Origin of the sequence: Paraburkholderia tropica, from assembly GCF_014171495.1 — a bacterium.
Lineage (GTDB): Bacteria > Pseudomonadota > Gammaproteobacteria > Burkholderiales > Burkholderiaceae > Paraburkholderia > Paraburkholderia tropica.
In genome coordinates, this window is the sequence record NZ_CP049137.1 from 57,672 (window position 1) to 115,342 (window position 57,671).

Here is a 57,671-nt window from a genome sequence, read left to right on the forward strand (position 1 = left end):
TGAGCTTCCAGCAGGTGACGAAACCGCAGGATCGTGCTCTCGTCCGGCAATCGCGTTATCCCACCGTCCAATCCCGCGAACTCGCGATACAGCGGTACGTCGTATAGGGCCTCTTCCATCGCTGCGTCGGACAACCCGAACCACTGCTGCATGAAATGGATATGCAGCATTGTCGCGACTGGAAACGGCGGCCTTCCGGTTTTACCCTTTGGGTAGTGCGGCTCAATCAACGAGATCAGTTTCAGCCACGGCACAACGCGTCGCATCTCGTCGAGAAATTCACGCTTCCGAGTGCGCCTCGTTGACAGCTTCAGACCAAGATCCAGTTGAGTCATTGCAGCACCTCGCTCTCTCATCTACTCCCAGGATAGTCCACGTATCCATCAAATCCAGGACTTTTGCAGACCTTCCTTAACATTCGGTGAAATGTGTTTGCATCTTGTCTTTTACGCGAGCAGGCCAAGATGATTCGAACGTTATTGAGCGACGAAGTATTGGCACGAATCGAATCCGTCTTGCCGGGCAAGGAGGGCGATCCAGGGCGAACAGCGAGCGACAATCGTTGGTTTGTCGAAGCTGTCCTCTGGATCGGACGGACCGGCTGCCCGTGGCGCGATTTGCCGAAGGCGCTCGGCCGATGGCATACGGTGTACATGCGATTCTCAAGGTGGTGTCGCAAGGGTGTGTGGGAACGCGTGATCCAAGCCGCGGCCGACGAAACCGAGATCAAACATGTGTTGATCGATTCGCTCATCGTGCGCGCACACCAGTATTCGGCCGGCGCTCGAAAAAACGGTCCGCAAGCGCTCGGTCGCTCGCGAGGTGGACTGACCACCAAGTTGCACCTGGCCGTCGATAACGCCGGACGCCCACTGCTGTTGATTGCTACCGAGGGACAGGTTTCCGATATTTCGTGCGCTAATGAACTGGTTGAGCATTTGCGCACCTGTGCGGTCATCGCTGACAAGGGCTATGACTCAAACGCCTTTGTGGAGAGTATCCGCACTACGCGTGCGAAGGCCGTAATTCTGCCGCGTTCGAACCGGACGACCAAGCGTCGCTATAGCCGCGTACTGTATCGGACGCGGAACATAGACGAACGCTTTTTCAGTCGTATCAAACATTTTCGCCGTGTCGCCACTCGCTACGACAAGCTCGCAGGGAACTATCTAGCCTTCGCATCGCTTGCCTGTGCCTTTGGACCGCTGGTGAGAATGTGAACAGGACCTAGATTGCCCGTCTGGTCTGGCCTCGTCGGCTTAAGCGGAATGGATACAGGAGTCCGCCTCGAAAAGGATTGGAGGAATATGGACGCAGCGAGGTCTTCAGGCGCTGTGTATCACGCTGAACGTACGCGAACGGGATTTCCTCGCCCGCGCCGTGCCGCCCGCTCACTCCTTCGCTTTGCCGATCGCGTCGAGTTGCGCGAGTACCTCCGCGGAGAGATCGAGCGTGCTAGCAGTCAGGTTATCGCGCAGATGCGCTACCGAAGATGTCCCAGGGATCAACAAGATGTTCGGCGCACGGTGCAGCAGCCAGGAAAGCGCAACGACCATCGGCGTAGCGCCGAGCGAGCGTGCAATGTCCGAGAGCGCTGACGACTGGATCGGCGTGAAGCCACCCAGTGGAAAGAATGGCACATAGGCGATACCGCGCGCCGCCAGTGAGTCGATCAGCGTATCATCGGCGCGATGCACGAGATTGTAGTGGTTCTGGACACAGACGATTGGCGCGATCGTTTCGGCATCGTCAATCTGCTTTGCCGTCGCGTTCGACACGCCGATATGGCGCACAAATCCACGTTCACGCATGTCAGCGAGCGCTTCCATCTGCCGCGTGATTGCCCCCTCCGACGGCTTGTGCACGTCGCCCATGATCCGCAGGTTAACGACGTCGAGCGCTTCGAGGCCAAGGTTGCGCAGGTTGTCGTGCACTGCCCGCTCAATGTCAGCAGGTTCAAGCGCGGGCAACCACGCGCCAGCGGCGTCACGCACCGCACCCACCTTGGTGACGATCGTCAGGTCAGCAGGATACGGATATAGCGCCTCACGGATGATGTGGTTCGTCACGTGTGGACCATAGAAGTCGCTCGTGTCGATATGGTTCACGCCGTGTTCCAGCGCCTCGCGAAGGACCGAGACGGCTTCCCCGCGGTCCCTCGGCGGCCCAAACACCCCGGGGCCGGCGAGTTGCATGGCGCCGTAGCCCATGCGGTTGACGGCGCTGCCGGCGAAAAGAAAGGTTTGATTAGGTCTGGCGGTGTGGGCGGCTGTCAGCGGCATCGTGCTCTCCTCATAAAGCGATCTACGTAGTATGGACGCCACCGCGCTGCGCGAAAATCCCACATACTCAGCACAGGCTGTACGAAAAATCGCACACCGGAACGCAGTCTGCCGTGACGAGAGGCGACACCGTCAAACTACAGCGCCTTGAAAGATCACGGCGGTATCCATCTGATTTACGAATGGGTGCTCCACAAGGAGCGATACCAGAGGCGAGAAAGAGGACGCGACCAGGATCGTACGCCGCGATCGTGTCGATCTCACATCAGTATCCCTCAGATCTGAGACTATTGCCGGCACAGTCCATCCAGACGAATCGCCGCTACTCCGAAGCGATCACGGCGAAACCGAACAGCTTCCCCCTGGAAAGTCTCGCGTGAGCTAGGGAGGAGGAGGCTGCGATGTGCAGCACTTCCGTTGGCAAACGAGCGCGCCTCTCGCCGCAGCGGCCAGACTGATGCGTTGCAGGTCACACGCTGAGTTGCCGCATGGGGCACCTTGATCGGCGAGCAGCATTTCGATAGAGATCTGTGTAAACGACGCAGAGATAGCCGCCCTCTCGATTGACCGCTCATGCAGTTTCGGTACGGCCCCTGCTCTCTCACCGTTTCGGGCATGTGCCAGTTGCCGGACGTCCTGTGTCCATTCCTTGCTGAGCACGGCGGCAGACGCGCGCAGACGACGCGCTCCGTTCCGAACCATGCCTTGTGAATGCATCTTTGTTGCCGTCAAGCATTGCCTAGTGGGCATCTGCTATTTCAGGAGGAAGCACCACTTCCCCCTCATGCTGCAGCTTGGGCAGGTCAATGAGGATATCGTATCTCCGCGACGCCTCCTCACTACTCGCTCATCAAAACAGGAAAGCGATGCTCAGCGGCGACATTCATGCTCCGCGCAAACTGCACGACGCAGGACATGACGATGATTCCACACCTCACAAGCACACCGAGAAGCATAGCTTGAAGAGAACCATGAAGGTGAATGGTATCGTCGAATCAATTGCCGCCACAAAACAATAAGGCATCCTAATATAGTGGACGAAGACGGGCGTGCTATTGCGTGAGTCGCTAGATTGCCAGCGCAGCTACCCGGGGTGCGTTCGGCAAGAACCGCACATCCAGCAAAACCGTTGCCAAGAAAAGCTGATTCTTCTGGCACATTGCAAGGATGGAGCAGTCTTGGGTGCGCGCCTCGGACAGCACCTGCGCCAGTCGTTCCGCTTCAAGGCGCTCGGCCACCGGCCAGTCAGACAGAACCGCGTTGCCATGTCCGGCCGGGGCCGCATCGAGGATTGCTTCGTCGTAGTTCTGGCCCAGCTCGCCTCTCACCGCCAACGACCGACTGCGACCCGGGCTATGGACGAAATGCCAAGGTCGGCCCTGACCTCGGCTGCCGAAGGTAAGGCGGTGTGTCGGCTCAGCTCAGCCAAGGTATGCGGCTGACCGTGCTGCGCCAGTTAGTTGGGATGGGCGACAAGTAGCGCTTGCGATGCCCAACCGTTTAGCGGCGGACGTTGCGCTATCTTGCAGCGATCCAATGCGTATCACTAGGTCAATGCCGGCCTCGACCTGAGTCCGGCTCCCGTCCAGTTCCAGCGCGGGATGTTCCGCGGCAATCGCCAGTAACACGGGACGTGCATCATTGCTCTACCCCCGTTCCGAACCTGATTTTTGGGAAGGCCTTGATGGCGCCGGCGGCCGTTCGTCATATGCTACTGACGCACAGGCGCATTGCATTGGAAGAAGTGCGCAGTCACGACTGCTCCGCATTGATGATAGTCCTGTCGTGAAAGCAGCAACCAGGAAGTCAATGAACAAATCGACTTTCTTGGACTGCGAGCGTTGTACTGGGTGTAACGCGAGAAACGCAATGGGCTCCGGTTCGAATGCATCGAGGACTGTCGTTAATTCGCCCCGTTCCACCTCTGCGGTGACTTCCCACCACGATTTTTGCGTCAGTCCGAGGCCAGTACGAGCCCACAGCACGGGCAATTCCGAATTGTTGCTCGCAAGCGCACCTTCGATCCGAACGATTTGCGCCGTATCCCCGCGTCCGAATCGCCACGTCGCAGACAGATTGCCGTCAGGGTTGTGAACGATACACACGTGGTTGCGCAGTTCGCCCGGTGTCTGCGGCACGCCATGGCGCTCAAGATAGGCCTGGTTCGCGACAACGACCCGCCTTGAGGTGGCAATCACGCGGCCAACCAGGGACGTATCCGTGATCGGGCCACCCCTTATTGCCACATCGAATCCTTCCGCAACGATGTCTGACATCCTGTCGTCCAACAGCAGGCTGACCCGGATGCCGGGATGGCGCGCAGCAAACTCACCGAGCAGCGGAGCAATGCAGCGACGCCCAAGCGGCGTGGGTGCGGTGACGCGCAGCACGCCCTGGGGCGTGTCGCAATAACGCAGCACGGCCTGCTCCGCCATCAGGAAGTCTGCGAGGAGGCGCTCGCAATGCGCAAGCCACGTCTGCCCCGCATCAGTGAGCGACTGGCGGCGCGTCGTGCGCACGAGCAACTTGACACCGAAGCGCGCTTCAAGGGAGGCGATACGTTCGCTAACAACCGAAGTCGCGAGCCCAAGCTTGCGCGCCGCAGCCGACAATGACCCCAGTTTGGCCACTTCCACAAACACCTGCATGTCGCTGAAGTCGCGCATCTGTCTTTCGGCATTTCCGTAAGAAGTTTCCGGATCAGATGGCTTACCTGCCGCCGTCTTCCTATAGATACTAAGGAACACGTTAACATGGAACCGGTTCCTTTATGAGAATGACGACATCTCGCCGATGGTTGGCTGGAGTGCTGGCAAGCACGCTCTCCGCACTCGCCACCGCCCAGGTCGCTCCCCTGCCGGGCGTCACGGACACCCATGATGGAGGCGGCGTGAGCGCCGGGGCGCTCGAAGTCGTGGCGCGGTTCTATGGCCCAAGAACTAGGCACCGCCTATATCGCGGACTCGTCATTCGGCACCTCACCTGCAATCGTCGTTGTCGATCTCGCCACCGGCCGGCAGCGACGCGTTCTTGCACACGATCCGTCGACGCAACCCGAGCTGGGTTTCATGACCGTGCTGGAAGGCCGGCCACTGAGATACGATGCGCAGCACCCGACGTTTCCCGTCGGCGGCGTCGATGGCGTCACGCTCAGCGCGGACAGCTCCCGCCTTTACTACAGCCCCTTGTCGAGCAGGCGGCTCTACAGCATCCCGACCGACTTGCTGGCCAATTTCGACACGAGCGATTCGCAGCTCTCGGCCGCAGTGAGCAACGAAGGTGAAAAAGGTACCGCCGATGGGCTCGCAACCGACAGCGATAACCGCATCTACACCACCGACTCCGAGCACGACGAGGTCCTGCGCCGCTATCCGGACGGGCACTTCGATGTCGTCGTCCGGGATCCACGCCTCGTCTGGCCCGACGCGATCTTCGTTGCCGGACACTACGTGTATGTGACCCTGGGGCAATGGAACCGCCTGCCGGGTTTCAACGGCGGGCACGATCTGCGCCAGCCACCCTATCTGCTGATTCGCGCGCCCATTGATGCAGCGCCGTCAGTCGACCGATAGCCTGGCGGGTGGCCCGTGCTCCTCAGGCTGCGGGACCTGCCGTCCCCCATCACGCACCAAGAAGATCTTCATGAAATACAGAAACTGCTGGTCCCGAAACCGCATCGTACGCTGTGCGTTTGCCTCCCCGTCTTACTCGCATGCGCATCGGTATGCGCTGCGCCGGCAAATGGCAGCATTGTGACAACGCAAAAGCTGGCGTGGCGGGTTGCGAACGAGCTTGCCGTGAAAGCCGTCGAACTGTGCGAGCAGCGCGGCTATTCGGTCACCACCGCCACCTTGGTCGGCACGAGCGGGCATCAACAGGCCGTCGTAAAAGGGGATAGCGTTCCGCTGCAATGTAAGCGAGTCCACCATACCGTCTCGACGGTCTGACCAGAAGTTGCCAGAGTAGTCCCCGCCACATCGCTGTACCGGCAATCGGCGATCGCGGCACGCGACGGCGTGACGCTTGACCGGGCCAACATGGGCCGCTGCATTGGCCAGTGTGAGGCACTGTGCGCCCCGCTAACAGAGGCGCTGCGCCGCTATTCCGTGGCCGCTACCAAGCTGCACGCGGATGACACGCCGATCCCGGTGCTCTCACCGGGCAACAGGAAGACCCGCACCGGCCGGCTGTGGGTCTACGTGCGCGACGATCATCGCTCGGGCTCGACGCAACCGGCTTCGGTCTGGTTCGCGTACTCGCCGAACCGCCAAGGCATCCATCCTCAAACCCATCTCGCCAGCTTCAAAGGGATCCTGCAAGCGGATGCTTACGCTGGCTTCGACGAATTGTTCCGCGATGGCTCGATACGCGAGGCTGCTTGCCATGCCCACACGAGGAGAAAGTTCTACGACATTCACGTGCGCACACCATCTGACACAACACAGAAGGCACTCGAATATATCGGCGGGCTCTACGACATCGAGGCCTCCATTCGCGGCAGGCCTGCTACCGAACGACTGCGAATACGGCAGGAGAAAGGTAAGCGGCTCGTGCCGGCCGTTATAGACGGTGGCTGAGGGCGACATCAAAGTGATGCCCATCACTTCCAATCTGATGGGCACCACTTTGACACAGTCTGCGGAGAAGAAGCCTGGTTCCCGGACGGGGCGCCCGAACTACCCACGGGAGCTGCGTGAGCGACTGGCAGCAGCAGCTTGCAAGCTGGCGTATCCGTCGCGAAGCTAGCCAAGGAGAATGGCATCAACGCGAACATGTTGTTCACCTGGCGGCGGCGATATCTGGCCGATCAGCAAGCTCGATCTGCCGGGCTCATTCCGGTCGTATTGCTCAGCGACGCGCCGACGGAGGTCATTGTGTCAGCTCCGGTAGAGTCGCAAGCGCAAGGCGCGAAGTCTGCATCAACTACACGCTGAACCACGACTTAGACCGTGTTAGGAACTTCAGCTCAGACCTGGTAACCTGGGCGGATGGAAACGCAAACTCTGTCGTGGAACGAGTGCCGATCATTGATCTGGTATGCAGATCAAATTTTTCCGTCAATTAGAGAAACAAAAAAACAACAGCACTCCAGCATGTCCGGGCATGCGGAAGATTCGCGAATGGCCGCCCCGTCCACATGGTGTCTGGCGGTACACGTCGCTTTCGTTTCCTGAAAATCAGTATTGCGCCCTTCACTACGGTCACCATTTTTCCCTCTACCTACACTGCGTCGTCCGCTACGACTGGATAGCGGTCCGAAACCAGAATCAGTCCAGCGCAGACAATCCCGCCACACCGTCAGAGGGAATTGTCAGCGTCGGATAGATACTCCTCATTTTCGTCGAAGTAATTTTCCCCAGTTTTTGTCTGGCGCCGCCGCGTAAGCGGCGGCGCCCTCCCGATCACCGACCATATCCCACTACGGATCCGTCGAGGGGGTGTCGGTGATCGAGCTGGGAGAGGTTATGACGATTCTGGAATTGCACCGGCAGGGGCTGAGCATCTCGGCCATCGCCGCTCGACTGGGTATGGACCGCAAGACCATTCGCAAATACATCAAGGGTGGTGTGCAGGCGCCGCGTTACGGTCCACGTGCACCGCGACCCTGCGTCATCGACCCGTTCGTTCACTATGTGACCGAGCGTGTGCGTGAGTACCCGGACCTGAGCATCGAGCGGCTGCTGCGGGAGATTCAGGCCATGGGTTACGCAGGCGGTCGAACAGCTCTGGGCGACCTGGTTCGGGAAGTCCGGCCACCGCGACAGCGTGGCTTCGAGGTGCGCTTTGAGACTCCAGCTGGCCACCAGGCGCAGGTAGACTTCGCACACTTCAATGTTGAGTTCGACGATGTACCGGGGCAGCGACGCTCAATCTGGTTGTTCTCGATTGTGCTCGGGCACAGCCGCTATCTGTGGGGGCGTTTCGTCGAACATCAGGACCTGCAGACCGTCCTGCGCTGCCACATGGAAGCGTTCGAGCACATTGGTGGTGTGCCACGCGAAGTGCTGTACGACCGCATGAAGGCAGCGGTGCTGGGCGAAGTCGAGAAGCACATCGTCTACAACGCGAAGCTGGTCGCGTTTGCACAGCACTATGGTTTCGCTCCGCGTGCGTGCAAGGCGTATCGCGCCAAGACCAAGGGCAAGGTCGAACGCCCCTATCGCTATATCCGGCAGGACTTCTTCCTCGCACGACGATTCCAGAATCTCGCCGATCTGAACCGCCAGTTGCGCAACTGGCTCGACACGGTGGCCAACTCACGAGTACACGGCACGACGCATCGCGTTGTCATGCAGCACTTCCGGGAGGAACGCCCCGCGCTCCAGGTGTTGCCTGCCGGCGTCTTCAATGGCGTCATCAGACTCGAGCGGCGCGTGAGCCACGAAGGTCTGGTCTCGGTCGGCGGCAACTACTATAGCGTGCCCGACCGCACCCGCAGGCGCACGCTCGACGTCCATAGTCTGGCTCACGAGATCCGCATCTACGAGGACGGCGAACTGCTCGCAGTGCACCCCGTGCTGGAAGGCCGGCGACGAACATCGTTGCTGCCTGGCCATCGGAGCGCGGGCCAGCGCAGGCAGCAGGCGGCGCGCGACGTATCGTCGGGCACGACTGGTGTCGGACGTCGGCCGCTGTCGTTTTACGATCAGGTGGCCAGGCGTCTGGCTGATGCCGGGAGGCGCGCATGAACAGCGTTCCAATCTCAACCGTCGAACGGATACAGCGTTACCTCGTTGGCTTGCGTATGCCGCGTGCGCTTGAAGCGCTGGATGCCACCTTGAAGCGTTTCGAACAGGGCGACAGCTCGATGCTCGAAGTACTGGAGACGTTGCTGGGCGAGGAGTTCACGACGCGCGAGACGCGGCGCATCCGCATGGCGCTGCAGACAGCGAGGCTGGGCACCGTCAAGACGCTCGCCGGATATGACTTCAGCTTCCAGCCGAGTCTCGATCGCGATCGCATCATGACGCTTGCGCAACTTGAGTTCATCGAACGACGCCAGACGGTCCACTTCCTCGGGCCGCCAGGAACTGGCAAATCACACCTCTCCATTGCGCTAGGTGTCGAAGCGGTGCGCGCCGGCAAGAGCGTGTACTTCGGCTCACTGGCAGAAATCGTCAATTCGATGGCGAAGGCCGAACGCGAAGGCAACCTCGCCCAGCGTGTGCGCTTTCTTGCGCGCAACAGTCTGCTCATCGTTGACGAGATCGGCTATCTGCCGATCGGCTCCAACGGGGGCAACTTGTTCTTCCAGCTCGTCAACGCATGTTACGAGCGCTGCGCCATCGTCCTCACGTCCAATCGCAGCTTCGGCGAATGGGGCGAGGTCTTCGGTGACACAGTCGTCGCAGCGGCGCTGCTCGACAGGTTGCTGCATCACGCGATTGTTGTCCAGATTGAAAGTTCGTCGTACCGGCTGCGGGAGCATGCCGATCTCCTGCCTGACCACCTGCGCAACCGACTATCCGCCCTAAACCCGGCACCGGCCGAACCTGCTAACCGACGCCCGGGTCGCCCCCGAAAGAGCTCACCGGATCCATTCAGCGGCTGATCACCGCAAATACACAGGGTGGGGAAATTTACTTCGACGATTCTGAGGAAATTAAGTCCGACGTTGACAGGAATCAATGAAATACCAACAGATGAAACTATCCTGGTTCGTATGGGTACCGGCCCTCCTGTTCACCGGCGCAGCGCACGCACAGCATAGCGTGACGCTATACGGGCTGATTGACGAAGGTCTCAACTTCACGAGCAATGCAGGCGGTCATACAGCATGGCAAATGTCGAGCGGTGACACATTCGGCAGCCGATGGGGCTTGAAAGGCAGCGAAGATCTTGGCGGTGGGGACAAGGCCATCTTCCAGCTGGAAAACGGTTTCAACGTGAACAGTGGCAAGCTGGGTCAGGATTCGAGCATGTTCGGCCGCCAGGCGTTCGTGGGTCTGTCGTCCTCGCGGTACGGCACGCTCACGCTCGGGCGCCAGTACGACACCAGCGTTGACGCGCTCGGCTTCGGCAGTATCACGGCAGCCGGAAACTGGGCTGGGGACATCAATACCCACCCGTTCGACAATGACAATGTGGACTGGGATTTCCGCGTCAACAATGCCGTCAAATATGTCAGCCCGACCTACCGCGGGCTCACTGCAGAAGCCATGTACGGTTTCAGCAACCAGCCAAGCGGTTTCTCGAATAATCGCGTATGGGGCGCCACGCTAAACTACCAGAATGGCAACCTGACCGCGGCTGCGTCTTATCTGAAGCTCAACAATCCGGGGCTTGCGTCAGGCGGCGCGGTCAACAGTGGCGACCTCTTCAACGGCTCGTCACAGCAGGACATTGGGGTAGCGGCCTCGTACCAGTTTACCCACGTGCTCGTCGGCGCCGCGTGGTCCCATGTCGATGTCTATAACCCCGTCAGCAATGTATGGATGGACAACACCACGCTGCAGAATGGCGCAACGTGGAATTCGTGGAAATTCGACAACTTCGAACTCAACGCGCAGTACTACTTCACCCATGCACTATGGCTGGGCGCGGCCTACACGTTCACGATGGCGCATCTGTATGCATCCGACACGAAATTTGTGCCCAAGTGGCACCAGCTCGGCCTGATGTTCGACTATGACCTGAGCAAGCGCACGTCCGTCTATCTGCAGGGCGCCTGGCAGCATGTCGTGAGCGCCCGCACCGGAACGAGTTTCGACGAGGCACAGATTGTGGACGCCTCGGCGGGTGCGTCTTCAGGAGTGAACCAGATGGTCTACCGCCTGGGCATGATTCACCGGTTCTGACCGACTGCAGGACCCGCATCCGGGTTCGTTCAAAACCGGCTTCGCTGCGGGCCTCTTCGTGAGGCCTGATGCCACCTGATGGCCCTTGTCCGGCCCTGTCGCGGCTAGCTGTCTGAATCCTCATTCGAAGACGCCCCGTCTTCTGCAAAGTGGACACGGTCGCGCCCCGCCAGCTTCGCTGCATACAGGGCGACATCAGCACGCGACACCAGCTGACGCCACGTCACCCCCGTGGCCTCAGCGACGCCAAAACTAGCGGTAACCGGGACGAGCTCTCCGTCGGCGGTTCGTAGCTCCAGCCGGCGCAAAACGAGCCGCAGCCGGTGCGCGAGTGCCTGCACGCTCGCTGCATCCTGTGCGTCGCACAAGATCCCGAACTCCTCCCCTCCGACGCGTGCTACAAGGTCGCCCGGTCGAACGCTCTTCGAAAGCGCTTCAGCCACGCCAGCCAGCACACAGTCACCCATCGGATGGCCGTACCGGTCGTTAATCGACTTGAAATGGTCAACGTCGAGCAGGATAAGAAAAGTGCGACCGGCAGCGCCAGCGGGCGCGATCCTCGGTTTCCCTCGCGCCTCGAATGTCCGCAGGTTCAGCAGCTTCGTCAAATGGTCCGTCTCCGCCAGATGCTTGAGCTGGCGCGCGTGCGCCGAGCGCTCGCCCAATCTCGACTCAAGACGTCTGATCGCCTCAAAGAGTGTCTCCACCTCCTGGACAGCACGATGCCGCCGCACGCCAGTGAGCGGCTGCTCGTCGGCAAGGCCGATCACGGCTTCGCTCGCCTCGAGCAAGGGCTGCAACACATACACCTGAATAGACACCGCAATACCCGCGATCACGACGACGATCGAAAGTGCAATGAAAAACACGGTGAAGAACTGTATCAGTGCCCTGTGTGCCTCCTCGGTATAGTCGGACACGAGCTGGTCGATCCAGGCGCCGCGCCATGCCTCGAGCGGCCCCAGCGTTGCGACATAGCGTTGAGTGAATGCCGTGGCGTCAAGTGTGTACTGCCCCTCTGCTGCCCCTTCCGAAATCAGACGCGTCATGAGCTGCTCGCCGTCGCCAGTGAACTCCGCCTTGGCAGCGGTCTCCAGAGCGGTCAATGCAGCGCTTTTACCACCGTGAGACTGCTCGAAATCGAGCAGGTCGAACTGCTGTTTCGCGCGGCCGAGAATCATATGAAATGCGTTGATGTTCTGCGAGGGGACCGGGATACCCGCGACGAGCGACGCCACGATCTGCGACCCGAGGCGGCCAGCGTCATCCCTGAGCGCGCAAAGTATGAGCGCCCGCATGACCGGCGCGTTCAGGCCTGGATTCGAGCGCAGTAGTTCGCGACCCTGCCAGTTCACGACCGCCCGATAGGCATCATATGCCGCAAACATTGCATCGATTGCGCGCTGGACATCGATGTAGCGAGGCCGCGTAAGGCCCGTGCTCCCATCGACGAGGCCGCGTGCAACCGCCAATTTTTGTGCTACATCCCTGATCAGGCTCGCCGGCACATTACCGCTCGCCACGAGACGCAACCCGTTATTCGTTTCGGCGCGGGCACGCTCGACTGCGGCGCGAGCGCCGGCGCGCGACGCGAGGTTACTGTCCATCAGAATGTTCGATGGAGCTCGCTCGGCGGAAATGGCGTTTGCGACATTGAGCACAAGGCGTAACCGACCGAATTGCGTGACATCCCGCCTAGCCTCCTCAAAGCCACGATACAGATGCAGCAGTATGCTCGTCGCGAGCAGGCCGGCAAGCACAATGACCGCGCCCGCACCTAACCATAGAAGGCGATTGATCCGCGTCCGAAAAAAAGCGTTGCTGTCCACGTCTTGCGCCGCCTAACACCCGGCGAATTGTGCCGGATTGCATTTCGCTTGCTGAGCGCGGTTGCCAGCAGGAAATTTCCATATAAACGCCATCGAGGTATGTGCCCTTTCAGTGAACGTTACAGCACTGTTTTTTCCTTTTTGCCCTGTAACTACACTTACGGCATTACTGATTAGAACTGAAGCCCGTTTGCATGCTGACTGCAGTGAGTGATCGGCGAGATCGCGGTTCCAGTGCAGCCACTCTCCTGTCGACGATCAGACCATCGGCATGCCGACCGGCTTGTTTCATTCGCCAGATTCTGATACATCGACCGCAGCCGCATAACGTGGAAATTCGGCACGCACCATGCAGATCGCACCATCCAGAAGCACGGGATAACCGCACTACTTCTCCTTTGCGCAATTTGACGCGCCCCGAGCAGCCAGAGGCATCCGCCGCGTGACCTGCGCCTCCGCCAGCACGATTCGAGTTTCGTGCAGTCGCACGCCAAATTCCGGAGCGTCTGCGTCACCGGCCCGTAATCAGGCATGATGGAAGAAGTCCCCCGATTCCCGACGTCGGCCGATTGAGTGGGTAATCCGGTCCAAATCCCCGAAATGCATGTCGTCTACGTCACGGTAAGGTGCCTCGAAGAAACAGCAATAGGCGGAGATATACTAAACCGGTTTGGATGACCTTTCAAACCGGTTTTACAAACTCCCACGCTCCCATGGATTCATGCGCAGTCGTATCGCATTCCACTACTACGCGCGAAGGTCCGGCCCCCTAGCTATCCGGCGAAACGCGTAACCCACGATCAGGCGTCCACCCCGATAGAACCTTTCGCTGTGACACCCGACGACAGGGCTTCATCAACAGTCCGCGTTTGGCGGGCACGACCTAGATGCGGCGCGACAATTGGTCGCATCCTTTCGACCCAATTCCGAATCACCTTCGCGCGAGTCATGGTTCTTTAGGTTCGAGGCGGCGAACGCATGAATGTTATGGCCAACGTGGCCCTGCTGGTCGCCGTGTGGCAAACGGAGTGGACCATCACCCGCCATGAGAGTGGGTACGCGACAGATCCAGTTCCGGCCTGAAAACACATGCCCTCATGCTTGACAAGGAAACTTGGCACCTACGCGTGCGAACGCATTATCGACCTACTCGCCACCACAATCTGGTCAGCGAAACACTCCATGAAATCAGTACTGCGTCATTCGGACAGCAGACCGATATCGCGCAGCGCAGCTCAGTTCAGCCGTAGAACATATGGCCTTTCGGCACATTAGAACGCAGCGACAACACAAGCGCTAACAGCGACAGCGAGATCACCGGACGATCGTCCGCAAGAAGTAAAGCATTCGCATGCCGTTCATCAAGAGTCCGATGAGATTGCACTGCGCTAGATCGACGCCATGGAACTACGCCGTTATACCAGGGCCCGCGTTGACGGGCTGGTTGCGCGAGTGCGAAACGCCCGTATACACTGCTTCAGGTGCCCTCTCCAGCCCCAAGCCATTCGCGGCAGGCTGACTGAGCGCGCGCAAACTGCCTGGGCCTGATGTCTTCGAACCGCACTAAAAAACACATCGCCTCTGTAGCTTTCTGCGAGCGCCCCGTGTCCGTCGCCGTGCCCATTGACGCACATCATGCCCGGCTGCACTTTCGTCACACCGCGCTGGGCTGAGGCGACGAGTCTACAATCTCCACCATTCACTGAAACACAACACGTCGACCGGACACTACAATTGCAAAAGCCATGAAAGCGGGCGAAAGTGTGTCGGCACGTCAGCAACCTGCATGGGGGGCTCAATCCGATACCAGTGCCCATCGTCGTGCAAAAAGAACGGGCCCGCATCTTCGTAGCACTCTATTGCGTTGTCGAACCGGAGTTCACACGGCGTTCCGTCCGGGATCGCCAGGTCAACCGGCGCCCAATCTCCCATCTCATTCTCCAGCGGCTCGTCTCGCCACCACGCATGCCAGCGAGCCTCGCTGACCGCACCGCAAAAGCGGGACGGCCCTTCAATTTACCGGTACGCGTCCAGGCACGAGCAAGCTGTGAGCAATCGCTCCGGCAACGCATGATGCACAGTGACAAACAAATACCGCTCTCCAGTAGCGCGTGTTATGCCCAACAAAGAGAACCGTCACTCACCAGTCCCAACGGGGCAAGAGCAACGCCGCTCACTCATCGAGCGGAACGACTCCACTGCCGCCACGCTCATGGCTCTTGGCGCCTGCCGAGCTACAGAATGTTGACCAGCCAGAACAGGGAAAGCACCGCCGCAATGATCGCCATACCGCCCCGAGCCCCCGACCGACTCGAATCCCGCATACGCCCACGCCCCCCTCTGATCTCCTGCACGATATACGGCGGCATCGATAAAGCTCTTTGCCCTATATTTATCCTCGCGATCAAGCTTCGCAAACAGGATTTCCCGGGCTGGCCGCGCAATCGCGAAGTTCCCGGCGGGACGCAGCAACGAGAATGCCACGACCGTCCCGAAACCTGGTGACAGCGCAACAAAGACAAACCCCGCGGCACTCATCGCCGGAATGAGCGCCACCGTCAATGGCACTCCGAACCGTCAAACAATTTTCCCTGTCAGAAGAATCTGGAGCAGTAACGTCAACGCATTGCCGACGAGATCGAGTGTGGCGAAAAACGTTACCCGGGAAGCACCGCTTGCGAACGTCCGATGGATCACGTTAGCCTGCTCGAAATAAAGCGTCGTGGAAGCCATCGAGAACAGCAGCATGTAGACGCAGATGTTGATCAGGTAGGGTGAGTGAATAGTCCGCGATATACCGGCGAGCACCGTACCACCTATAGCGGTGAACTGACTGCGAAAGTGCTGGTCTCGCGCGTAGATGGGCGCAATGTGCCGCACACATCTGAGCGCGACTTCCAGCAGCATTGCCGAAATCACGAGCAGCCCGACTGGCCCCACAAGATGATTGAGCGTAGCCGTCACAGTTGCGCCAACAATCGCTCCTAGCGTCGCGCCAGCCGCCATCAGCGCGAACAGTCGCTTGCCCTGATCATCGTTGAATACGTCGACGACCAGTTCCCAGAAGACCGACACGACAAACAGGTTGAATACCGATACCCAGACGAAAAAGACCCGGCCAATCCAGATGCTCTGCCCGCGCGTTCCGAGTGACAACAGGACGGCAAACACAAGCAGGTTGACGATAAAGAACCGGTAGGCAACCGCAATGAAGCGCGCGCGCGTTAGGCGCCGCGCAAGCGCTGCGAACGGCAGATTTGCCAGCAACATGCATATGAGCGTCGCCGAGAACAGCCACTGAAGATTGCGCACGCCCCCATCGATGCCCATCGCGTCACGAATAGGCCGGATAACGTAGTACGAGCACAGGACACAGAACACGTACAGCCAGCACCAGAAGAGCGGACGCCATTCGCCGACCCTGACGGGTATCCAGGCATGCAGCACGCCTCGCAGCCACGTAGTCGGGCGTGTCGCCCGCGCTTCCGATTCAGTGGCAGACGGCATGACAACTTCCCAGCTTTCGAAAATGTTCGAAAGACGGCGAGCGGGCTCCTGCCACGGCTTACTGACCACCCGGCGCGATGCCGATGCGTTCGCGCAGTTCGCCCGCAGTGAGGACTTCCTCGAAAAGCGATGAGCCTGGTTCGAACTTGCGCGCTGCCGCCAACGGCCCGACTATCACAGGATCGAAGCCAGCGTCACGCACCATGGCTGCGGCAACGGCGAGCGCCCCCGGATTGTCACCCGCCAGGGGCACGGCGACGAGGGGCGGTGGACGATGGGCCTCACTCGCGACGACACTGGCGTCGATCGAATTGAAGCCACGAACGAGGCGGGTACCGGGAAAGAAATGCGCGGAGGCAACCCCACTGCCCTCTTGCGTGGCGAGCTGCGCGGCCTCTCCATCGCGCAATGCGTACGGATTGCACGCATCAAGCACAACCTTTCCCGCCATCACGGGCGAGAGATCGCGGCCCAGCTGCGGCAGCGCTCCATACGGGACCGCGAGCAGGATCGCATCGCCGAAGCCGGCAGCTTCACGAGGCGTGCCAGCATGCGCGGCCGCACCCAGTTCGTGCACCATCCCTTCGAGCTCGTCGGGATGGCGTGACGAGAACATTACTTCATGACCGGCCTTAACCCAGAGACGGCCTAGCGTGCCACCCACGTGGCCCGAGCCGATTACACCAATCTTTCGTGTATCCGAAGCCGTATCACCGAGCGCCGCGCGAACCGGGGAAAACGAAAGAACTGCCAATGTTGCGCCGTACGCGGCAATCGAAAGCAACCGTCTGCGTTTTCCAAACATTGCCCTTTTCACTCCGTACAGTGAGTGAGCGCAGGAATGCCACCCACGGTGCACCACCACCTAATGAGGGCGTACGCCTTCGCCCTTCACAGGATGAGAATTCGATCGCTCATTAAACCAGAGCGCAATTGTCCGACGCTCTGCATCGGTCATGTTCGTAACGTTGCCAAGGGGCATCGCGCGTAATTCCACGACCTGGCGATAAATCGCGTGCGCGTGTCGGTCAATCTCCGCCGGCGAAGCAAACGTCAGCCCTTTGGGGGCGCTGGCCATCATGGCCGGATGCGCCGAATGACAAGTCGCACAGCGCGCCAGCAGAATTGCACCAATATCATGGTCGCTGACGAGTGCAGCCGCGTGCGCCCCCGCCGCCCCGAACGCGAGCAGCAGCACAGAAGTCATTGAAACGAGATTCAGGAACCGGTACATACTTGCCATAACCGTCGAACTCAGCTCCATAATTTTGGAAGGGCGCCATCGGGCCCAGACAACGGATCACTGAGAGGAAACTGCACGTCCTACAGCGTCTTCATTTGCGCCGCACTCAGCGCCTCGCGACTGATGCCGATATCCTCATCCGGCGGATAGGCGCCGACGACAAGAAAATCCGGGCTTGCTTCGAGCTTGCAGTGGCCAGTGCCAGCCGGCAACACCACGACGTCACCGGCCTGTATTCTCACCTCGCGCCCGACAGGTGCAGCCCCCCCGAGTAGCAGACGCGCACTCCCCCCGGCAAAGCCGAGTACTTCATGGGTCTCCGGATGGAAATGGTGGAAATCGTATATGCCATTTCGCCATTGCGGCGGCCACCCATTCCGCGCAAAAACCGCTTCAAAGCGGGAGGCCGGATCGGGTCCATTGACGGGAATGGCGTGACGATAGACCAGCACCGCCAGCCGCTGATTGTTGGGAATCCATCCGTTGCGTTCAAAGCGGAGCACTTGGGGTCCGGCGGCGTCAGCCGCATCATCATCTCCTGCCAATACCCGCGTAGCCGGAAACAATCCGCCAAGAGCAAGCGCCACATTGAGATTTCTGCGTCGCAAATTGGCCATATCCGTCACCTCGATAGCAAGCCGCGCTGGGATGATCGCATGAAACGGGAGCGTTCACTTTTCGGGATTTCCGGAATGAGTTTCCGCTTCGCCTAGACGATCGAAGTTGCGAGGTCGATGAAAGCTGTGTAGCGCGCGAGCGTCGCCCCCCAACCGGACGAACAGGTCCCTGCACTCCACGCTCGAGGCCCTGGCTTCGACGTCATCAGCCACGCGGCCGCGCAAGCACAGTCGCACCCGGACTCCGGCCGTCTCGCCTCGGTGAAAAGTCGCTCCGGAACGACAATCGCAGTATCATGACGGTCTTGGATGCCCGGCCGTTTCACCCCGGCTCTTGCGCGCAATAGCAGACGGAGCGTACGCAATCCCGATATGAAAACAAGCCTCAAGGCTTTGGCGAGTTCCCTGGGTCTCTCAAAGACAACAGTAAGCCGCGCGCTAAACGGCTATGACGACGTAAGCGAAGCGACGCGTACCCGCGTCATCGAGGCCGCCCAGGCCCTCGGCTATCACGCAGATGCAACCGCACGTAAGCTGGCAACTGGCCGTGCGAACGCCATCGCTATCGTGTACCCATTCGCCGCTGGCGATCTTGGTGACCCGCGCTTTTGCGAAGTTGTCGCGGGCATTACGGAAGGACTGGGCGACCTGGATCTGATCATCGTGTCCGCCAGAGAAAACGCGGAGCTCGACACTTACCGCCGGCTTGTCGACAATCGTGTGGTCGACGGCTTCATTGTCGCGCGCACGCTCGTTGACGATCCGCGCATCGCGTTCCTGCTCGAGTGTGATTTCCCGTTCGTCGCCTATGGACGTACGAACAGCGTGCAACCTCACTTCTGGTTCGACTTCGACAATGAAGCGGGAGCTCACGCTGCAACGAAACGGCTCATCGATTTTGGTCACCGGCGCATTGGGCTGATCGGGGCACCGCTTTCACTGAATTTTGCCTCTCAACGCCGTGAGGGTTTTCTTCGTGCGCTGCGTGAAGCGCGAATCAAGGCCGTCGCGCGAAACGTGCGCCAGGGCGCGTTTGATCGGGATACCGGCTATCAGGCCGCGCTCGCGCTGCTCGACAGTGCTAATCCACCGACTGCTATCCTGGTCGACAACAACCTTGCTGGCATTGGCGCCCTATGCGCCTTGCGGGAGCGGCGCCGCAAGCCTGGCAAGGACATTTCGCTGATCGTCTATGACGGCGTGCCCGCTGATTGCGCCATTCCGTACACAGTGACGGCGATTTCGCAACCCACTGGACGAGACTCAGGACTTGCGCTCGCCGCACTGGTCATTGCCGCCATCGAGCGGCGCGCCCCCCCCGAGCATCGTCTCGCTGTGCCGCACATCGAGGCCGGCAACACGGACGGTCCTCCACGAGATTGAAACCGACGTTCGTGCCGACGGATGAGATCGGGCACGACTACGCGGAGCAACCCGGTTCCGCGTAACCATTGCCCGTATCAAGCCGGGAGCCGCCCGCGTTGAGAGTGATTTTCACCGTGTGCGCAAACGCGCTGGAAGCACGACTTTAAAGGGCCACCTGGCAGCGCATGGTGGAAATGGGACCGGAGAGCAGCAGACTTTGACTCGAGTCCTCCACGTAAGGCGCGCCCACCGCCACATTGAGGCCCGTGTTTGCCCAGTACCGGGCGTCCACCGTGGCGATGCGGCTGGGTCTCCCCTAGCTATTTGCTATTGGGCGAATGCCATGCACCGCGCCGAAACGCGAAGCACTCACGGCGAATCGGTGCGTGCGCCCGGAATCAGTGCGCCAGCGACAGATCGCTCACCGCGATATCTCGAAAGGTCGCGCCGCCGCTCTCGGCAAAGAGACTAATCCGGTCGTCTTCGAGCGCAGGAAGGATGAGGTCCGTAATGACGGCCTGTCCATGCTCTGCGAATACCTCAACCGAGGCGCGGTCGACCACAACACGCAGGTGCAGCCTGCCGTCATGCAGTGGCAGATTCACGATGTGCTGCGGACTGTAGGCTGGCGAAAACGACGTCTCCCCTGCGTGCGAACGGTCGATCGTGAGCGTCTGAGCCTCACTGTCGTAGAAAATCCGTGTACCCGTCGTGCCGTCCGCCGATCCGCGCACGACCAGGCCCGCACGGTGGGCGCCTCCTGGCTCAATGGTCAGTTCGATATTCTGGACGACACCACGCGTCACCGCAGGCAGCGCCTGCGTGGACGACTCGAGCCCAACCTGAGCAATACGCGTCGTTGGGCTGCGTCCCACCAGCGATGCGTAGGATTCGGTCGGCACAAAGACAAGCTGTGGCCGGCCAGCGACAGTCTCCAGCGCGAGCTCGCGTGGCAGCGCCATCGCACCGCGCCAGGGGCTTGTGGGCACGTCGTTGGCATAGTCCCAGTTACCCATCCATCCGATCGCCACCGTTTTGCGGTCCGGCACGTTAGAGAATGTACCCGCCGCGTAATAATCCGCGCCGTGGTCAAGCCACTGCCAGCGCGACGCGTCAGAACCTGCGGGCGCTACCTCGTCGGGCACAAACCGTGTGCCGTCGAATCGTCCGACGAAATACATCGCACCCGAACCGCCAGCAATCGACCACGGATTGACGTTGACAATCATCACCCACTTTTCCTTCGCCGGGTTACCATCAAGCGGCAATGACACGAGGTCTGGTATCTCCCACAGCGCACCGTGATGCGGAATGTCCGGCAAGGTGAAGTCGCTCAGAAAAGTCCAGTCGATCAGATTACTTGACCGGTAGAGTTTCACGACGTGTACGTCAGCAACGACCGCGCACATCAGCCAGTAACCCCCACGGGCATACCACGACACCTTCGGGTCGCGGAAATGACTCGATTCCGGGTTCAGCGTGAGCACGGGATTGTGCGCGTAGCGCCGCCACGTCTTGTCCTCGTCGGTGCTGTATGCCAGCGACTGTGCCTGTCCCCCTGGCTCATGACCGGATCCCGTCTTGTATACGGAAGTGTAGAGCGCCACGAGCGGCGGCACTGCAGCGGTGCCGAGGCCCGAAGTGTTGTGGCTGTCGACGACGACCGATCCGGAGAATACTTCCTCCGAGCGATTCGCGGCAAGCGCGACCGGCTGTTCAGTCCAGTCGATCAGATTGCGGCTGGTCGCGTGTCCCCACGACATGTTGCCCCAGACATTGCCCTCCGGGTTGTACTGGTAGAACAGGTGGTAGATCCCTCTGTAATAGACGAGACCGTTTAGATCGTTCATCCAGTTGCGCTGCGGTGTGTAGTGAAGCAGTGATCGCCACTGCGGGGTACCAGACTCTCTCATCGATTTCGGTAATCCATTCTCGGCCGCTGCGGACGAACCACAGATGGCAAACGCAAACGCAAGCGCGGCGAGGAACCGGCCCCGCCACACTTCGGGCACACCGGCCCAGTTGACAGTCATCATGCTTGATCCTCTCCAGGGTACGCCGCCGGCGATCCGTGCACTCGTAAGACCATCCCGCAATTGCTGGATCCGCCGTCAGTCCTCGCTGGCTGCTTTCGCGCAATACCAACACGTGACGCACAGGGTCAACAGGCGGGTCCGGGACACCGGCCAGCAGACACCGTGGTGCCACGGGTGTCACCACGCAGAAGCGTGAGCATAGGGGGGCACAGCTTCAATATCGCGTGCGAGCGCCCGGTGCACGGTATACCCCTGTCTTCCCGTATCGCAAGAATCCCGCCCCTCCGCCTAATCCAAACCGGTTTTTATCGTAACGTAAGCACCCGATCAGCACCGTAGCGCATGTCGTTGACGGAGGGGTATCCGCGATGCTATCGGACGGGATCGACGTGAGCGGTAGACGGCAACAACGGCGCCACGCTCCAAGGTAGGAGTTCGTCGATGCGGTTGATCGGATGGTCAGCGATACGCTCGAGCACGTAAGCGAGATACGCCTCCGGATCGAGGCCGTTCAGGCGCGCCGTGCCGATCAGGCTATACATCGCGGCGGCCCGTTCACCACCGGAGTCGGCGCCGGCGAACAAGTAGTTGCGCCTCCCGATCGCGACGCCACGCAGCGCCCGCTCGGCGATCAGGTTGTCGATCTCCACCTGCCCGTCGCTGCAGTAATAGACCAGTGCCGACCAGCGATTCATCGCATACCGAAGTGCCTTGGTCGTGTCGGATTTCGCAGAGAGCGTGGCGAGCGTCGCTTCGGACCAGAGCTTCATGTCGTCGAGCAATGGCACCGCTTGTGCCTGACGTACTCTGCGTCGTTCATCGGGCGGTTTGCCGCGGATCTGCTCTTCGATCTTGTAGAGCGCGCCGATCCTGTGCAGTGCCTCTTCGGTTACGGCATTGGGACGCACCGCATGCAGGTCGTGGATTTTCCGGCGAGCGTGGGCCATACATGCAGCTTCCTGGACGCGACCGTCGAGATACAGCTCGGCGTAACCAGCGAACGCGTCGGCCTGCAGCACCCCAGCGAAGTGCGCGAGATGCTGCTGGGGATGTTCACCACGTCGATCCGGCGTATAGGTGAACCAGACCGCCGCCGGCTCTTCGGAAGCGCTTGACCGGTCATCGCGCACGTAGACCCACAGGCGTCCTGTCTTTGTGCGGCCGTTGCCGGGTGCCAGCACAGGCAGCGGCGTGTCGTCCCCGTGAACCTTGCCGCCGGCTAACGTGTATCGGCGTACGGTGTCGACCAGCGGTGCAAGCAGCGCCGTGATGCTTCCGATCCAATACCCCATCGCACCCGGCTCGATCTCGACGCCGTCGCGCGCGTACATGACTGCCTGGCGATGCAGCGGGATGTGGTACGCGAACTTCGACACGGCGATGTGCGCGAGCAGCGCCGGACCCGGGATGCCACGATCGATCGGTCGACTCGGTGCCGCGGCCTGTACGATGCGATCGCAGCATGCGCAGGCCAGTTTCGGGCGGCGGTGGCGAATCACGCGGAAGTGCGCCCGGACGTATTCGAGCTGTTCCGCGACGTCTTCGCCCAGCAGTTTGAGTTGGCCGCCGCAATCGGGGCAGTCATCGTCCGCGGGCAGATGGATGCGCTCTTCGCGCTCAAGGTGATCGGGCAACGACTTGCGGCCCACACCTTCGCGACTCGGCCGTTTCAACGCAGGAGCGGTGGCCATATCGGCCGAGCTTTCATCGGCCTGCAGGTCTTCCAGCCGCAATTCAAGCTGTTCGATCTGGCGATCCAGCTTCTCCGATTTCCGGCCAAACTGCATCCGGCGCAGCTTGGCGATCGTCAGCTTCAGATGTTCGATCTCGATCGCGCGCGACGAGAGCTGCTCGCGCAAATTGGCGACCATCGCCTTCAGCGCGTCAATGTCATCGGGGAGATCGGCGGGAGCAGCAGACATGCAGTGAGCTTACACGACGCCACCCTCAAGCTCGCCACGCGTAATGAACGTTTACAATGCGCTTCGCGGGCGCGCTGCATCGATCGGCTGCTGCCAATCGAAACCCTCGAGCAAGAGCGCGAGCTGAGCGCTCGTCAGCGCGACAACGCCGGCATCGGCGCGCGGCCACGCGAAGCGTCCTTTCTCGAGGCGCTTCGAGAGAAGGCAGAGGCCGCCGTCACACCACCACAAGCACTTCAGCAAGTCACCTCGCTTGCCCCGAAACACGAACACGTGCCCGGAGAACGGATCTTTCTCCAGCACCATCTGTACTTTCGAGGCCAACGAGTTAAAGCCGGAACGCATGTCCGTGACGCCCGCCGCGATCCAGATTCGCGTGTTCGGCGGAATCACTTCAGGCACTCTCGTAGATACCGTTCAGCGAACTCCTGTGACACGCCGCGGATGCAGATACGTCGCTTGCCAACCGCGATCTCGATTTCACAGCTCGGCGACATCGCCGGGCTCGCCGACACATCCGGCGTTTTCGGCAGAGCGTGGTTTGGGACGTCTTTCGATGGCAGATCGATCACATCAACTGGCAGCAGCGCGATGCTTGGTGTCGACGTTGCACGTTGCGCTTCCAGTAAGCTTCTCCGCCACTGCGCGACCATATTGGTATTCAAGCCACGCGCACGGGCCACTTCGGCAATTGAACGATTCGGATCGTTCGCTTCAGCAGCAACCGCTTCCCGAAACTCCTTCGTGTAGTTCCTCGATCCCGGTTGTCTTCCATGCACTACTGGCTTCATCGATCTGATTCCCATTACATCTGATGGGAATCAGATTGCCTATGCCGCGCTCTCACGAACAGACGGTACATGTCGAGTGCTTACATCGTAACTCAAACCGGTTTGGATAGTAAAGCCAAGTGACAAAATCCTGGGATGGGTGAAGGCCGCGCACCGCTCCCGCGCCCTGACAACCGTGCCGCGGGAGCGGACGGATGTGAGCCTCGGCGACGCTGGGGACTGAATGCAGTTCGCAACCTATACGGGACCTTCTCACATACACAGCCTCGTTTCCGTTTTTATTGATTAGGATTCCATTTTAAATAATCGAAATATTTTAAACAGTATCGAAAATCTGCTCATATTGAGCAAAGTTTGTCTCATCATCATAGCCTCGGCGAGCAGTCGAATAACGGGCGCTGCCAGATGCTTTCAATATGATTCGATGCCCGCACCTTTTGGGTGAGTATCGAACGTCTTTCCGTACCCGCCGCTGCTCGACCGGTACGTCGTCTGCAAGGCAAACGGTGAAGAGCCAGGGGAGACACTGGCGCCTTCCCCGAAGTGCGGCTAAAGATCGCGCGGAAACCTACGAATGTGCGAAGTCAGAGGTGAAACCCGCGTGGCCCGCCCGGTGCGCCATTCAAACCAAGGCTGCTGTCATGACCCTTTGACAACACGGCTCCAGGTTCCACCGTTCGTGGCCTGAAACCACCTCCCCAGCTGAATCGGAAGCACCTTACTGCCCGCCCGGTGCGCAACGCACCATCTGCCCGGCCCATAGCATGCAGAGTTGCCGCCACAGCAATGGCACCTACGTGCCAGGCATGCTTTCGTCCCTCGAAAACGGCGATACGCATCCGTTAATGCCGTGGTACGCGCGCATTCTCATTCCGGAGAGGTATGCCCATGCCAACCACACAACAACGCATCACGCAGAATGGCTTGCGGCCCTTAAAGGTCGTCGAGCATCGCATTGAGCAAACGCGTACGCTGCAGCACGCCACGCTCGATGCCAGCCCAGTCCTGCGGCGTGATGAGCAGTGAAAACAGATCGAGCGACCACGGGCGCGTGGCCCCCTTGCTGGCATCAGCATGCAAATTGTGGTGATGCCGTTGTCATGCACGCGACGGCGCAGCGCCTCGACGCGCTTGTGGAGGCCGGCAAAGCCCTCGTCGGCAAACTGCGTGAAGAATTCGCGCCAATGCGCCGTCAGCGGCATGGTCGGCGTCGCAGCGGCGCTGCCACGCAGTTCATCGAAGTGACCGGCTTCGGCGACGCGAGCCAGATCGGTAGCCGGTTCAGCGACACGCTGGCCTGAGCGCATCGGAACCGGCACCGCTTTTGAGCTACCGTCGGACACCAGGCCATTGGGTTGGGTAGAAAGCACTTCCTGAATCCCGTTTTTTCCTAGGTGGTGGTTCACGCGCGACGCGTGCGACTACCGCTGCGCACGCAGCCGGCAAGGCCGCTCGCGCACCGGCTGGACCCGAACAGGCCCGCCGTATTCGCGAGGACCGACGTCTCCGATCGGCCTTCGCGCGATACAAACTCCCTTAGCGTCTCGTCTGGCTCGTTTGTCGAAGGACCAGCGTGAACGGCAACTCCCGGCTCAGTATGGCCGGCTCCAGGTCCACCCTGTCCGGCGTGTGTACCATGTTGAAGAAGCGCGCCAATCCACGGCTCTCGGCCTCGTAGGCGTTGACCGGCAGCGTGTCGTAGTTGCGGCCTCCCGCGTGCGCGACGTGATACTGGCAACCGACCAGAGAGCGATGTATCCACATGTCGACGATGTCGAAGGTCAAGAGTGCGTGGACGCCAAAACGCGCCGAGCCATGCAACCGAAGGTGATGAGTCCGCTCCGTCCGGTTACATCGTGCCCGGCAGTGTCGCTATGAGCCGGCGACCCGGCACACTGTTTTCGACCGATCAGCACGCCGATACCCAAGACCACGCCGGCCGTCGTCCATGCACGGCCATGTGCATAGTCGTTGGCAGCCCGAGCCGACTCGCGCTCCTTCTCGAAGACAATGACCTGCGCCATCGGCCGCCTTCTGTTTCGCACGCTCAAGACGGGCGCGCACCTCGCCGGACGCCGGCTCCACGTCCACGCTGGAAGCGTGTGTAACGTCCTCCGACGAGCCATTTATGTCGCTCACTGCGCTACCGAAGCGAGGTTGAGAACATTAACGCATACCTCATTAGCGCGACCGTCGATAAGATGTGTCATCGATCCGTCAGCTTTGACTCTGGCTCTGGCTTTGACCTTGGGCCGGCAAAACGCTGATCTCGACAGTCAGCGTCTCAGCACCCTGCCCGGTGCGAATGCCAGATACGGGCATCGCATCGCGATAGTCGAAGCCGGTAGCGACGCGCACATAACGCTCGTCCGGACACGTGTTGTTGGCCGCATCGAAGCCGACCCAACCGAGTCCGTCGAGATACGCCTCCGCCCATGCGTGGCTCGCCGTCTGCTTCGCGACGCCATCCATTAGCAGATAGCCCGAGACGTAGCGGGCAGGCACATGGCGCGCTCGCGCCACGGCGATAAAGACGTGCGCGTGGTCCTGACAGACTCCCTTGCCATTAAGTAGAGCCGTCTCCGCATCCGTGGTCACCTCGGTCGTGCCGGGTTGAAAATCGATCCGGTCGTGGATCGTAGTCATCAAGGTATGCAGCGACTGAAGCTGAGCGTCTTCGGCGCGCAGCTCGGCTGCGAGCGCACGAAGGTGTTCGCCGGCCCAGGTCAGCGGCGTCTCCCGCTCGAAGATCCAGGGCGGAGCAACGCCGTCCACCGTGCCGAAGATCCCCGCGAGGTCCTCCGTGTCGACCGTCCCCGCGGCCACAATGACTGTCTCGTGCGTGTTGCGCTCTTGCCGTACGAAATCGACAAGGTTACCCATACCGTCCACGTAAGAGACGCTCGGCTCGACGCCGCCAACGGTGACCTGCCAGTCGATGACCGTCTGCCCGGGGCAAGACTGCGGGCGCAGTCTCAGGCGCTGCAAAGCGTACGGGACCGGCTGTTCGTACTGATAGTGCGACGTGTGACGAATAGCGATACGCATGGCTGCTCTCAATCGAAGTTATAGGTCTCGGCGATTTCAAAACCAAGCCGGTGGTTCTGCCCGATGAAGCTCTGGAGAAACTCGTGCAGGCCTTGCGCAAAGATCTGCTTGACCGAGTTGTCCCGGAGCGTAGCGAGCGTAGTGTCGGCGCTCTTGTGGCAGGCATGGGCGACGCCATAGTCTTGCGCCAGATACGCGAGGTTCTCGACGATGTTCAGGTAGCAAAAGTTCAGCGAGCGCGGCATGCGGCCGTTGAGGATCAGATAGTCGGCGATATTGGTCGGTTTGTACTCGACGTCGTAGACCCAGCGGTAAGATCGATGCGCATCGACCGAGCGCAGGATCGATTCCCACTGGTAGTTGTCGAGCGTCGTGCCCACGTACGACACCGCGGGCAGCAACAGGTGGTATTTGACGTCGAGAATGCGCGCGGTGTTGTCGGCGCGCTCGATGAAAGTGCCGATGCGGGCGAAATCGAAAATCTCGTTTCTGAGCATCGTGCCGTGGAAAGTGCCGCGGATCAGCGCGGCCTGGCGCTTGATCTGATCGAGTACGACCGGCAGTTCACTCGCCGCCACAGGCATTGCCAGCGCCCGCTTGACCACCATCCAGGCTTCGTTCACGCTCTCCCACGCTTCGCGGGTGAGCGCGGTGCGCACCATGCGGGCATTCGAGCGCGCCGCTTCGATGCACGACAGGACGCTCGAGGGATTGTGCCCGTCACGCAGCAGATAGTCGGAAACGGTGTTGGCGGTATACGCGTCGTGTTTCTCCCGGAAGCCCTCTTCTGCTCCGGATGTCACCACCACGGATGACCAGGTTGCCTGCGCATCGGAGGTTCTGGTCAGCGCCATACGCAGCCCCGCGTCGACTATCCGTGCGATGTTTTCCGCGCGTTCGATATAGCGGTGCATCCAGTAGAGCCCGCTTGCTGTGCGTCCAAGAAGCATGTCCTGTCCAACTCCGATTGCTGTTTTTTGTCGTGTGCCAGTCCTGTATCAGGCTGGCGTTCTTTCAGGTTCTTGCGCGCCCAGTCTCTTCGATAGGTCTTCGAACGATATGCGATCCTCGTCCGGACCCTCAGTCCGCGAGTACCCAGGTGTCCTTGGTGCCGCCACCCTGGCTCGAATTCACCACCAACGAACCTTCCTTCAGCGCCACGCGTGTCAAGCCGCCCGGCGTGATGCGAATGCGGTCAGACACCAGCACAAAGGGCCGAAGATCCACATGGCGCGGTGCGAGACCCTTTTCGGTCAGAATCGGGGTAGTCGACAGCGCCAGCGTTGGTTGTGCGATGTAGTTGTTCGGACGGGATTTGAGCTTGGCGGCAAAATCTTCCCGCTCCTTCTTCGACGCGGCTGGCCCGACCAACATGCCGTAGCCGCCCGACCCGTGAACTTCCTTCACCACCAGTTCGTCGAGATGGTCCAGCACGTATTTCAGGCTGCCCGGCTCCGAACAGCGCCAGGTCGGCACGTTCTCCAGGATCGGCTTGCGGCCCGTGTAGAACTCGACGATTTCCGGCATATAGGAATAGATCGCTTTGTCGTCAGCAATGCCGGTGCCTGGTGCATTGGCGATCGTGATGTTGCCCGCGCGGTAGACGTCCATAATGCCGGGGACACCGAGCACGGAATCGGGCCGGAAAGTCAGCGGATCGAGATAAGCGTCATCGAGCCTGCGATACAGCACGTCGATGGCGCGGAACCCTTCGGTTGTGCGCATCGCCACGCGCCCGCTCACGATCTGGAGATCGCTCCCCTCGACCAGATGAACTCCCATCTGGTCGGCGAGGAACGCATGCTCGTAATACGCGGAGTTGTGGATTCCGGGCGTCAGCACCGCGATCGTCGGGCTCTCCTGCTTGCCGCCAGGTGGACACACGGCGGCAAGCGACTCTCGCAGCAGTTGCGGATAGGCCTCGACTGGCCGCACCTTGACCAGCTGAAACAACTCAGGGAAAAGCTGCATCATCGTCTCGCGGTTCTCCAGCATATAGGAGACACCGGAGGGCGTGCGGGCATTATCTTCCAACACGTAGAACTCGTTTTCGGCCGTGCGCACGATGTCCACACCGATGATGTGCGTGTAGACATTCCCCGGCGGCCGGAAGCCGATCATCTCCGGCAGAAAGGCATCGTTCTGGGCTATCAGTTCCTTCGGTATCCGCCCGGCGCGCACGATCTCCTGACGATGATAGATATCGTCGAGAAAGGCGTTGAGGGCTATCACGCGCTGTTCAATGCCTTGCGACAGGCGAGTCCATTCCTGACTGGAAATGATGCGCGGGATGATGTCGAACGGAATCAGACGCTCGGCGGCCTCTTCTTCACCGTACACCGCGAACGTAATGCCCGTTTTACGAAAGACGTTTTCCGCGTCATCCGCTTTCTCCGCCAGATTTGCAGGATTCTGCGCATCGAGCCATTGCTTGAGCAGTTCATAAGGCGCGCGGACCCCGTCAGCGGACGTCAGCATCTCATCGAATGGCTTCACTTCAGTTCTCCGTCGTTGTCGTTGTTGCTGTTGTTATTGCTGTTGTCGACGCAATAGGCAGGAGCGGCATGCCGCGTTACTCCTCATTGTCCTTGAGCACGCTCTGGGTCAGGGTGACGGATGGGATCGTCGGCTTCATTAGCGCATGCGCGCGGCGGCGCACCCCGTACCAGCCGGCGACGAGGATCAGGGCCACGACCGGAATCGAGGCAACGGTCCACGTGCCGTTCGGATAGTCGAATGCCATCAGTACTAGCACCCCCACCAGAAACCCCAGCGTCAGCCAGGACGTCACTGGCGCGCCGGGCATTCTGAAGGCCACCGGCTCAGCCTCACCACGGGCCACCGCCCGACGGAACTTCATCTGGCAAACCACGATGAATCCCCAGGTGCTGAGAATGCCGAGCGACGCAACGTTAAGCACGATTTCGAACACGCTCGACGGCACGAAATAGTTCAGCACGACACCCACGATGTAGATCGCCACCGTCACCAGAATGCCGGCGTACGGGACTGACTGCGAACTCATGCGTGAAAGGAAATGCGGCGCAGACCCGCCCATCGACAGCGCACGTAACACCCGCCCGGTCGAATACAGCCCCGAGTTCAGGCTCGACAGCGCCGCCGACAGCACGACGACATTCATGACCGAGCCAACACCCGGCACGCCGAGTGCAGCAAAAAACGTGACAAACGGGCTCTGCCCCGCCTTGTAGGCACTCCACGGCAACAGACAGACAAGCAACACCACTGCACCCACATAGAACACGGCGATGCGCCAGATCACGCTATTGATGGCGCGCGGAAGCACCTTGCGCGCATCCTTGCATTCGCCTGCGGCGGTGCCAATCAGCTCGACTCCGGCGAATGCGAACACGACGCCCTGTACGAGCACCAGCGCAGGCAGCAGACCATGCGGGAACAGCCCACCGTTATCGCGGATCAGATGCACCCCCGTAGTGTGCCCCCCAACATGCGTTCCTGTACCCAGGATGATCGAGCCGATCACGAGGAACAGCGAAATCGCGGCAACCTTGATGAGCGCGAACCAGAACTCCATTTCGGCAAACCATTTCACGCCGATCAGATTCATCGCCGCGACGATGCACAGCGCGACCAGAGCGAACATCCATTGCGGCACGGAAGAGAACGCCGCCCAGTAATGCATGTACAGCGCGACGGCCGTAATGTCGACGATGCCGGTCATCGCCCAGTTCAGGAAGTACATCCAACCGGCGACATACGAGGCTTTTTCACCGAGAAACTCTCGGGCGTACGATACGAAGCTGCCGCTGCTTGGCCGATGCATCACCAGCTCGCCCAGCGCGCGCAGGATCAGAAACGAGAAGACGCCACAGACCAGATAGACGACGACAAGCGAAGGACCCGCTATTTGCAGGCGCGCGCCCGCGCCGAGAAAGAGACCAGTGCCGATCGCCCCGCCAATGGCAATCATCTGAACTTGACGATTACCCAACGTTTTATGATATCCCGCTTCGTGCGATTCCAGCCAGCTTTTCTTATCCACGTCACCGGTGGATGCTGTGGAATTTGGGTTACGCAGTATGGACATAAACAGTTCAATCCTTTTAATGCGGGCACTTGACTTCTCAATCCCGGGGCATTTACGGAAGGATGTATGCGCGATGACGCATCGATTGAGCTACAAATCTTCAAGGGGCTGCATGGAACGGTCGCTCGTTTTCTCGCACCAAAATGATGCTTTTCTCAGGACAGTTCAACCGCCGCAGAATCGCTAGTGATTCGGGGATCTTTTTCTGCGAATACGCATCCGCGCAATCACCAGCCTATGACCACTTAGATACCAAAAGGGGGTTTAATTAGGCTACCGCTTCGTTTTGCATGACCAGACAGAAGAAAGGTATGTAGTCAAATTTATGGCGGCAACGCTCATGCATATTTCGACTAACACCTATCGAAAAAAAACATCGGTATTCTTGCAGTGAGTAACGGTAGGCTAGTGTTGCTGCGTCGCATGGATGCGGTTGTCGATTTACCCAATACAAGTGATAGATATGGAAGCAAAGTGGTTGGAAGACTTTCTTAGCCTCTCGGATACGAAGAGTTTTTCCCGGTCGGCGCGCAGCCGGCATCTCACCCAGTCAGCGTTCAGTAGACGAATTGTGGCGCTCGAAACGTGGATGGGCGCCAAGCTGGTCGACCGCAGCGTCAATCCGATCACCCTCACGCCAGCCGGCCGGATGTTTCGTAGTCTCGCGGCGGACATCCTGCGCAGCATGACTGCGGCGCGCAACCTGGTGGGCGGGTATGAACAGTTCGCCGAAAACGATCATGTGGTTCATTTCGCCGTCGCCCATACACTCGTCTTCACGCTTTTTCCGGCCTGGCTCAAGCGCCTGGGCAATGAATTCGGTCACATCATGACCCGGGTTCAGGCGGTCAACGTGCCGGAGGGTGTGCAACATCTCGTGGCAGGTGACTGCGACCTCCTGATCGGCTATCACCACCCTCAATTGCCGATCGCTCTCGATCCTAATCACTTCCCATTCCTGACGCTCGGTGTTGAGCGCATCGTTCCCGTCTCGGCAGTAGGCAATGATGGCAAACCCCTCTTCGAACTTCCTGGCAAGAGCAGCAGACCGCTGCCCCTGCTCGCCTACTCATCCGGCGCATTCCTCGGCAACGTTGTCGAAATGCTATTGATGAACGCGACGGAACCGTACGCCCTGTTCCGCTGCTTCGAAACCCACATGTCAGAGGCGTTAAAAGGCATGGTCCTGGCTGGCCACGGGATCGGCTGGCTTCCGGAAAGCTGCATTACCAAAGAGTTAAGCGAAGGAAATCTGGCTCGTGCAGGGTCAGACGTTTGGGCGACTGAGTTGGAGATACGTCTGTACCGTCCACTCAAGGAGCGGGGCCAGGCGGCCGAACGACTTTGGGCTTTCATCAGCAACCAGGTGATCGAGCCGCGGACCGATCAGCCACCGAACATCCTGACTGCGGCGTGAGTCGCGAAGGTCACCGATCGTAACGCCGATGGCGGAGTTAAACGTCGATCACTCCCCCAGGCGACATGCGCCAAACCATTGCGGATTTCTGAAACCGACCTGGGAAGCGTCTCTACAAGGCGACCTTAACCAATTCGCCATAGGTGGCCTCAACAAAAATGAAAAAATGGCCTGTTAGCCCTTGATGAATCCTGCTAACCTTTTCGTTGTTTCGACGACGCCAAGGCCATGGCGAAACCGATACTCGACGACAACCTGTGAGCACTCGTCGAACCGTTGCTGCCCCCTCCGAAACTACGGCGCCACTGTAACGGCGCCACTGTAACCCAGTGCGCAAGCCGCTCGACAATCGTGCAGTGCTCGCGGGCATCCTTTTCATCTTGCAGACGGGTCTGCGTTGGGACCTGCTTCCTCGCGAGATGGGCTGCGGTAGCGGCATGAGTTGTTGGCGCCGCTTGCGTGACTGGCAAGAAGCCGGCGTCTGCTAGCAGTTGCACGAGATACTCCTTACGCGGTTACGCGCCGCCGACCAAATCGACTGGTCTCGGGTCATTGGCGATTACCCCTCAATTCGCGCTCCAGGCTTAGGTCAAAAATAGCCCTCCCCCCAGACCGCGCGCGCCCTGGTTCAAAGCACCTTCTCATCATCGAGACGCAGTGCGTCCCGCCCGCGGTGATACTCACCGGCGCCAACCGCAATGCGGTTACTCAACTCCATGCACTGGACGAGGCTATCCCACCGATCAGCGCTAAGCGTGGCAGACCACTATTGAAGCCTCGGGTCGTTCGGAGCAACAGGGGCTACGACCACGACAAATATCGACGTCCACTAAATGGAGCAGGCATTACAACGGAGATCGCTCGGCGCGGACAGCCTCATGGCAGCGGGCCAGGCAAAACACGCTGCGTCGTGGAGCGGACCATCTCATGGCCGCACAACTTTCGCCAACTGCGCATTCGTTTTGAGCGCCTCGCTTTCATCCACGTTGACCTTCCTCAAAATCGCGTGCGGCATCAAATGCTGGAGAAAACTCCGAACGTCATTTTACAAACTTCTCTACTGGATCCTACCAAGCCTTTTCGAAACCGTTTCTTAGCCGCGCTCCGCTTTCGCCGTGCAGACACCCATGACGCGACACCGCATTACACCGCGCCAGCGTGCTACAAACGGGATCGCATCCACATGCCTGTCACATAACGGTGTGTCCGGGGCAGCAGTCGAGCGTGACGCACGTACCCGGATTTGCATCCGAGAGTGTCAGCCGGAATTCGTGCAGGTGCGCGACCGCCTGGACGATGGACAGTCCGAGTCCCGAACCGGGCGTTGTGCGGGTGCTTTCACTACGATAAAAGCGCTGGAGGACAGCAGAGCGTTCGCTAGCAGGAATGCCAGGGCCATCGTCACTAATGGTGATTCGCGGCCCATGTTTGCCCTCTACTACAGCAATCACGACGCTGCCGTTCACCTGCGCGAACTTGATTGCGTTATCGACGATATTGGCAAGCGCTTCGAACATCAGGGCTGAGTCCGCCCAGACAGGTTGTGTATCCTGCATGTCGAGCTGCAGATTAACGCCTTTGTCCGCTGCAACAGGCGCATAGAGCTCACCCACCTCGCGGCACAGAACATGCATTGCCGTGTCGCTGAATGCACCACGCCGATGCAGATTCTCGATCTCGGAAATCCGCAGAATCGCGGCAAATCGCCTAAGCACATCGTCGGTCGCAATTTTCGCTTGCTGCAGGCTTTGCGAATCTTCCTGCCGCAGTCGCTCCAAGCCAATACGAGCAAGCAACGAACGAATGTGAATCATCGGCGTACGCAGATCGTGTGCAATGCCATCGCAAGCACTCTTTACCTCGCCCATCAGACGCGCTATCTCGTCGAGCATGTGATTGATAATTTGCGAGAGCCATGCAAGTTCATCGTGCCCCCGCTGAGGCAAGCGTGTCTTCAAGTCGCCCTGCGCGATCTGGTACGACAGCTGGCGAATTTCGTTGAGACGGCGCAATTGCGCTGCGGAAAACAGCAGCGCAAGACCCAGCCCACCGAGCAACGCGACGACGCCGCTCCATGCGAGGCCAGCCAGCACGTAGTTGCGCAACTGGGTCATCTCATCAACATTGCGAGCCACGACAAAGGTGTCGCCATCGGGTAGTACCATTGCCCGCGTCCACATGAAGGTCGGATGCTGCCTAACGTCCATGGAGAGATCCGGACGGAACCATTCTCCCGCTCCGCCCGGCTTGACATCGGCTGGTAAGTCCGCAATATCACCGGCAATATGCTTTCCATCAGGAGAGAACACCCCGTAGTAGTTGATAGGCCGATGCATCTCCGCACGCAGATGCGCATTGACCTCATCGATCAAAACGTTGCGCGGCAAAGCCGAGAAGTACTCGAATTGCCAATTGATGTTAAAATCCGCCTGCTGGGCGGTATAACGTGCGGAATTCCAGTAGTTGAAACCCACGAGTCCGACGACGGACGCTGCGAACACCAGCGCATACATCGCCAGCAAGCGAAAAATCGTGCTCCGCCAGACGCTCATCTTCATCGCATCACCCCAGCATGTACCCTGACCCGCGCACGGTCTTCAACAGCGGAACCATGCCAGGGAGATCGATCTTCTTCCGTAGCATGGCTACATAGACTTCGATCAGATTGGTACCGGGATCAAAATGAAGGTTCCAGACGGCCTCAAAGATCATCGTCCGAGTGTGAATCTGTCGGGCATTGCGCGCCAGATACAGCAGTAACCTGAATTCAACCGGGGGCAATGAGACAACGTGTTCGCCCCGGCGCGACGTACGCGCGATCAGATCGATCTCCAGATCGTCTACCCGTAACACTGCAGGCTCGGGCTCCGGCGGGCCTCCGCGCCGACGTAACAATGCTTCGACGCGTGCGCACATCTCGATGGGCGAAAACGGCTTGCCAATGTAATCATCGCCACCTGCAACCAGACCGCGAACCTGCTCATCGACATCCGATAGCGCGCTGATCATAAGCACGGGTGTTTTAACGCCAACACCGCGCAAGGTCTTCACTATCGTCAGTCCGTCAACGCCCGGTAGCATCCGGTCCAGCGTGATCACACTGAATTCACCGCTCATCGCACGTGCAACGCCGTCCTTTCCACTCATCACCCACTCGACATCAAACCCCGCTTCGCCAAGGATATACACGATGTCTCTTCCGATAATCTGATCGTCTTCGATTGTGAGAATTTTTGCCATGGTCGGCTTTGCCGGTCCCGTGCACCGGATAAGGGAATCACACCACGGCAGTATCGCAGACCATTGCGCGGGTTATATGAAGATAATTTCATTTTGCCACCGCGCGCCGTCGGAGCAGCCGCGCCTGCATTCAAGAAGGCTGATCGTGTGGCGTCTGCCTGGGCTGAACCGCTCGGCGTCGCTCGCCGGTCCTGCGCCCGGCATCGTCGTGTTCCTTTTAATGGGCCTGGTCATATTGCCGCTCAGCGGCTTCACGGCACCCTCTTCAGTGACACCCATGCCCTAACTACCCAACCTTACTGATTGGAGCGGCCCCCTGAATCGCCGGACACAGTCTCCCGCTTAAACTAACGGGTAGGCATAAGACTGTGTTAATGGGATGGTCGCCCCCGCCTCCGCGGCAAGAGTACGCTATGGAGGCAATCACCAAGGGGAACCATCATGGAAGAAGTAACGCTTGTCGGAATCGATCTTGGTAAGCATTCGTTCCACCTGCATGCCCAAGACCGAAAGGGCAAAGAGATCTTTCGCCGGAAGGTAACACGCCGACAGCTCGTTGAGCTGTTCGTAAACTTTCCTGCGTGCACGATTGCTATGGAGGCGTGCGCCGGCGCGCATTTCATGGCTCGCACATTGGCTGGTTTCGGCCATCAAGTCAGGCTGATTGCGCCACACCTCGTTCGGCCATTCGTCAAAAGCAATAAAAACGATTTCGCCGATGCCGAGGCGATCTGCGAAGCTGCCTCGCGCCCGTCCATGCGATTCGTTACACCTCGAACCGAACCGCAGCAGACACTTTCGGCACTCCATCGAGTTCGAGAATCATTCGTGCGTGAGCGCGTATGCACTGGAAACCAGGTTCACGGAATTCTCTTGGAATTCGGTATCAGCCTGCCGGTAGGCTGCACTGTGCTGAAGCGACTGCCAGCAATCATCGCGCAATACTCACTTCCTCCCCGCCTCGTGTTGCTGCTTGAACGGCTTCACGCCCACTACAAGTATCTCGACGAACAGATTGCGGAACTCGACAAGGATCTGGCTCGTCAGTTGGGTGAAGATGATCTCGGGCAGCGGCTTTTGACCATACCCGGTGTCGGCCCAATCACTGCAAGCGTGCTATCAAGCGAGGTCGGAGACGGGAAACAGTACCGGAGCAGTCGAGACTTCGCTGCATCAATTGGCCTTGTTCCGCGTCAGCACAGTACAGGTGGAAAGGCGAATCTGCTCGGCATTAGCAAGCGAGGGGACAAGAACATCAGGCGCTTGCTCGTACAGTGTGCCCGTTCTTATATGCGCGACGTCGCAAGGAGGACTGGCCCTCTGGCTGATTGGGTACGCACGCTACTCGCTCGACGACACTCGAGTGTTGTGGCCTGTGCGCTGGCCAACAAACTGGCGAGGATCGCATGGGCGATAGCTGCACGACACACGGTTTTCGAAATGGCTGGATACCAATTAAAGAAGGGTTGAACAAACTCAATAGCGTTTTACCAACCATCTGGTTTTGCGATCGCTGGAAATTGATGACGTGAACGGCATACCGGCCTGAACGAACAACCCGATAGTCACGAAGGCTCCAAAAGCCGATGTGTTTTTTTAGGATCGTCAGGCGCGACTCTCATCGTGGCGCTGAGGAAAAAACCTCAACGAAGACGCCGAATAGATTTGAGCAAGCCCGTAACATCGTTAACCCAGCATTGCAAAAATGGGGGCGACCATAGATTTTGACTAACACCAGGCAGGAAGTGATGGAAGTGTTGACGGGCCCGGAGCGTCGGCGGCGCTGGACGGCGGAGCAGAAGCTCGCGATGGTGCGGGAGAGCCTCGAACCGGGGAAGTCGGTTTCGATGGTTGCGCGCCAGCACGGCGTGAATCCGAACCAGTTGTTCCACTGGCGCAAGCTGTACCAGGACGGGAGCCTGTCAGCGGTCAAGGCTGGCGAGGAAGTGGTTCCGGCGTCGGAACTGGCCGATGCGCTCAAGCAGATTCGTGAGCTGCAACGGATGCTCGGCAAGAAGACCATGGAGAACGAGATTCTCCGCGAAGCAGTCGAGTATGGCCGTGCAAAAAAATGGATAGCGCACTCGCCCTTGCTGCCGGAGGACGACCAGTGAAGCTGGTTTGTGAAGTTCTCGGCGTGTCGCGCTCGAACGTATCGGCACGACGGTCGCGTCCGGCGACATGGCGCGATGGCCGTCAATCGAAGCAGACCGACGATGCGGCCGCGGTCGAGGAAATCCGCCGGGTCATCGGCGATTTGCCCAGCTATGGCTATCGACGGGTTTGGGGCACGTTGCGCAATGAACGCGTTGCGGCTGGGCTGGTTCCGTTCAATGCCAAGCGCGTCTATCGCGTCATGCGCACGCACGGGCTGCTGATGGAGCGCCGACCGATTCCACCCCGGCCGCAACGCCGCCACGACGGCAAGGTGGCTGTAGCGCGCAGCAATCAGCGTTGGTGCTCGGACGGTTTCGAGTTTCGCTGCGACAACGGCGAACCGCTGCGCGTGACGTTCGCGCTGGACTGCTGCGACCGTGAAGCGATGAGCTGGGCGGCCACGACGGCGGGCCATAGCGGCGACATCGTGCGCGACGTGATGCTGGCTGCGGTGGAAAATCGCTTCGGCAATGCGCTGCATACGCCATCCGAAATCGAGTGGTTGAGCGACAACGGCTCGGGCTACACGGCCGACGACACGCGGAGGTTTGCTGTGGGCATAGGCCTGAAGCCATTGACCACGCCGGTGTGCAGCCCGCAAAGTAACGGGATGGCCGAGAGCTTCGTAAAGACCATGAAGCGCGACTACGTCGCCTTCATGCCGAAGCCGGATGCAGAGACTGCTGCACGCAACCTGGCCATCGCGTTCGAGCATTACAACGAGAAGCATCCCCATAGCGCGCTGAAATACCGCTCGCCCCGCGAGTTTCGGCGCTCGATGGATTCAGCAACCTTAGTGTGAGGCTGTGTCCGGGATTACAGGGTCAACTCCACTGATCCACATGTCTGGTCTCAGCTTGCCGATCTCCATGTATCGTTACGTATGGCAGCAATTAGTCCAGCAGCAAAAGGCAAATAGTAGACGCCCAGAAGCGCGCCGCATATCGGGAAAACAATGTGTAAGTACATGAGGGCACCCATCCCGGCGGTGGTTCGGCCGCGATTGCGTCAGTCTCAATCCGCACGGCTTTGTCCCAGATCTCGAACTCGACGATGGAACCGTGCTGACAGAAGCGCTGGGCAATCTCTTCTATATCGCCGAACGAAGCGGCGAGCTCTTACCGAAAGACGATCCAATACGCTGGCATGCGATCGAAGCAGCGTCGTTCTCGACGACCGAACTACACGGCAGCTTCAGGCCACTCCCCCCTGAACCGGACAGGACACGGCCAGACAGGTCCTGACCAGTCATTTTGCTGGGCTTGCAGGACAGATCAGCGACAAAGCATTTGTCAACGGAGACCAGTTCGCTGAAGGCCGCATGAGTGCACGGGCCGCACTTCGAGTTGGGCCATCGCGCAGCGAGGGCTAGCGGTCTGATGGCTTCAGCTATGGGATGCGTGAAACAGGAGCAAGGTCATCGACAGCATTTGATGTGGTGCAAGATAACGTACACCAAAGAAACACCCAAAGATACTTACCCACGTGTCGGCAGCGAATTGCATCTTGCGCTGGCCATAATCTTTCGTCTGCAACCCATTGATCGTCTTCAGTCGCTATTCGTTGATGGCTAGCCCAATTCCGGTGAAAACGCTGGCGCCGCGAGCCAGCCGACCAGGCGGAACTGACACGACGGCGATGAATTCGGTAAGCGTCATATCTCTATGAAAGAAAGAATAATCTCCCTGCCAGGAACACAGCGACCATGCCCGTCATCATTGCGGACAGTAATCCACCCTTGACAATCAACCTGCCGAACCGAGCCGAAGACGTAGAATTCTCGCCGTGATACACCGGACTCACGTCATCCGCGTTAGCCATGAGTGACCGCACGAATTCTCTAATCAAAGCAACTGTTTTCGATGCAACTTCGCGAATTCTGAAATGGGAGACTGATATCCATCTCCAGTATTGCGATCCTGCAAAACAGCATTCCAATACAACGTGTTGATCCAGAAAATTGGCCCGGTGATGATGCTTTTCGGCGCGGTGCGATACGCCCGCCGGCGGCAATTGAATCCGGGCGCACGAGCTTAAGTTCGTCATGCTCGGCGGTCGCTTCACCTTGCTTATATTGGGGAACAGGGAAAATGAGATCAAGCAGCTTGTTGAATGCAGTAGCGATTGCAGCCTTGTTTGCTTCCGGAAGTTATGCGTATGCACAAGAACGTGGCGTAGAAACAAGCCCCGCAATAGCATCCGCATCACAGGCCGCTCCTCCTACAAAGGCACAGCGCAAAGCGCAACGTCAGGCAAACCGCAAGCTGGAGAAGTCGGTACGAAATGCTCTCGTACACACCGATGGTTTGCAGATATACAACGTCAATGTGCTCGCGCGGAATGGCAGGGTTGATCTTGTTGGATCGGTACCCGATGAAGGCCAGATCCAGCGCGCCAGCGACGTGGCGAGAGCCGTCCCGGGGGTTGTCTCTCTAAACAACGCGCTGCATATTCGCGTTGCCGGGCGTTAACCGGACTGGCACTCGTGGGTGACGACCGAATACCTGCTTCCGGGAGACGCACTGAAACTGCTGCCACACTCCGTGGAGAGCGGATTGAACGGATCAAGATTAACCCATTCCCGCGATTTAGTTTCCGAGATCGGTCTCGCCCTTGGCTGCGAGTCCGAGAAGTCCTTTAGCACAGCGTTCAATCGAGTGATGAGCTGTTCTCCACGCCGATATGGTCGACAGCGAAGCGCGGAAACGATCGTGCCTGACGGGCGGTCGAACTGGAGTAGTCCCCGTCTTTCGTCAACGGCCACGTGACCGCTTTAGCTGCGACCGGGGCATCACGCCGCCAACATGTGATTGGGTGCCGAATGATCCGCGCTGCGGTAAATCCGGCCTCGCCTTTCGCACCCGGAGGCGAGGAGCCACCGCGGGCGGCGAGTCGACGTTCGCAATATCCATACACTTCCCGAATGCCTTACCTCGCGCTCACCGATGCTTCTTCGTATGCTTGACCTGGACGTTCGAGGGAGCGATTGTCACACCGCGCCGGCACATGAACAGTTCATGTCGGCGCGGATCTGCCACTCCGCCATCTAGATCAGCGGGAAAATAAACCGGACGTTGACGATGTTCCCCCCAGATAGTTACGCGTATGCATGCTCGCCGTATAGTTGAGCAGCACGTTGACGCCACCAAACTGGTACGCCACGAGTGGCCCGGCTCCATAAGCCTCGATACGGCATCCGCCTCTCGACATGCATCCCGCCTCATACGCGCCGGGTCCGGAATCGCTGGTGATCTGGTTAATCGAATACGCGGCCGCCCCGAACGTCCATTTCCCGATCGTCTTCGTCACGGTATACGTACCCGACAACTGCTGACCGGAGGTGTATTGGGTCTTGCCATTCCTGAAGTTGTACGCGTACTGAAGGCCTGCACTGATGTTCCAGCCATCATGAAGCCAGCTGATACCGATGTCGGGCTCAAGACTCCAGAATCCATTGCCTGACGGCGCGCCTCCACCAGACGGCGGACGGCCAGGCGCAGACGACGCATCGTCGACAGATACAATCAGATCGGTACGCAGGTGCAGATCGTGCGGCAGTTGCCAGGAAATCATGACGGGGGCTATAGCCGTATTGAACGTCCCCCAGTGCCCGTTATCCGATAACGCGGCCGCGCCGGAAACCTTGACATTGGTATAGTCGAACGGAAAAGCTGCCGCCGCTGCGTAGCTTCCACCCAGGACCTTGTTGCCTGGTACCCATAAAAGCATCGGCACCTGGATCAGCGCGTCGACACTTTCTGCAGTCGACCTCGAAGAATTGTCATAGACCCTGAACGACGCCCAATAGCTATCATAGATTCCATACAATCCTGTGGGCGGCAGTGCACCCGCAACAAGCCCTGCATTGATCGCAGGCAAGGTATTAGCCCATAGCTCCGCAGCACAACTTTGCCGCACTGTCAAGGCCGCACATGCCATGCCCAAGAAAATCCACACGCGTATAAAGCGAGCGCATCGTCCCATCCTGTCGTCTCCGTTCATCTTGTTCTCTGGAAAGCGTGTCCACTTCCATTTGCACTCCGAATCAAATTCCGGAATGTGCACATGAACAGCGCTTTAACAGGATCGCCTCTGCCAGCTGACCGGTCATGAAGATGCCAGCAGTGTCTCTTGCCCGGGCGTGCAACCACGCGGACCGCTCATCGGCCCCGGGTAGTCGAATTGGGGGTGAAGGAGTATCTCTGCCGCGATACGGCATGTGTGGAGTACCGTCTATCGGCGACAGCACGGAACCACGCACCGGCGCTTACCGGGTTGTCTGGCCCAAGCGATAGAAGATGCTGATGCCCCGCTGCCGGCGGACCACCGCCAGACCCAAGCCGCCAAACGGATCGCCACGGACGCTGAAATGCACGCTTCCTGTTAGCTCGCGGGTACGCGCAGTCTGAAGGCAGACTTCAGCAGCACCGAGGCAAACCGCACAGACGTGCGCGCTCATCCCCGGGTTGACTTATATACACTCGGCGAAATACCAAAAGCAGATTTGAATAGACGGCTGAAATGCGCCGAATCGCTAAACCCCCAATGGTAGGCAATCTCGGCCACCGTCCGCGCGCGACGTCCATCGGCCAGCTCGGCACGGCAGCGCTCGAGGCGCCGATGACGAATCCACCCGGCGACGGTCATGCCACGCTCATTGAACAGGAGATAGAGGTAGCGCAGTGAGATCCCGTTTTCCTCAGCGATCGCCTGAGGCGTCAGGCCCGTATCCTCGAGGCGTGCTTCAATGTACCGCAAGATCCGGTCAGTGAGGCGACTGCGCGGTGACTGACCCGACGGCGAACGATAGGCACGAAACGCAGCCCCCAGCAACTCCAGCGTCACGTCCACGATATCCGACGCACCGCGGCCCGGCTGGTCGACAACCTCCCGCGCCAGCGCTGTCAGGTACGCGCTCAAGAGCGTGGCGAAGTGATGACCGCTGGGTAGATGCAGCCCCTCGTAAGAAGTCGCGTGGTGCAGCACGCTCTCGAAGCGAGAGACCGGAATGATCATGCAGAGCTTATGGAAGCGGGCGGGCATCTCAAAACGCGCAGGTCGCCCACTCAACCATACACAAACCTCACCAGGCTGAATCAATGTCTTCTGGTCACCGGTATCACAAACCGTGGTACCGGTGCGCTGTAGCAGAACACCGACATAGTCCTCACCGTCGCACGATATATCGACTTGCCCACGCTCGCCCACAAACGGGTCACCCGAAAGCTCAATGAGCCGGACACCGCCGTCCAGTCGTCCCGGCCGTATGTCTGCGGTCAGTGCTCTGCCAGCGGGGGCCGAGTGCACCCGCCAACTCACAAGGTTCGCGCGAAGGGAATCCTCAATCGCGTCTGCACCGCATTGCAACCGGGCGCCATGATCTTCCAGCGTGTCCATCTCGTCTCCGTCCCAACATCCGCATCCGCCCGCTGCCCGTGCCGCAGCGGCCGACCCGGTTCGGCTCCTGATCCCGGTCTCTGTCGAAACGACCCGGTTTACGTGACGCTACCCCCGACCTGTGCCTTGACAATCTCGGTTTTCTCTCTATAGACTATTTTTGAACATTGGATACACTGTTCATTAAAGACTATTCCGGGCCTGCTGGCATCAATGACGGGCGAGGAAAAGAACGCACACCACGTCAAACACCAACATGACCCACTTTTCCAGCATCGAAGAATTGCGCCAGCACGCCAGGCATCGCGTGCCGAAAATGTTCTATGAATATGTAGACGCGGGCTCCTGGACCGAATCGACCTATCGTGCCAATTCCGAGGATTTCGCAAAACTGCATTTCAGGCAGAAGGTGGCGGTCGATTTCAGCCATCGGAGACTGGAAACGACGCTGGCCGGCATCCCCGCGTCCATGCCCGTTGCGCTGGCACCCACGGGTATTGCCGGCATGCAGCACGCTGACGGAGAGATTCTGGCCGCCAGGGCTGCGAAGCGATTCGGGGTCCCATTTACGCTCTCCACGGTCAGTGTCTGCTCTATCGAGGATGTCGCCGAGCACGCTCGCGCACCGTTCTGGTTTCAGCTCTACATGATGAAAGACCGGGGGTTTATCGAGAATCTGATCCAGCGCGCCGAGCATGCCGGCTGTCCGGTTCTGGTATTTACCCTGGATCTGCAGATCCAGGGACAGCGGCACCGCGATCTGCGAAACGGGCTGTCCACGCCTCCGAAGCTGACATTGCGCAATCTGGCGCACCTGGCACGCTATCCCTCATGGTGCGCGGGTATGTTGCGTACATCCCGCCATTCGTTCGGCAATATCGTCGGCCACGCACCGGGCGTCACGGGCATCGCATCCATGGCTGAATGGGCAGCCAGGCAATTCGATCCGACGCTGACCTGGAAGGACGTTGAATGGGTACGCAAGCGATGGAAAGGGAAACTCGTGCTCAAAGGCATCCTCGATGCTGACGATGCGAGAATGGCCGCCAGGTGCGGTGCTGACGCATTGATCGTGTCAAATCACGGCGGACGGCAACTCGACGGTGCCCCGTCCTCTATCTCCGTACTGCCGCGCATCGCAGACGCGATCCAGGGTGACATCGAGTTGCATATGGATAGTGGCATCCGCTCCGGCCAGGACGTACTCAAAGCCCTCGCGTGCGGTGCGCGCGGCGTCTATATCGGACGAGCGTTCCTGTATGGCCTCGGCGCTGCCGGCGAAGCCGGCGTGACACGCGCGCTGGAAATCATACGCAGCGAACTGGACATGACCATGGCGCTGTGCGGGATCACCGATGTCGCCAAGATTGACCGCGATGTGCTCATCGAGGGGGGCCGCGGAAGTCGCGCCTGCCGGCCGCTCGTCCAGGCGCATCCGGTCGCCGGCGAGCCGCTGCCTGGCAGCCTTCGCTAGGTCACGGTTTGGGGGCTGTATCATCTGTTGCATGCCACCACAGCATCGCGCCCGCCCCGCCACCGTCCACACAGTCTGCAACGGAGCGCTCCACGGCGCTCCCGCGATATAACGCCCGCCTGTCGCACCGTGGATCGCCGCAACGCGCATCGGCCGCACAGGCCAGGGTCGAGACGGAATTGACATCGAAAATGAGAAACGCCCCACTCGACAATATCGTTACCTCCCCTGAAGTCGACTCCGGAACCTCCATTCAGGATCGGACGTATCGCCTGCTGCGAGAGATGATCGAAGCAGGAAAAATTGCACCGGGGGAGAAGCTGCTTGAGGCGCGCGTTGCCAGGGCTTTCGGCATCAGCCGCTCACCTGCGCGTATTGCGCTCGCCCTGCTGTGCGAACACAAATTCATCACTGAAACCGCAGGACGTGGCTACCAGGTGGCCGGCAGCACAGCGGGTGAAGCGAAGATCGCGCATCTCGATACGGTCAGCCTCACGACCGAGCCTCAGTGGCAGCGAATTTATGCCTGCGTCGAGCGCGAGCTTTGCAAGCGGGTGCTCTTTGGCGCCGTCCGCCTGACCGAAGAGCGGCTCGCAGAGCATTTCAATGTGAGCAGGACGGTCGCGCGCGGTGTCGTCGCGCGAATGCACGGTGTGGGCATGTTATCGAAGGATCCATCGGGACACTGGGTTGCGGCCAGGATAACGACCGAGCGCATCAACCACCTCTTCGAAATCCGGCGTCTGCTGGAGCCCGCCGCATTGATGCACGCTGCACCGCTCGCCTCACGCCAGTGGCTCACCGCTGCATACGAGAGGCTCAGCGAGCAGATCGCGCGCCATCGATGTGACAAGGGCGATATGGACGCGGCGGAAACCGATCTTCACATCGACTTGCTGTCGCTTTGCCCTAACGAGGAAATCCGCATCGCGCTCGCCCGCACACACATTCTGTTCATTCCCACGCGATACGTAACCGACCGGTACCTTAAAACGCCCGAACATTCGATTTATGATGCGCTCAAAGAGCATCGGCAAATCGTCGGCTACGTGCTGAGCGACAACATTGCGTTGGCTGTACAGTCCCTGCAGGACCATCTCCAGGAAGCGGACATGCGCTGGCTGCAACGCTTCAATCGGGTTCGCACCATGAAATTGGAGCCGGTCCCTCCCTACCTTTCACCGCTTCAGGCGTAATGACCGACCATGGTTTCCTCAAGCGCCGCGATGGATGCAATCGGCAAGCTGTGGCGCGCGGCAAATCGCCGTATGTCAGCACCTCGCATCACCGTTCCGTCATCATTGAACAGTTCGCAGATTGCGGCCACTTCAGCAAGCTTCGCTCGTCTGCACAGTTCGATCGCTCCCTCGGTATGTCCGGGTCGCGCAGCCACGCCGCCAGGGTGCGCCCGAAGCGGGAACAGGTGACCCGGCTGTACGAAATCCGAGGCGATTGAGTTCGGATCAGCGAGCAGACGCACTGTCGCCGCCCGTTCGGCAGCCGATATGCCCGTGCGCAAGCCCACCCGCAAATCGACGCTAACCGTGAAAGCGGTGGACAACGGCGCCGTATTCACCTGTACCATCGGCGCCAGGTGCAGCCGCTCAGCGACTGCAGCGCTCAGCGGCGCGCAGACGATGCCGCATCCATGACGGATGAGAAAGGTCATCGCTTCTTCAGAGCAATGCGCCCCGGCAATCACCATATCGCCCTCCCCCTCCCTGTCTTCATCATCCGTCAAGATCACCATGCTGCCCTGACCGAACCGGTTGACAAGATCTTCCATCTCGCTGCGCATACCCGTCCCTCCTTCTGTCCTCGCTGGCAAGTACTCGCGTCTCACAAACGCGCGCAAACTTGCGCTGGTCCTGCGCGGGCGCTTCGCGCACCGCGCACACGTTGCTAGATTTCCTGATCAAGTGAGATCACGTGCTGCCGCTGCTCGCCCAGTCCATCAATGCCCAATCGCATCGTGTCGCCTGCCCGCAAAAATCTGGGAGGCGTCATCCCGAATCCCACCCCCGCGGGCGTTCCCGTGCACACGATATCGCCGGGCATCAGCGTCATGAATTCGCTCACGTAGCTCACGATTTCCCTCACACTGAAGATCATGTCGCCGGTATGTCCCGTCTGGCAGCGCTGACCGTTGAGTTCAAGCCACAGCCCCAAGTCGTGCGGCTCAGGGATCTCTTCAGAAGTGACGAGCCAGGGCCCGACCGGTGCAAAGGAATCGGCGCTCTTGCCCTTCGTCCATTGACCACCCCGCTCCAGTTGCCAGGCGCGCTCGGAGATGTCGTTCACGATCACGTACCCGGCGACATGTTCAAGTGCACTCGCTTGCCCGACGTAGCGGGCAGGTTGTCCGATCACCACACCCAGCTCGACCTCCCAGTCGACTTTCCTGGCGCCTCGCGGCAACATCACGCCATCGTCAGGTCCGGTCAATGCACTTGTCGCTTTCAGAAACACGACCGGCTCTTCAGGAACCGGTAGCCGTGCCTCTCTGGCGTGATCCCGGTAATTGAGCCCGATACACACGAGTTTTCCGATCCCGGAAATCGGCACTCCGAATCTTCCAGGCTGTACCACTACGGGAAACTGATTTACGTTCAAGGCAACCAGCTCATTGAATCGACCACCTGCCAACGCTTCGGGCGTAATGTCATCCAGAACACACGACAGGTCTCTTACCGCCCCCTGGCTGTCCACGAATCCCGGCCGCTCCGCATTCTTCTTACCGTACCGCACCAGCTTCATGATCTGCACTCTCGCTTAAAATGGGGAAGCGCGGCGAACGCATGCGCCGCGCGCTGAAACCGGATCGTGACGTTATCGAAGCAATTGCGCACGAGCAAGTTTCCCGTTCTCGTACAGCAAAGGCCCGATCGTGTTTTCGTAGACAGTTTCGGCCACCGTACCGATCACAACGGTGTGCCCCGAGTGCTCGAACGTATGCCCGACGTCGCAAAATACGGTGGCCTGTGCGCCGACGAGCTGGGGCAAATCGTAGACGCCTTTCGTCCACTCGCCAAAGTCGAAGCGTCCCTCACCCTTCACCTTGCCGCTGAACGGTTCGACAAGGAACGCCTGCTCCGCAGACAGGATATTGACCGCGAACCTGCGCACCCGCAGTAGCGGGGCATGCATGCTGGCAGTGTGAGCAACACTGATCAGCAAACTCGGCGGAATGACCCCCAGCGAACAGACGGCCGTCATCACCATGCCATATCTGCCCTCGTTCTCTACAGTGGTAATCAAGGATACGGTCGACGTCAGGCGACGCATCGCGTGTTTGAAATCATCGGTGGAAGACATCAGCCAATTGTCCTGATTCATTGCGTGATCCGATCAGAAAGCGCATCGTGTGCCACTGCCGCGCGCTCGATGCGCGGCAGAACCTTAGACCGGTCGAAAGGGCTTCCGGAGGCCGGCTCTTTCGAGAAGCGGCATCACGCCGGAGTTGAACCGGCGCAACCCGTCGAGGTAGTCAACCCAATGAATCGCCACACCATCGATCCCAAGCTCCGACAGTTCGGCCAGCCGTTCCGCGATGGTTTCTGCCGAGCCTACCAGGCTGTAACCGGCGTAACCACCGGAGAGGTGGAGCTTGAAAGTCTGCCAGGCCGCCTCAGGCATGATCTCCGAGTTCAACCCGAGATACTTCGCGGCATTTTCGACCGCCGCCTCGTTTCTCTTCTCGACCGCAAAATAACGCAGGTATTCTTCGGCTTCCCGGTCGGAATCGCGCTGGACGACGTATGCATGCGTCCAGACCTGAACCTCGCGGCCGTACTTCTCCGCTGCGAGCGTGCGATATTGCGCCACCTGCCTGCGAATGGCGTCCTTGTTGTTGTGATCGGTAATGACAACGTACCCGATGTCACATTGCGAAGCGATAAAATTGCGTCCCCGTTCAGATCCCCCCGCATTGATAACCGGCGGCAGCGGTCGCTGGATCGGCTTCGGCATCGCGAATGCCTCCTCGATCTGGAAGTATTTCCCGTGATGGCTGAAGCTCCCGTCCTCGGTCCACAGCCGCTTGACGACGCTCAGCCATTCGTCGGCGTAGTCGTATCGTGCGTCGTGTTCCATGAAGGGCACTCCGAACATGCCGAGTTCGGGATGAAACCATCCACAGACAACGTTCAGGCAGTACCGCCCTCCCGAGATATGATCGATTGTGGCCGCCTGCTTCGCCGCGAACACCGGGTGGGTCGTCTGGACGTGGGAGGTCGTCGTCAGCGTGATATGTTCGGTGACCGCAGCCAGTCCGGCAGCCCAGGTATAGGTTTCAAAGTTTCGCCCGTTGAAGTTGGTCGGCCCGCCCAAACCCATCCAGCGTGCTACAGGCACCAGTGCTTCGATCCCGACCTTGTCAGCCACCTGCGCAATTTCCTTCGTCAGCTCCCAGGTCAATTTGTGCCGTTCGTCCACCAGGGTCATCGCGCAGCCGCTATCGCAGTTCAGGCCAAACAGGCCCAGCTTCAGCTTGTTACCATTGAAAAGCGCATTCGTCCCATTGCGCTCACGTCCTTCGATTGCCGCCAGGTCTAACATTTCGCCTCCTGATTTTGTTTTGATCGCTGCCGTTTCCTAACTGATCTGACCCACGATGGCACCCACAAACTGTGGAATGTCATAAATGAAGCGACTGGTGACCACGTTTTCGTCCACGACAACGGGTTCATCCACGACGTCGGCTCCCGCATTGGCGAGATCCTCCATGATGTTCCAGTAACCCGTCGCCCGACGCCCTTTGAGCAGCCGGGCGCTCAGCAGGACCTGGGAACCGTGGCACAACGCGCCTACGGGCTTGCCGGTTCGCTGAAATGCCTGCAGGAACTTCAGCACGCCGGCGTTCACCCGCAGCTGGTCCGGGTTCCATGCTCCACCCGGCACATAAACCGCGTCGTAGTCGTCGACGCTCACCGCCTCGATGTGGGCGTCGACCGGAATCCAGCCAGAATTGTGAGTAAACTGGATTGCAAGAACATGCGTTTTGGCAATCTCGGGGAACTGGATGCCGAAGGCGGCCGCATATTCGATATGCCTGGGCGACACCAGATGGCAGGTTGCACCGCGTGCTTCAAGCCACTTGCGCGGAATCGACACTTCCGTTTCCTCCACGCCGTGCGTTGCGATGATCCCGATGCGCTTGCCCTTGAACTGCTCCGGATTCGCTGGCCGCTCCGTCATGAATTCCAGCAGACGCTCGTTGCCCGGCGCCGTCGCGAGAAAATGGATATTGACCTTGGGAAAAGGCGGCAGATCGTCGTATGCGTGAAGCGCCGTCACGATATCGCGGGCGGAAGAGTTCGTCATTGCAGGTCCCTCATGTCCTGTTGGTGTACCGACAGGATCGCTCCTTCGGCGCAACGGGGCATGAAGATTCCTGCACTGTCTCTTGCTCATTCGCGCACACACCGGCCGCGGTGCCTGCCGGGAGTTCTTCGCGGGCGCTGCCACAGGCTTCAGGCCCTCGACGCGCGCCCGCGTCGCTTTCCGCTCTGCGTGAGCTCTGAATCGCGTGCCTGATATGCTTCCCCCCACTGCCTCAGACTCACGAGAACCGGAGCGAGCGTGCGCCCAAACGGGGTGAGTTCATATTCCACCTTGGGGGGACCTGCGGGTAGACATGACGTGCGACGATACCGTCAGCTTCCAGCTCACGTAACTGCAGCGTAAGCATGCGCTGCGTTGTGTTCGGCATCAGCCGGGCGAGTTCCATAAAACGCCGTTTCTCCCGCAACAGATGGAAGAGAATCACGGGCTTCCAGAGACCGCCGATGACAGAAAGTGTGACCTCGACAGCACATCCGCTTTTACTGTCCAGACGTTTCGGGCGCATGGTGCCATACCTACATCATTGAAAGTACCGGCTTTAATTGTACGTTCTTGTCCCAATAGACGGGCGCCTGGATAATCAACGTCGAGTCACGGACCAATTGAAATCACGAAGGGCCTGCTGTCGCGCGGTCACCTTACGCAGATCTGCCCGGCACCGCACGTCCCGAACCGATCGTTCATGTCGCGTCCGTCAATTGCACTGTTATTTGCACCTTCACCCATAGCACCAAGGAACAGCACTGATGAAAGCCGTCGTTCTGCGCCAGCCCGCCGGGCTCGACAACCTCCAGCTCGTCAACCTCAACGATCCCGGCGCTCCCGCCGCCGGCGAACTCCGCGTGCGCATTCACGCGAGCTCGCTCAACTTCCATGATCTTGGAGTCGTCACGGGCAGGATGTCGACGGCCGACGGCCGCATTCCCATGTCCGACGGCGCCGGGATCGTCGAGGCGACCGGAGACGGCGTCACGGAGTTCGCCCCAGGCGACGCGGTGGTTTCATGCTTCTTTCCACACTGGCTCGATGGCGCGCCGGCCATTGGCGACTTTTCGACCACGCCCGGCGATGGCGTCGACGGCTACGCCCGCGAGTACGTTGTACGACCATCGCACTGGTTCACACATGCCCCCGCGGCTATACCCATGCACAGGCGGCCACACTGACCACGGCGGGACTGACTGCGTGGCGTGCGCTTGTTGTCGACGGTGGACTGAAAGCCGGTGACACGGTGCTGGTGCTTGGCACAGGCGGTGTCTCGATTTTCGCTCTGCAGATCGCCAAATACATGGGTGCTCAGGTCATTGTGACTTCGTCGTCCGACGTCAAGCTCGCACGGGCACAGGCACTCGGTGCGGATCACATCGTCAACTACCGGCGCGAACCGGGCTGGGCAGCAAAAGTGGTCGCGCTCACCGAAGGCCGTGGCGTGGACCATGTCGTCGAGGTCGGCGGTCCGGACACACTCACCCAGTCAATCGAGGCCTGCCGGATAGGAGGTCATATCGCCCTCATCGGCGTGCTCACAGGTATCAGCGGACAGATTCCGACGGTCACCCTGATGCGGCGTCAGCAGATTCTGCAAGGGCTCGTGGTCGGCAGCCGCACGCATCAGATCGAGATGGTGCGCGCCATCGAAGCGACCGGTCTCAAACCGGTCGTGGACAGGACATTCACACTCGATGAAATCGCCGATGCGTTCCGTCATCAGCAAGAAGCCAGCCACTTCGGCAAAATCTGTCTGGCGATCTGAAGCGAACGACGTGGTCGCGGGTTTCATCCGCGCCCACGTCGTTCGCTGGCGTGCCCCTGGCGCAAACGTCAAGGCATCGCTGTTCCCTCTGCCCATATGCGCGGTCAGATGGCGCCATCTGACCGCGAGATTTCAGCTCGCTGCCCCCGGTGGGACGAATCGGCGCCATCGTCCCGCATAGGATTGCGAACCAATCCTGAAACACTCTCCGGGGCTGCAATTCCGGGCCGTACGTGCCCTGGCGCGGAGTGCTGTCGCAATGCATTTCGATGATCCATGCACGCCCCGACGATGGTGCGACTCGTCTGATTTCGCTCAGAGGAGCTTCGGCGTGCCGATCCAGAGTATCGTAGCCTCCCCTTCAGAGTTATTTTCCCAGGCATGCGGCACTTTGGACTTGTACTGGGCGCAATCCCCTTTGCTCAAAAGAAAGTCCCTGCACTCCAGAGTCAACGTAATCTCACCGGAAAGGACGTGTATCAGTTGCTCGCTTGCGCGCGTGGCTATCTCAGATCGCTTCTGGCCGGGCGGCATGCGGACCAAAATCGCCTCCATCTGGTTGTCACCGTCGATGTTTGTCAATCGGGCAAAGAGACTTCCTGAGTCGTCAAGACCAAAGTACGTTCGATGATCAGCGCGCGTAACGGAGCCCTTCTCCGGGCCGAGAAAGTAACCCATTGCGACACCCAGGGCCGAAGATATCCCAGCGAGTGCAGACAAGGACGGCAAAACGCGACCACGTTCGACCTGAGAGAGATACCCTTTCGAGAGGCCGCTCGCAAGCGCGGTTTTCTCAAGCGTTTTACTCTGACGCTGACGAAGTATCCGGATCTTGGTTCCAAGTACCGTATCGAACTTACTCATATCGTTTGATGCAAGCATAGGGCGGAGAGATCCTGATCTCTTGCCTGCCGCGACCGCGCGGAGCGTGTCAGGTATGTTCGTGAGAGTTACGCAAAGGCAGCATCAGCGAGTAGAGCACCGCGCGACGGCCAACACATCCGTCTGGAGCGGCCGGAGGCTTATCGCAGCAACATGGCGACCGGTTCCGATCCAGGCTGCCCTACCCGCCTAACGAAGATCTGCCCAATGAGGGCTTCGAGCAACGCGACAGATTCCATGCAGACTCGACATGCCAGCGGAACCCCACTGCGCCAACGCGTGGCGCCTCTCGCGCGGCATGTGTGTCGTTCGTCCGGTAGCGGCGAAACATGTGTTAGCCCGAACAGGGGGAAGCCATACCCTCCAGCAAGGTCAGATACAAACTCCTTTTCTTCACTCGTCGAGACTCACGGAACTATAGGAATCCATCCAGTCGTACGATTCTCGCCCTGTCGCCCACGCCCAGTTGCGTTCGGGTACACGTCGGCTGTCCCCGCCTGTTGGCACGGCCTCCGGTCTCGGGTGCGTATTGGCCGGTGCGTGCGAAGCAAATCCATCAATTTGCTGTGTTGCGGAAGATCGTTGATCCATTACAGTTCCTCTATCAGCGTTCACGTTCTCACGATTCTGCGTGCCACCGTTACGCGAATTATTGACGCCACCATCGTCAATAATCGATTGGCAGCACATTATCCGGATGGCAACGACAACGTCTCCGGCCTCCACATTCTGATTCTAATAACCAGTCAAAAATCTTCAACGCTGAAAATGGAAAGTCATTATTTACATTTCCCGATAACCTCATCTCAACAAGAATCCGATGGTGATGCCATCTGGCTACAGATTCCATCAAGGCTGCGCACGTTTGGATCATTGTGCCCACACAACAGTCGAATCAGGATGGAATCTCCTTAACAATTTATAGGCATCCTAATTTAAATTATCCAGCTATTCTCCTCAGAGACTTCCATCAGTATCGCTATTCCGGCACCTGACCGCTACGTCGTTTAACGCAGCCAATGAAAGCGGGACTAAGATATTACGGTCTTGGTCGCAACAGTTGGCCAAGCAGGTGAAACGAGCCTTCCTTCCTGCATCATGCCGATACACCGCGGCTAAACTGCCCGGTCCCGGGAGCCATAACCGCCGGCGCCGCCATGTCGCAACCGGCTTCCGCAATCCGTACACCTTCGGCGAGAACCTCACCAAGCCAGTCGATAAAGAGACGAATCTTGCTTGGCAAATGGCGACTTGGATAAAACACGATGCTCACCGGCGCGTCGACGAGACCGCAATCAATCGGTATCTCAGCAAGCAGACCTTTCTCAATGTATGGCCAGAGAGCCAGCCGGTATGCCGAGACAATGCCGAGTCCAGAAACTGCACAGGAAATCATTGCCTCTGCATCGTCTACGATGATCCGGCTCTTCGTCGACACTGCTGTAATGACTCCGGCCGGCTCCCAGGGCTTCTGCGTGTTCCTGTCACCATGATTGAGTGCGACTGCATGGTGATCTTCCAGTTCGGCGACAGTGCGTGGCAATCCCTTGCGTCTCAGGTAAGACGGTGCCGCGCACAATGCATGAGACATTCGCGCAACCTCTTTCGCCACCACACGCGATTCGCGGATGGGTCCAATCCTGACGGTGCAGTCCATGGCCTCCTGGGCGAGACTGAACTGCTCATCCGATATGGCCAGTTCGATATCCAGCCCCGGGTACGCATCCAGCAGCGACGGCAATGCAGGTATGACCAACCCTCGCGCAAAGATTGCTGGCATGCCCACCTTGATCCGTCCCTCGGGACTCTGGGCCGCCGACATCGCCTCCTCATTCATGCTGTCCACCTGCTCCAGCACCCGGACACACGCCTCATAGTAAGTTTGCCCCTCGGGCGTTGGACTGACACTCCTCGTAGTTCGGTTCAGCAACCTCACATTGGTCTGCTCCTCCAGGATCTGGACCATGCGGGAAACGGTTCCCGTGTTCAGATTCAGGGCCTCGGCAGCTTTCGTGAATCCGCGCGTGTCAACTACACGCACAAAGGCCCTCATGGCGTCAAAGCGATCCATATAAACTCCTCAGTTCAGCGAGAGAAAGAGAATATTTCTGTCTTCCCCATACTGCGCTACACCAGATCGCCAGGTAATACCGAACCCATTTCAGACTCAAACTGCCCCTGGCTAATCGGCGTCGCGTATGCGATAAAACAGGATGTCAGCCGCCTCATCCATCGTCGCCACGGCCCTGTGAGGGACGCCAAACGCTTTCGCAATCTCTCGCCCCCGCACCCTGGCCTTCTCGCGCAGGATCTCATCCGGCTCAACGACGACAAGAACCCGGCAAAGTCTCGCCACAACGGCCCTGTTCCTCACGAGCCACTGTCCTCTCTGCGCGTAGTCCTCCGCAGACTCATCCGAGATCGCTCCCCGGTAGACGATCGCAAAAGGATGGCCAAGCGCGATCAGTACATCCATTTCAGATGTCCAACGCTTCCCGTAGCCAGTAACGATTGCCTCGTTATTCACCGTAACAACAGGAAACGCGCTGACGTCAAGCACGACAAAGCGGGAAGTGTCGAGACCGCTCATCGCTACTCCAGATCAGGGTGCCGCGCGGATTCGCCTGAAGCGCTTGCGCCACTGCTCACGAGTTCGCCACGCGTGGCAGCACCGACCTTTGCAGCCTCTGGAGCAGGGGGAAAGCTCGTTTCCCACCCGCCCCCCAGAGCCTTGTAAAGGCCGACCAGTGCGAGTGATACGTCAGTAGTACTGGCAACCCTGGCTTGCTGCGTATCCAGCAGGTCGCGCTGGACGGTCAGCACGTTGAGGAAATCCGTCGCACCCGCAACGTACTGACGACGTGCATTCTCAAGTGCCTCACTATCCTGCGCCTCCGTTGCAGCAAGTTTCTCCTCCCGTGTCTGCCGTGTGTCATAGTCGCTCATGGCGTTATCGACCTCATGCCAGGCATTGAGCACGGTGCGCTGGTACTCGATCATTGCCTCGCGCTGTTGTGCCTTGCGCAGTTCGAGTTGCCCTTTGAGCCGGCCACCCTCGAAAAGCGGAACGCTCAGCGCCGGTCCTACCCCGAACATGCGCGAACTCCACTCGTCGAGGTCTCCGAAATGCATGGCCTGAAGACTCAGGTTCGCCGAGAGTGTGATCCGTGGGTAAAAGTCGCCAACGGCAACACCGATGTCCGCAGTTGCCGCATGCAAATGTGCCTCTGCCTCGCGGATATCCGGCCGACGCTCTGCCAGTTGGGAGGGCAACCCCACTGGCACACGTGGCGGCACAGGGGGAATGGCGTGGACGGCGTCGAGTTCGCCCTCGAGCGTTCGCGGGGTTCACCGAGCAGGAAACTCAGGGCATTGACGAGATGAACCCGCTGGTTTTCAAGCACCGGCAGGCGCGCTTCGATGCCGCTCACCTGCGCTGCTGCCTGCGCAGTCTCAAGGTGGGTTGCTACCCCGTCGGTAAAGCGGATCTGGGTGAGCTTCAGGCTTTGGCGTGCGATTTCGAGGTTTTGCTCAACGACCGCCTGTTGCGCCTGTACGCCCCTGAGCTGGATGTAATCGCTCGCCGTCTCGGCGATCGCCGAAAGCAGGACATCGCGCCTCAAATCGGCAGTTGCCTGTACCGACGCGTCGGCGGATTCGATCTCGCGACGCACGCGCCCCCAGAGGTCCAGTTCCCACGAGGCGTCGATCCCCGGCTGCCAGACGTTATAGTCATGCTGGCCATTCAGACCTGAGATGTCCACGAGCCCGTTCTGGCTCGAACGCGAGTGTTGATACGAAGCCGTTCCTTCGAGCGCAGGCATGGCGTCTGCCCCGGTCATGCGGCGGGCTGCTCGCGCCTGCATGAGCCGTTGGGTGGCGACCTTGACATCGAGGTTTGCGCCCGCCACACGCTGAACGAGCGAAGAGAGTTCGGTGTCCGAGAATACGGTCCACCACTGCGCGTCGACATTGTCCGGGACAGCATGACTGTGCGCCGGCTCCGCCTCCTGTTTGACCTGCCGCGTCCACTGCGACGGCAACGCCGCCTGGGGCTCGTGATAGTCCGGACCAACCATGCAACCGGCTAACGTTGCCAGCAACACCGCGCCAGCCACGCGGGCAATATACGGGCTCATTGCTGAATGCCTCCCGTGTTACCCTGCCCACCCGAATCGCCCGTCTGGATGGTTACCTCGACTGACATGCCTACGCGAAGGCGTTCCAGTTCGGGTTGCCCGGGACGCAGCAGGATTTTCACCGGAACACGCTGGACGATCTTGGTGAAGTTTCCCGTCGCGTTATCCGGTGCGATCGGGGCAAAGGTCACCCCCGTGGCAGGTGCCAGACTGTCGACCGTTCCGTGCAGCACAGCTCCGGGAAACGTATCGACATGGATATCGGCGGTCTGCCCACGCCGCACGGACGTCAGCTGCGTCTCCTGGAAATTGGCGACGACATAGGCCTTCTGCAATGGAACCACGGCAAGCATAGGGGTGCC

The 57,671-nt window shown here is 59.4% G+C and carries 48 protein-coding genes and 5 pseudogenes (2 of these 53 cut by a window edge); 19 read left to right on the forward strand and 34 right to left on the reverse strand.

Annotated features, from left to right (window positions below; genetic code table 11):
• On the reverse strand, window positions 1–335 hold the start of the coding sequence (locus G5S35_RS30860; RefSeq protein ID WP_183040338.1) for an IS5 family transposase. The gene continues 619 nt to the left of window position 1, outside the view; the window shows 335 of its 954 coding nt (coding positions 1–335); the start codon lies at window positions 333–335; its stop codon lies off the left edge, out of view.
• Window positions 336–464: 129 nt separating this feature from the next.
• Here G5S35_RS30860 and G5S35_RS30865 point away from each other — a divergent pair, with 129 nt between their 5' ends.
• Window positions 465–1,220 carry an IS5 family transposase gene (locus tag G5S35_RS30865; RefSeq protein WP_183040339.1) on the forward strand — a complete coding sequence of 252 codons (756 nt, stop codon included), beginning with the start codon at window positions 465–467 and terminating at the stop codon, window positions 1,218–1,220.
• A gap of 171 nt (window positions 1,221–1,391) precedes the next feature.
• Here G5S35_RS30865 and G5S35_RS30870 read toward each other — a convergent pair whose 3' ends face one another.
• The 3 genes from G5S35_RS30870 to G5S35_RS30880 all read right to left on the reverse strand — a co-directional run bounded on the left by G5S35_RS30870 (window position 1,392) and on the right by G5S35_RS30880 (window position 4,948).
• Window positions 1,392–2,282, reverse strand: coding sequence for an aldo/keto reductase family oxidoreductase (locus G5S35_RS30870; protein WP_183040340.1), 891 nt, complete (start codon window positions 2,280–2,282; stop codon window positions 1,392–1,394).
• 1,067 nt (window positions 2,283–3,349) lie between these two features.
• Window positions 3,350–3,616 (reverse strand): type 2 periplasmic-binding domain-containing protein, encoded by a 267-nt coding sequence (locus G5S35_RS30875; protein WP_183040341.1) that lies wholly within the window; start codon window positions 3,614–3,616, stop codon window positions 3,350–3,352.
• 312 nt (window positions 3,617–3,928) lie between these two features.
• A complete protein-coding gene (locus tag G5S35_RS30880; RefSeq protein WP_183040342.1) occupies window positions 3,929–4,948 on the reverse strand; it encodes a LysR family transcriptional regulator in 1,020 nt (339 codons plus the stop codon).
• A gap of 261 nt (window positions 4,949–5,209) precedes the next feature.
• Between G5S35_RS30880 and G5S35_RS30885 the strand changes: the two genes are divergently transcribed.
• The 7 genes and pseudogenes from G5S35_RS30885 to G5S35_RS30915 all read left to right on the forward strand — a co-directional run bounded on the left by G5S35_RS30885 (window position 5,210) and on the right by G5S35_RS30915 (window position 11,080).
• The gene (locus tag G5S35_RS30885; RefSeq protein ID WP_183040343.1) at window positions 5,210–5,854 is read left to right on the forward strand and encodes an L-dopachrome tautomerase-related protein; all 645 of its coding nucleotides are present in this window, start codon (window positions 5,210–5,212) and stop codon (window positions 5,852–5,854) included.
• Between the two features lie 225 nt (window positions 5,855–6,079).
• The gene (locus G5S35_RS30890; protein WP_183040344.1) at window positions 6,080–6,229 is read left to right on the forward strand and encodes a hypothetical protein; all 150 of its coding nucleotides are present in this window, start codon (window positions 6,080–6,082) and stop codon (window positions 6,227–6,229) included.
• 27 nt (window positions 6,230–6,256) lie between these two features.
• Window positions 6,257–6,844, forward strand: a pseudogene (locus tag G5S35_RS30895) (IS66 family transposase); the annotation flags it as partial.
• Window positions 6,845–6,997: 153 nt separating this feature from the next.
• Window positions 6,998–7,216, forward strand: coding sequence for a transposase (locus tag G5S35_RS39710; protein ID WP_237181875.1), 219 nt, complete (start codon window positions 6,998–7,000; stop codon window positions 7,214–7,216).
• A gap of 531 nt (window positions 7,217–7,747) precedes the next feature.
• Complete coding sequence (istA, locus tag G5S35_RS30905) at window positions 7,748–8,971, forward strand: IS21 family transposase (RefSeq protein WP_183040345.1); 1,224 nt, start codon at window positions 7,748–7,750, stop codon at window positions 8,969–8,971.
• On the forward strand, window positions 8,968–9,834 hold the full coding sequence (gene istB, locus G5S35_RS30910; RefSeq protein WP_183040346.1) for an IS21-like element helper ATPase IstB: 867 nt from the start codon (window positions 8,968–8,970) through the stop codon (window positions 9,832–9,834). The genes istA and istB overlap by 4 nt, the downstream gene beginning before the upstream one ends.
• Window positions 9,835–9,925: 91 nt before the next feature.
• Window positions 9,926–11,080, forward strand: coding sequence for a porin (locus G5S35_RS30915; protein ID WP_477644654.1), 1,155 nt, complete (start codon window positions 9,926–9,928; stop codon window positions 11,078–11,080).
• Window positions 11,081–11,184: 104 nt separating this feature from the next.
• On the opposite strand, the gene G5S35_RS30920 is transcribed toward G5S35_RS30915, so the two are convergent.
• The 5 genes from G5S35_RS30920 to G5S35_RS30940 all read right to left on the reverse strand — a co-directional run bounded on the left by G5S35_RS30920 (window position 11,185) and on the right by G5S35_RS30940 (window position 18,276).
• Complete coding sequence (locus G5S35_RS30920) at window positions 11,185–12,909, reverse strand: GGDEF domain-containing protein (protein ID WP_183040348.1); 1,725 nt, start codon at window positions 12,907–12,909, stop codon at window positions 11,185–11,187.
• 2,577 nt (window positions 12,910–15,486) lie between these two features.
• Window positions 15,487–16,416 carry an NTP/NDP exchange transporter gene (locus G5S35_RS30925; protein WP_183040349.1) on the reverse strand — a complete coding sequence of 310 codons (930 nt, stop codon included), beginning with the start codon at window positions 16,414–16,416 and terminating at the stop codon, window positions 15,487–15,489.
• Between the two features lie 58 nt (window positions 16,417–16,474).
• The gene (locus G5S35_RS30930) at window positions 16,475–17,221 is read right to left on the reverse strand and encodes an NADPH-dependent F420 reductase (RefSeq protein ID WP_183040350.1); all 747 of its coding nucleotides are present in this window, start codon (window positions 17,219–17,221) and stop codon (window positions 16,475–16,477) included.
• A gap of 60 nt (window positions 17,222–17,281) precedes the next feature.
• Window positions 17,282–17,650 carry a hypothetical protein gene (locus tag G5S35_RS30935; protein ID WP_237181877.1) on the reverse strand — a complete coding sequence of 123 codons (369 nt, stop codon included), beginning with the start codon at window positions 17,648–17,650 and terminating at the stop codon, window positions 17,282–17,284.
• Window positions 17,651–17,739: 89 nt separating this feature from the next.
• Entirely contained in the window at window positions 17,740–18,276 is a 537-nt protein-coding gene (locus tag G5S35_RS30940; protein ID WP_202035044.1) for a cupin, read from the reverse strand.
• A 372-nt stretch (window positions 18,277–18,648) separates the two neighbouring features.
• Between G5S35_RS30940 and G5S35_RS30945 the strand changes: the two genes are divergently transcribed.
• Entirely contained in the window at window positions 18,649–19,659 is a 1,011-nt protein-coding gene (locus G5S35_RS30945; RefSeq protein ID WP_183040352.1) for a substrate-binding domain-containing protein, read from the forward strand.
• A gap of 380 nt (window positions 19,660–20,039) precedes the next feature.
• On the opposite strand, the gene G5S35_RS30950 is transcribed toward G5S35_RS30945, so the two are convergent.
• From G5S35_RS30950 to G5S35_RS30965, 4 genes are all read right to left on the reverse strand, one after another.
• Complete coding sequence (locus G5S35_RS30950; protein WP_183040635.1) at window positions 20,040–21,674, reverse strand: glycoside hydrolase family 32 protein; 1,635 nt, start codon at window positions 21,672–21,674, stop codon at window positions 20,040–20,042.
• A gap of 374 nt (window positions 21,675–22,048) precedes the next feature.
• On the reverse strand, window positions 22,049–23,599 hold the full coding sequence (gene tnpC, locus G5S35_RS30955; protein ID WP_183040353.1) for an IS66 family transposase: 1,551 nt from the start codon (window positions 23,597–23,599) through the stop codon (window positions 22,049–22,051).
• A 51-nt stretch (window positions 23,600–23,650) separates the two neighbouring features.
• Window positions 23,651–24,001 carry an IS66 family insertion sequence element accessory protein TnpB gene (gene tnpB, locus G5S35_RS30960; protein WP_420874556.1) on the reverse strand — a complete coding sequence of 117 codons (351 nt, stop codon included), beginning with the start codon at window positions 23,999–24,001 and terminating at the stop codon, window positions 23,651–23,653.
• Complete coding sequence (locus tag G5S35_RS30965; RefSeq protein WP_183040354.1) at window positions 23,989–24,390, reverse strand: transposase; 402 nt, start codon at window positions 24,388–24,390, stop codon at window positions 23,989–23,991. The genes tnpB and G5S35_RS30965 overlap by 13 nt, the downstream gene beginning before the upstream one ends.
• Window positions 24,391–25,278: 888 nt before the next feature.
• Here G5S35_RS30965 and G5S35_RS39715 point away from each other — a divergent pair.
• Entirely contained in the window at window positions 25,279–25,416 is a 138-nt protein-coding gene (locus tag G5S35_RS39715; RefSeq protein WP_237181880.1) for a hypothetical protein, read from the forward strand.
• Window positions 25,417–25,490: 74 nt separating this feature from the next.
• Window positions 25,491–25,691, forward strand: a complete 201-nt coding sequence (locus G5S35_RS30975) for a hypothetical protein (protein WP_183040356.1) — start codon at window positions 25,491–25,493, stop codon at window positions 25,689–25,691.
• Between the two features lie 235 nt (window positions 25,692–25,926).
• On the opposite strand, the pseudogene G5S35_RS30980 reads toward G5S35_RS30975, so the two are convergent.
• The 5 genes and pseudogenes from G5S35_RS30980 to ansP all read right to left on the reverse strand — a co-directional run.
• Window positions 25,927–26,190: pseudogene (locus tag G5S35_RS30980) on the reverse strand (transglutaminase family protein); the annotation flags it as partial.
• A gap of 417 nt (window positions 26,191–26,607) precedes the next feature.
• Window positions 26,608–27,438 carry a transglutaminase family protein gene (locus tag G5S35_RS30985; RefSeq protein WP_183040357.1) on the reverse strand — a complete coding sequence of 277 codons (831 nt, stop codon included), beginning with the start codon at window positions 27,436–27,438 and terminating at the stop codon, window positions 26,608–26,610.
• Window positions 27,439–27,446: 8 nt separating this feature from the next.
• Window positions 27,447–28,388 (reverse strand): alpha-E domain-containing protein, encoded by a 942-nt coding sequence (locus tag G5S35_RS30990; RefSeq protein ID WP_183040358.1) that lies wholly within the window; start codon window positions 28,386–28,388, stop codon window positions 27,447–27,449.
• Between the two features lie 130 nt (window positions 28,389–28,518).
• Entirely contained in the window at window positions 28,519–29,934 is a 1,416-nt protein-coding gene (locus G5S35_RS30995) for a circularly permuted type 2 ATP-grasp protein (RefSeq protein WP_183040359.1), read from the reverse strand.
• Window positions 29,935–30,010: 76 nt separating this feature from the next.
• A complete protein-coding gene (gene ansP / locus G5S35_RS31000; RefSeq protein ID WP_183040360.1) occupies window positions 30,011–31,507 on the reverse strand; it encodes an L-asparagine permease in 1,497 nt (498 codons plus the stop codon).
• Window positions 31,508–31,970: 463 nt separating this feature from the next.
• On the opposite strand from ansP, the gene G5S35_RS31005 reads away from it, so the two are divergent.
• Complete coding sequence (locus G5S35_RS31005) at window positions 31,971–32,924, forward strand: LysR substrate-binding domain-containing protein (protein ID WP_183040361.1); 954 nt, start codon at window positions 31,971–31,973, stop codon at window positions 32,922–32,924.
• Window positions 32,925–33,200: 276 nt separating this feature from the next.
• Window positions 33,201–34,021 (forward strand): annotated as a pseudogene (locus tag G5S35_RS31010) (IS5 family transposase).
• Between the two features lie 93 nt (window positions 34,022–34,114).
• Here the strand turns inward: G5S35_RS31010 and G5S35_RS31015 are convergent.
• Window positions 34,115–35,482 carry a sensor histidine kinase gene (locus tag G5S35_RS31015; protein WP_183040362.1) on the reverse strand — a complete coding sequence of 456 codons (1,368 nt, stop codon included), beginning with the start codon at window positions 35,480–35,482 and terminating at the stop codon, window positions 34,115–34,117.
• 4 nt (window positions 35,483–35,486) lie between these two features.
• Window positions 35,487–36,164, reverse strand: a complete 678-nt coding sequence (locus tag G5S35_RS31020; RefSeq protein WP_183040363.1) for a response regulator transcription factor — start codon at window positions 36,162–36,164, stop codon at window positions 35,487–35,489.
• Between the two features lie 441 nt (window positions 36,165–36,605).
• Between G5S35_RS31020 and G5S35_RS31025 the strand changes: the two genes are divergently transcribed.
• The 3 genes from G5S35_RS31025 to G5S35_RS31035 all read left to right on the forward strand — a co-directional run bounded on the left by G5S35_RS31025 (window position 36,606) and on the right by G5S35_RS31035 (window position 40,792).
• Complete coding sequence (locus tag G5S35_RS31025) at window positions 36,606–37,634, forward strand: IS110 family RNA-guided transposase (RefSeq protein WP_110329834.1); 1,029 nt, start codon at window positions 36,606–36,608, stop codon at window positions 37,632–37,634.
• Between the two features lie 278 nt (window positions 37,635–37,912).
• Window positions 37,913–39,123 (forward strand): IS3 family transposase gene (locus tag G5S35_RS31030; protein ID WP_183040364.1). Its coding sequence is split into 2 segments (ribosomal slippage): window positions 37,913–38,228 and window positions 38,228–39,123, totalling 1,212 coding nucleotides; the frame shifts between segments, so codons are not numbered across the junction.
• Window positions 39,124–40,426: 1,303 nt separating this feature from the next.
• The gene (locus G5S35_RS31035) at window positions 40,427–40,792 is read left to right on the forward strand and encodes a BON domain-containing protein (RefSeq protein WP_183040365.1); all 366 of its coding nucleotides are present in this window, start codon (window positions 40,427–40,429) and stop codon (window positions 40,790–40,792) included.
• A 580-nt stretch (window positions 40,793–41,372) separates the two neighbouring features.
• On the opposite strand, the gene G5S35_RS31040 is transcribed toward G5S35_RS31035, so the two are convergent.
• Entirely contained in the window at window positions 41,373–42,323 is a 951-nt protein-coding gene (locus G5S35_RS31040; protein WP_183040366.1) for a SphA family protein, read from the reverse strand.
• Between the two features lie 453 nt (window positions 42,324–42,776).
• Entirely contained in the window at window positions 42,777–43,718 is a 942-nt protein-coding gene (locus tag G5S35_RS31045) for a helix-turn-helix domain-containing protein (RefSeq protein ID WP_183040367.1), read from the reverse strand.
• A gap of 256 nt (window positions 43,719–43,974) precedes the next feature.
• On the opposite strand from G5S35_RS31045, the gene G5S35_RS31050 reads away from it, so the two are divergent.
• Together G5S35_RS31050 and G5S35_RS31055 are read left to right on the forward strand one after the other, a co-directional pair.
• Complete coding sequence (locus G5S35_RS31050; RefSeq protein WP_183040368.1) at window positions 43,975–45,192, forward strand: alpha-hydroxy acid oxidase; 1,218 nt, start codon at window positions 43,975–43,977, stop codon at window positions 45,190–45,192.
• A 191-nt stretch (window positions 45,193–45,383) separates the two neighbouring features.
• Window positions 45,384–46,388 carry a GntR family transcriptional regulator gene (locus tag G5S35_RS31055; protein WP_183040369.1) on the forward strand — a complete coding sequence of 335 codons (1,005 nt, stop codon included), beginning with the start codon at window positions 45,384–45,386 and terminating at the stop codon, window positions 46,386–46,388.
• Here the strand turns inward: G5S35_RS31055 and ribB are convergent.
• The 6 genes and pseudogenes from ribB to G5S35_RS31085 form a co-directional block, all read right to left on the reverse strand.
• Window positions 46,379–46,990 (reverse strand): 3,4-dihydroxy-2-butanone-4-phosphate synthase, encoded by a 612-nt coding sequence (gene ribB, locus G5S35_RS31060; RefSeq protein ID WP_183040370.1) that lies wholly within the window; start codon window positions 46,988–46,990, stop codon window positions 46,379–46,381. The genes G5S35_RS31055 and ribB overlap by 10 nt on opposite strands.
• 104 nt (window positions 46,991–47,094) lie before the next feature.
• Window positions 47,095–47,949 (reverse strand): fumarylacetoacetate hydrolase family protein, encoded by an 855-nt coding sequence (locus G5S35_RS31065; protein ID WP_183040371.1) that lies wholly within the window; start codon window positions 47,947–47,949, stop codon window positions 47,095–47,097.
• Window positions 47,950–48,021: 72 nt separating this feature from the next.
• Window positions 48,022–48,528 (reverse strand): flavin reductase family protein, encoded by a 507-nt coding sequence (locus tag G5S35_RS31070; protein WP_183040372.1) that lies wholly within the window; start codon window positions 48,526–48,528, stop codon window positions 48,022–48,024.
• A 63-nt stretch (window positions 48,529–48,591) separates the two neighbouring features.
• A complete protein-coding gene (locus G5S35_RS31075) occupies window positions 48,592–49,749 on the reverse strand; it encodes an LLM class flavin-dependent oxidoreductase (protein WP_183040373.1) in 1,158 nt (385 codons plus the stop codon).
• A gap of 36 nt (window positions 49,750–49,785) precedes the next feature.
• Window positions 49,786–50,514, reverse strand: a complete 729-nt coding sequence (locus tag G5S35_RS31080; protein ID WP_183040374.1) for a DJ-1/PfpI family protein — start codon at window positions 50,512–50,514, stop codon at window positions 49,786–49,788.
• A gap of 263 nt (window positions 50,515–50,777) precedes the next feature.
• Window positions 50,778–51,040: pseudogene (locus G5S35_RS31085) on the reverse strand (winged helix-turn-helix transcriptional regulator); the annotation flags it as partial.
• A gap of 241 nt (window positions 51,041–51,281) precedes the next feature.
• Between G5S35_RS31085 and G5S35_RS31090 the strand changes: the two are divergent.
• Window positions 51,282–52,288 (forward strand): annotated as a pseudogene (locus G5S35_RS31090) (zinc-dependent alcohol dehydrogenase family protein).
• Window positions 52,289–52,603: 315 nt separating this feature from the next.
• On the opposite strand, the gene G5S35_RS31095 reads toward G5S35_RS31090, so the two are convergent.
• The 6 genes from G5S35_RS31095 to G5S35_RS31115 all read right to left on the reverse strand — a co-directional run.
• Entirely contained in the window at window positions 52,604–53,152 is a 549-nt protein-coding gene (locus G5S35_RS31095; protein WP_237181886.1) for a helix-turn-helix domain-containing protein, read from the reverse strand.
• Between the two features lie 1,114 nt (window positions 53,153–54,266).
• Window positions 54,267–55,241: a LysR family transcriptional regulator gene (locus tag G5S35_RS31100; protein WP_183040376.1), complete on the reverse strand. Its 975-nt coding sequence runs from the start codon at window positions 55,239–55,241 to the stop codon at window positions 54,267–54,269.
• 111 nt (window positions 55,242–55,352) lie between these two features.
• Window positions 55,353–55,760, reverse strand: coding sequence for a hypothetical protein (locus tag G5S35_RS31105; RefSeq protein WP_183040377.1), 408 nt, complete (start codon window positions 55,758–55,760; stop codon window positions 55,353–55,355).
• Between the two features lie 2 nt (window positions 55,761–55,762).
• Complete coding sequence (locus tag G5S35_RS39720; RefSeq protein ID WP_237181888.1) at window positions 55,763–56,389, reverse strand: TolC family protein; 627 nt, start codon at window positions 56,387–56,389, stop codon at window positions 55,763–55,765.
• The gene (locus G5S35_RS39725; protein ID WP_237181890.1) at window positions 56,314–57,309 is read right to left on the reverse strand and encodes a TolC family protein; all 996 of its coding nucleotides are present in this window, start codon (window positions 57,307–57,309) and stop codon (window positions 56,314–56,316) included. Before G5S35_RS39725 ends, G5S35_RS39720 begins: the two co-directional genes overlap by 76 nt.
• Window positions 57,306–57,671 carry the 3' end of an HlyD family secretion protein gene (locus G5S35_RS31115; protein WP_183040378.1) on the reverse strand. 708 nt of this gene lie beyond the right edge of the window, so 366 of the gene's 1,074 nt are visible here — the last part of the coding sequence; its start codon lies off the right edge, out of view — the gene reads right to left on this strand; its stop codon occupies window positions 57,306–57,308. The genes G5S35_RS39725 and G5S35_RS31115 overlap by 4 nt, the downstream gene beginning before the upstream one ends.

Coding starts and splice junctions, on each gene's coding strand:
- G5S35_RS31005 (WP_183040361.1), top strand. CDS start 31,971: ATGGAAGCAAAGTGGTTGGAAGACTTTCTTAGCCTCTCGGATACGAAG.
- G5S35_RS30925 (WP_183040349.1), bottom strand. CDS start 16,416: ATGCCGTCTGCCACTGAATCGGAAGCGCGGGCGACACGCCCGACTACG.
- G5S35_RS31055 (WP_183040369.1), top strand. CDS start 45,384: ATGAGAAACGCCCCACTCGACAATATCGTTACCTCCCCTGAAGTCGAC.
- G5S35_RS30915 (WP_477644654.1), top strand. CDS start 9,926: ATGAAACTATCCTGGTTCGTATGGGTACCGGCCCTCCTGTTCACCGGC.
- G5S35_RS31105 (WP_183040377.1), bottom strand. CDS start 55,760: ATGAGCGGTCTCGACACTTCCCGCTTTGTCGTGCTTGACGTCAGCGCG.
- istB (WP_183040346.1), top strand. CDS start 8,968: ATGAACAGCGTTCCAATCTCAACCGTCGAACGGATACAGCGTTACCTC.
- G5S35_RS31025 (WP_110329834.1), top strand. CDS start 36,606: ATGGAAGAAGTAACGCTTGTCGGAATCGATCTTGGTAAGCATTCGTTC.
- ansP (WP_183040360.1), bottom strand. CDS start 31,507: ATGTCCATACTGCGTAACCCAAATTCCACAGCATCCACCGGTGACGTG.
- G5S35_RS31070 (WP_183040372.1), bottom strand. CDS start 48,528: ATGAATCAGGACAATTGGCTGATGTCTTCCACCGATGATTTCAAACAC.
- G5S35_RS30990 (WP_183040358.1), bottom strand. CDS start 28,388: ATGCTTCTTGGACGCACAGCAAGCGGGCTCTACTGGATGCACCGCTAT.
- G5S35_RS31065 (WP_183040371.1), bottom strand. CDS start 47,949: ATGAAGCTGGTGCGGTACGGTAAGAAGAATGCGGAGCGGCCGGGATTC.
- istA (WP_183040345.1), top strand. CDS start 7,748: ATGACGATTCTGGAATTGCACCGGCAGGGGCTGAGCATCTCGGCCATC.
- G5S35_RS30935 (WP_237181877.1), bottom strand. CDS start 17,650: ATGTACCGGTTCCTGAATCTCGTTTCAATGACTTCTGTGCTGCTGCTC.
- tnpC (WP_183040353.1), bottom strand. CDS start 23,599: ATGTCTGCTGCTCCCGCCGATCTCCCCGATGACATTGACGCGCTGAAG.
- G5S35_RS30940 (WP_202035044.1), bottom strand. CDS start 18,276: ATGGCCAATTTGCGACGCAGAAATCTCAATGTGGCGCTTGCTCTTGGC.
- G5S35_RS31100 (WP_183040376.1), bottom strand. CDS start 55,241: ATGGATCGCTTTGACGCCATGAGGGCCTTTGTGCGTGTAGTTGACACG.
- G5S35_RS31095 (WP_237181886.1), bottom strand. CDS start 53,152: ATGAGTAAGTTCGATACGGTACTTGGAACCAAGATCCGGATACTTCGT.
- G5S35_RS30885 (WP_183040343.1), top strand. CDS start 5,210: ATGGCCCAAGAACTAGGCACCGCCTATATCGCGGACTCGTCATTCGGC.
- G5S35_RS31020 (WP_183040363.1), bottom strand. CDS start 36,164: ATGGCAAAAATTCTCACAATCGAAGACGATCAGATTATCGGAAGAGAC.
- G5S35_RS30975 (WP_183040356.1), top strand. CDS start 25,491: ATGCACGCGACGGCGCAGCGCCTCGACGCGCTTGTGGAGGCCGGCAAA.
- ribB (WP_183040370.1), bottom strand. CDS start 46,990: ATGCGCAGCGAGATGGAAGATCTTGTCAACCGGTTCGGTCAGGGCAGC.
- G5S35_RS30870 (WP_183040340.1), bottom strand. CDS start 2,282: ATGCCGCTGACAGCCGCCCACACCGCCAGACCTAATCAAACCTTTCTT.
- G5S35_RS31050 (WP_183040368.1), top strand. CDS start 43,975: ATGACCCACTTTTCCAGCATCGAAGAATTGCGCCAGCACGCCAGGCAT.
- G5S35_RS30950 (WP_183040635.1), bottom strand. CDS start 21,674: ATGACTGTCAACTGGGCCGGTGTGCCCGAAGTGTGGCGGGGCCGGTTC.
- G5S35_RS31040 (WP_183040366.1), bottom strand. CDS start 42,323: ATGAACGGAGACGACAGGATGGGACGATGCGCTCGCTTTATACGCGTG.
- G5S35_RS30880 (WP_183040342.1), bottom strand. CDS start 4,948: ATGCGCGACTTCAGCGACATGCAGGTGTTTGTGGAAGTGGCCAAACTG.
- G5S35_RS30945 (WP_183040352.1), top strand. CDS start 18,649: ATGAAAACAAGCCTCAAGGCTTTGGCGAGTTCCCTGGGTCTCTCAAAG.
- G5S35_RS39725 (WP_237181890.1), bottom strand. CDS start 57,309: ATGAGCCCGTATATTGCCCGCGTGGCTGGCGCGGTGTTGCTGGCAACG.
- G5S35_RS30865 (WP_183040339.1), top strand. CDS start 465: ATGATTCGAACGTTATTGAGCGACGAAGTATTGGCACGAATCGAATCC.
- G5S35_RS30965 (WP_183040354.1), bottom strand. CDS start 24,390: ATGAAGCCAGTAGTGCATGGAAGACAACCGGGATCGAGGAACTACACG.
- G5S35_RS31075 (WP_183040373.1), bottom strand. CDS start 49,749: ATGTTAGACCTGGCGGCAATCGAAGGACGTGAGCGCAATGGGACGAAT.
- G5S35_RS31045 (WP_183040367.1), bottom strand. CDS start 43,718: ATGGACACGCTGGAAGATCATGGCGCCCGGTTGCAATGCGGTGCAGAC.
- G5S35_RS30930 (WP_183040350.1), bottom strand. CDS start 17,221: ATGTTTGGAAAACGCAGACGGTTGCTTTCGATTGCCGCGTACGGCGCA.
- G5S35_RS30985 (WP_183040357.1), bottom strand. CDS start 27,438: ATGCGTATCGCTATTCGTCACACGTCGCACTATCAGTACGAACAGCCG.
- G5S35_RS31080 (WP_183040374.1), bottom strand. CDS start 50,514: ATGACGAACTCTTCCGCCCGCGATATCGTGACGGCGCTTCACGCATAC.
- G5S35_RS31015 (WP_183040362.1), bottom strand. CDS start 35,482: ATGAAGATGAGCGTCTGGCGGAGCACGATTTTTCGCTTGCTGGCGATG.
- G5S35_RS39715 (WP_237181880.1), top strand. CDS start 25,279: ATGCCAACCACACAACAACGCATCACGCAGAATGGCTTGCGGCCCTTA.